This window comes from Nonomuraea sp. LP-02, from assembly GCF_036289125.1.
In the GTDB taxonomy this organism is placed as follows: domain Bacteria; phylum Actinomycetota; class Actinomycetes; order Streptosporangiales; family Streptosporangiaceae; genus Nonomuraea; species Nonomuraea bangladeshensis.
The window spans coordinates 2,081,714-2,139,384 of record NZ_JAXCLK010000001.1 but is presented as its reverse complement, the minus strand read 5'-3'; the positions used below and the strand labels follow the sequence as shown (position 1 = coordinate 2,139,384).

General features: G+C 74.2%; 46 protein-coding genes (2 of these 46 running past the window's edge). 20 read left to right on the top strand and 26 right to left on the bottom strand.

The genetic code is table 11. The features are described from left to right. Both SMD20_RS09885 and SMD20_RS09880 read left to right on the top strand, forming a co-directional pair. Window positions 1–319 carry the 3' portion of a CaiB/BaiF CoA transferase family protein gene (locus SMD20_RS09885; protein WP_329578015.1) on the top strand. Its footprint begins 911 nt before the window's first position, so the window shows 319 of its 1,230 coding nt (coding positions 912–1,230); its start codon lies beyond the left edge, outside the window; it ends in the stop codon at window positions 317–319. A 29-nt stretch (window positions 320–348) separates the two neighbouring features. Continuing rightward, on the top strand, window positions 349–1,110 hold the full coding sequence (locus SMD20_RS09880) for an SDR family NAD(P)-dependent oxidoreductase (RefSeq protein ID WP_329578011.1): 762 nt from the start codon (window positions 349–351) through the stop codon (window positions 1,108–1,110). A 19-nt stretch (window positions 1,111–1,129) separates the two neighbouring features. Here the strand turns inward: SMD20_RS09880 and SMD20_RS09875 are convergent, their stop codons facing one another. From SMD20_RS09875 to SMD20_RS09865, 3 genes are all read right to left on the bottom strand, one after another. Beyond that, entirely contained in the window at window positions 1,130–1,762 is a 633-nt protein-coding gene (locus tag SMD20_RS09875; RefSeq protein WP_329578008.1) for a TetR family transcriptional regulator, read from the bottom strand. Window positions 1,763–1,906: 144 nt separating this feature from the next. Next, window positions 1,907–3,064, bottom strand: coding sequence for a thiolase C-terminal domain-containing protein (locus SMD20_RS09870; RefSeq protein ID WP_329578006.1), 1,158 nt, complete (start codon window positions 3,062–3,064; stop codon window positions 1,907–1,909). Then, window positions 3,061–4,698, bottom strand: a complete 1,638-nt coding sequence (locus tag SMD20_RS09865) for an MFS transporter (RefSeq protein ID WP_329578003.1) — start codon at window positions 4,696–4,698, stop codon at window positions 3,061–3,063. Before SMD20_RS09865 ends, SMD20_RS09870 begins: the two co-directional genes overlap by 4 nt. A 225-nt stretch (window positions 4,699–4,923) precedes the next feature. Between SMD20_RS09865 and SMD20_RS09860 the strand changes: the two genes are divergently transcribed. The 5 genes from SMD20_RS09860 (at window position 4,924) to SMD20_RS09840 (ending at window position 10,254) form a co-directional block, all read left to right on the top strand. Next, a complete protein-coding gene (locus tag SMD20_RS09860) occupies window positions 4,924–5,763 on the top strand; it encodes a MaoC family dehydratase (protein ID WP_329578001.1) in 840 nt (279 codons plus the stop codon). A 57-nt stretch (window positions 5,764–5,820) separates the two neighbouring features. Next, a complete protein-coding gene (locus tag SMD20_RS09855; RefSeq protein ID WP_329577998.1) occupies window positions 5,821–6,738 on the top strand; it encodes an SDR family NAD(P)-dependent oxidoreductase in 918 nt (305 codons plus the stop codon). 108 nt (window positions 6,739–6,846) lie between these two features. Continuing rightward, window positions 6,847–8,415 (top strand): AMP-binding protein, encoded by a 1,569-nt coding sequence (locus SMD20_RS09850; RefSeq protein WP_329577995.1) that lies wholly within the window; start codon window positions 6,847–6,849, stop codon window positions 8,413–8,415. A 34-nt stretch (window positions 8,416–8,449) separates the two neighbouring features. Continuing rightward, window positions 8,450–9,481: a TIGR03617 family F420-dependent LLM class oxidoreductase gene (locus tag SMD20_RS09845; RefSeq protein WP_329577992.1), complete on the top strand. Its 1,032-nt coding sequence runs from the start codon at window positions 8,450–8,452 to the stop codon at window positions 9,479–9,481. Next, window positions 9,481–10,254, top strand: a complete 774-nt coding sequence (locus SMD20_RS09840) for an enoyl-CoA hydratase/isomerase family protein (protein ID WP_329577989.1) — start codon at window positions 9,481–9,483, stop codon at window positions 10,252–10,254. The genes SMD20_RS09845 and SMD20_RS09840 overlap by 1 nt, the downstream gene beginning before the upstream one ends. Here SMD20_RS09840 and SMD20_RS09835 read toward each other — a convergent pair. Continuing rightward, window positions 10,251–10,928, bottom strand: a complete 678-nt coding sequence (locus SMD20_RS09835; RefSeq protein WP_091085282.1) for a TetR/AcrR family transcriptional regulator — start codon at window positions 10,926–10,928, stop codon at window positions 10,251–10,253. The genes SMD20_RS09840 and SMD20_RS09835 overlap by 4 nt on opposite strands. Window positions 10,929–11,025: 97 nt before the next feature. On the opposite strand from SMD20_RS09835, the gene SMD20_RS09830 reads away from it, so the two are divergent. Genes SMD20_RS09830 through scpA form a run of 5 tightly spaced genes read left to right on the top strand, consistent with a single transcriptional unit; the run spans window position 11,026 to window position 18,350 of the window. Then, window positions 11,026–12,564 carry an acyl-CoA carboxylase subunit beta gene (locus SMD20_RS09830; protein WP_329577984.1) on the top strand — a complete coding sequence of 513 codons (1,539 nt, stop codon included), beginning with the start codon at window positions 11,026–11,028 and terminating at the stop codon, window positions 12,562–12,564. After that, entirely contained in the window at window positions 12,561–12,794 is a 234-nt protein-coding gene (locus SMD20_RS09825) for an acyl-CoA carboxylase subunit epsilon (RefSeq protein ID WP_329577982.1), read from the top strand. The genes SMD20_RS09830 and SMD20_RS09825 overlap by 4 nt, the downstream gene beginning before the upstream one ends. Before the next feature lie 2 nt (window positions 12,795–12,796). Next, entirely contained in the window at window positions 12,797–14,548 is a 1,752-nt protein-coding gene (locus SMD20_RS09820; protein WP_329592489.1) for an ATP-binding protein, read from the top strand. After that, complete coding sequence (locus SMD20_RS09815) at window positions 14,545–16,218, top strand: methylmalonyl-CoA mutase subunit beta (RefSeq protein WP_329577979.1); 1,674 nt, start codon at window positions 14,545–14,547, stop codon at window positions 16,216–16,218. Before SMD20_RS09820 ends, SMD20_RS09815 begins: the two co-directional genes overlap by 4 nt. A 26-nt stretch (window positions 16,219–16,244) precedes the next feature. Next, a complete protein-coding gene (gene scpA, locus SMD20_RS09810; protein ID WP_329592487.1) occupies window positions 16,245–18,350 on the top strand; it encodes a methylmalonyl-CoA mutase in 2,106 nt (701 codons plus the stop codon). A gap of 14 nt (window positions 18,351–18,364) precedes the next feature. Here the strand turns inward: scpA and SMD20_RS09805 are convergent, their stop codons facing one another. Then, window positions 18,365–18,739: an STAS domain-containing protein gene (locus tag SMD20_RS09805; RefSeq protein ID WP_329577972.1), complete on the bottom strand. Its 375-nt coding sequence runs from the start codon at window positions 18,737–18,739 to the stop codon at window positions 18,365–18,367. 139 nt (window positions 18,740–18,878) lie between these two features. Here SMD20_RS09805 and SMD20_RS09800 point away from each other — a divergent pair, with 139 nt between their 5' ends. Further along, a complete protein-coding gene (locus tag SMD20_RS09800) occupies window positions 18,879–19,427 on the top strand; it encodes a YciI family protein (protein ID WP_329577969.1) in 549 nt (182 codons plus the stop codon). Window positions 19,428–19,443: 16 nt separating this feature from the next. On the opposite strand, the gene SMD20_RS09795 is transcribed toward SMD20_RS09800, so the two are convergent. From SMD20_RS09795 to SMD20_RS09760, 8 genes are all read right to left on the bottom strand, one after another. Further along, window positions 19,444–21,501: a SpoIIE family protein phosphatase gene (locus SMD20_RS09795; protein WP_329577966.1), complete on the bottom strand. Its 2,058-nt coding sequence runs from the start codon at window positions 21,499–21,501 to the stop codon at window positions 19,444–19,446. Between the two features lie 64 nt (window positions 21,502–21,565). Continuing rightward, window positions 21,566–21,925: a monovalent cation/H(+) antiporter subunit G gene (gene mnhG / locus SMD20_RS09790; protein WP_329577964.1), complete on the bottom strand. Its 360-nt coding sequence runs from the start codon at window positions 21,923–21,925 to the stop codon at window positions 21,566–21,568. Then, a complete protein-coding gene (locus SMD20_RS09785) occupies window positions 21,915–22,184 on the bottom strand; it encodes a monovalent cation/H+ antiporter complex subunit F (protein WP_329577962.1) in 270 nt (89 codons plus the stop codon). The genes mnhG and SMD20_RS09785 overlap by 11 nt, the downstream gene beginning before the upstream one ends. Continuing rightward, window positions 22,181–22,777 (bottom strand): Na+/H+ antiporter subunit E, encoded by a 597-nt coding sequence (locus tag SMD20_RS09780; RefSeq protein WP_329577959.1) that lies wholly within the window; start codon window positions 22,775–22,777, stop codon window positions 22,181–22,183. Before SMD20_RS09780 ends, SMD20_RS09785 begins: the two co-directional genes overlap by 4 nt. Continuing rightward, entirely contained in the window at window positions 22,774–24,288 is a 1,515-nt protein-coding gene (locus SMD20_RS09775; RefSeq protein ID WP_329592485.1) for a Na+/H+ antiporter subunit D, read from the bottom strand. Before SMD20_RS09775 ends, SMD20_RS09780 begins: the two co-directional genes overlap by 4 nt. Then, the gene (locus SMD20_RS09770; RefSeq protein WP_442942465.1) at window positions 24,288–24,740 is read right to left on the bottom strand and encodes a Na(+)/H(+) antiporter subunit C; all 453 of its coding nucleotides are present in this window, start codon (window positions 24,738–24,740) and stop codon (window positions 24,288–24,290) included. The genes SMD20_RS09775 and SMD20_RS09770 overlap by 1 nt, the downstream gene beginning before the upstream one ends. After that, a complete protein-coding gene (locus tag SMD20_RS09765) occupies window positions 24,737–27,649 on the bottom strand; it encodes a Na+/H+ antiporter subunit A (RefSeq protein WP_329577957.1) in 2,913 nt (970 codons plus the stop codon). Before SMD20_RS09765 ends, SMD20_RS09770 begins: the two co-directional genes overlap by 4 nt. A gap of 191 nt (window positions 27,650–27,840) precedes the next feature. Next, entirely contained in the window at window positions 27,841–28,116 is a 276-nt protein-coding gene (locus SMD20_RS09760) for a hypothetical protein (protein WP_329577954.1), read from the bottom strand. A gap of 204 nt (window positions 28,117–28,320) precedes the next feature. Between SMD20_RS09760 and SMD20_RS09755 the strand changes: the two genes are divergently transcribed. Next, complete coding sequence (locus SMD20_RS09755; RefSeq protein ID WP_329577951.1) at window positions 28,321–29,358, top strand: HAMP domain-containing sensor histidine kinase; 1,038 nt, start codon at window positions 28,321–28,323, stop codon at window positions 29,356–29,358. A 4-nt stretch (window positions 29,359–29,362) separates the two neighbouring features. Next, window positions 29,363–30,025 carry a response regulator transcription factor gene (locus SMD20_RS09750; protein WP_329577948.1) on the top strand — a complete coding sequence of 221 codons (663 nt, stop codon included), beginning with the start codon at window positions 29,363–29,365 and terminating at the stop codon, window positions 30,023–30,025. Window positions 30,026–30,036: 11 nt separating this feature from the next. Here SMD20_RS09750 and SMD20_RS09745 read toward each other — a convergent pair whose 3' ends face one another. The 5 genes from SMD20_RS09745 to SMD20_RS09725 all read right to left on the bottom strand — a co-directional run bounded on the left by SMD20_RS09745 (window position 30,037) and on the right by SMD20_RS09725 (window position 34,800). Next, window positions 30,037–31,281 (bottom strand): NAD(P)/FAD-dependent oxidoreductase, encoded by a 1,245-nt coding sequence (locus SMD20_RS09745; RefSeq protein WP_329577946.1) that lies wholly within the window; start codon window positions 31,279–31,281, stop codon window positions 30,037–30,039. Between the two features lie 129 nt (window positions 31,282–31,410). Further along, window positions 31,411–32,985, bottom strand: a complete 1,575-nt coding sequence (locus SMD20_RS09740) for a PucR family transcriptional regulator (protein ID WP_329577943.1) — start codon at window positions 32,983–32,985, stop codon at window positions 31,411–31,413. 40 nt (window positions 32,986–33,025) lie between these two features. Next, window positions 33,026–33,370, bottom strand: a complete 345-nt coding sequence (locus SMD20_RS09735; protein ID WP_329577940.1) for a TraR/DksA family transcriptional regulator — start codon at window positions 33,368–33,370, stop codon at window positions 33,026–33,028. Between the two features lie 39 nt (window positions 33,371–33,409). Beyond that, window positions 33,410–34,162, bottom strand: coding sequence for a rod shape-determining protein (locus tag SMD20_RS09730; RefSeq protein ID WP_329577937.1), 753 nt, complete (start codon window positions 34,160–34,162; stop codon window positions 33,410–33,412). Window positions 34,163–34,416: 254 nt separating this feature from the next. Further along, on the bottom strand, window positions 34,417–34,800 hold the full coding sequence (locus SMD20_RS09725; protein ID WP_329577934.1) for a hypothetical protein: 384 nt from the start codon (window positions 34,798–34,800) through the stop codon (window positions 34,417–34,419). Between the two features lie 122 nt (window positions 34,801–34,922). On the opposite strand from SMD20_RS09725, the gene SMD20_RS09720 reads away from it, so the two are divergent. Together SMD20_RS09720 and secD are read left to right on the top strand one after the other, a co-directional pair. Then, window positions 34,923–35,303 (top strand): hypothetical protein, encoded by a 381-nt coding sequence (locus SMD20_RS09720; RefSeq protein ID WP_329577931.1) that lies wholly within the window; start codon window positions 34,923–34,925, stop codon window positions 35,301–35,303. Window positions 35,304–35,342: 39 nt separating this feature from the next. Beyond that, the gene (gene secD, locus SMD20_RS09715) at window positions 35,343–37,610 is read left to right on the top strand and encodes a protein translocase subunit SecD (protein ID WP_442942464.1); all 2,268 of its coding nucleotides are present in this window, start codon (window positions 35,343–35,345) and stop codon (window positions 37,608–37,610) included. Window positions 37,611–37,674: 64 nt separating this feature from the next. Here secD and SMD20_RS09710 read toward each other — a convergent pair whose 3' ends face one another. Continuing rightward, entirely contained in the window at window positions 37,675–38,598 is a 924-nt protein-coding gene (locus SMD20_RS09710) for an NADP-dependent oxidoreductase (protein WP_329577924.1), read from the bottom strand. Between the two features lie 77 nt (window positions 38,599–38,675). Here SMD20_RS09710 and SMD20_RS09705 point away from each other — a divergent pair, with 77 nt between their 5' ends. After that, entirely contained in the window at window positions 38,676–39,665 is a 990-nt protein-coding gene (locus SMD20_RS09705; RefSeq protein ID WP_329577921.1) for a BtrH N-terminal domain-containing protein, read from the top strand. Window positions 39,666–39,776: 111 nt separating this feature from the next. On the opposite strand, the gene SMD20_RS09700 is transcribed toward SMD20_RS09705, so the two are convergent. Next, complete coding sequence (locus SMD20_RS09700; protein ID WP_329577918.1) at window positions 39,777–39,950, bottom strand: hypothetical protein; 174 nt, start codon at window positions 39,948–39,950, stop codon at window positions 39,777–39,779. A 113-nt stretch (window positions 39,951–40,063) separates the two neighbouring features. On the opposite strand from SMD20_RS09700, the gene SMD20_RS09695 reads away from it, so the two are divergent. Continuing rightward, complete coding sequence (locus SMD20_RS09695) at window positions 40,064–40,408, top strand: hypothetical protein (protein ID WP_329577915.1); 345 nt, start codon at window positions 40,064–40,066, stop codon at window positions 40,406–40,408. 69 nt (window positions 40,409–40,477) lie between these two features. Then, window positions 40,478–41,515: an LLM class F420-dependent oxidoreductase gene (locus SMD20_RS09690; protein WP_329577912.1), complete on the top strand. Its 1,038-nt coding sequence runs from the start codon at window positions 40,478–40,480 to the stop codon at window positions 41,513–41,515. A 15-nt stretch (window positions 41,516–41,530) separates the two neighbouring features. Here SMD20_RS09690 and SMD20_RS09685 read toward each other — a convergent pair whose 3' ends face one another. The 6 genes in view from SMD20_RS09685 to SMD20_RS09660 are tightly spaced (at most 13 nt apart) and all read right to left on the bottom strand, a layout consistent with a single transcriptional unit that may run on beyond the window. Then, on the bottom strand, window positions 41,531–42,799 hold the full coding sequence (locus SMD20_RS09685) for an MFS transporter (RefSeq protein ID WP_329577909.1): 1,269 nt from the start codon (window positions 42,797–42,799) through the stop codon (window positions 41,531–41,533). Then, the gene (locus SMD20_RS09680; protein WP_329577905.1) at window positions 42,777–46,661 is read right to left on the bottom strand and encodes an amino acid adenylation domain-containing protein; all 3,885 of its coding nucleotides are present in this window, start codon (window positions 46,659–46,661) and stop codon (window positions 42,777–42,779) included. Before SMD20_RS09680 ends, SMD20_RS09685 begins: the two co-directional genes overlap by 23 nt. Then, window positions 46,658–53,092 carry a non-ribosomal peptide synthetase gene (locus SMD20_RS09675; RefSeq protein WP_329577902.1) on the bottom strand — a complete coding sequence of 2,145 codons (6,435 nt, stop codon included), beginning with the start codon at window positions 53,090–53,092 and terminating at the stop codon, window positions 46,658–46,660. The genes SMD20_RS09680 and SMD20_RS09675 overlap by 4 nt, the downstream gene beginning before the upstream one ends. Further along, window positions 53,089–56,184, bottom strand: a complete 3,096-nt coding sequence (locus tag SMD20_RS09670; protein WP_329577900.1) for an amino acid adenylation domain-containing protein — start codon at window positions 56,182–56,184, stop codon at window positions 53,089–53,091. The genes SMD20_RS09675 and SMD20_RS09670 overlap by 4 nt, the downstream gene beginning before the upstream one ends. 13 nt (window positions 56,185–56,197) lie before the next feature. Next, on the bottom strand, window positions 56,198–56,389 hold the full coding sequence (locus SMD20_RS09665) for an MbtH family protein (protein WP_329577897.1): 192 nt from the start codon (window positions 56,387–56,389) through the stop codon (window positions 56,198–56,200). A 2-nt stretch (window positions 56,390–56,391) separates the two neighbouring features. Beyond that, window positions 56,392–57,671: the 3' portion of a type I polyketide synthase gene (locus tag SMD20_RS09660; protein WP_329577895.1), read on the bottom strand. 4,207 nt of this gene lie beyond the right edge of the window; the window shows 1,280 of its 5,487 coding nt (coding positions 4,208–5,487); its start codon lies off the right edge, out of view; it ends in the stop codon at window positions 56,392–56,394.

Here is a 57,671-nt window from a genome sequence, read left to right as displayed (position 1 = left end):
CGCCAGGACGGTCGCCGAGGTCGTCGGTACGCTCCAGCCGGAGGTGCCGGCGGGGCCGGTGCACGACGCGCGGGGTCTCCAGTCCGATCCGCAGGTGGCGCACCGGGGCTACTTCCGGCCGCAGCCGCACCCGGTCATGGGGATGACGCCGTACGAGGGCGCCCAGGCGGAGCTGTCGCTGACGCCGTACCGCGTCACCAAGGCGGCCCCGCTGCTCGGCGAGGACAACGAGCGGGTCCTCACCGAGCTCCTGGGCTTCGCGGCGGACGAGGTCGCCGGGCTCGTCGCCGAGGGCGCCGTCGAGCAGGTCCTGGATTGAAGCGCACATGGAACGGAAGAAGGAGAGCCATGCCGCAGACCGTCGATCTCACGGGGCAGACCGCCGTCGTGACCGGATGCTCCTCGGGACTCGGGCGGCGCTTCGCCGTCACCCTCGCCGAGCACGGGGCCTCCGTGGTCGCCGTGGCCCGGCGCGCGGACCGGCTGGGCGAGCTCGCGGACGAGATCGCCGCGGCCGGCGGCGCCTGCCTGCCGCTGGCCGCCGACCTCACCGACGACGAACAGCTCGGCGGCCTGCTGGACGCGGCCGAGGAGCGCTTCGGCACGGCCACCATCCTGGTCAACAACGCCGGCATCCCCGACGCCCAGCACGCCACCAAGATGCCCGTCGACCTCGTGGACCGGGTGCTGGGGACGAACCTGCGCGCGCCCTGGCTGCTCTCCTGCGACTTCGCGCGCCGGCTCATCGCGGCCGGTGCCGGTGGCCGGGTGGTGAACGTCTCCTCCATGGGCGCCTACGAGTACCGGGGCGGGGGAGCGGCGCTCTACTCGGTGACCAAGGCCGCCGTCGTGCGGATGACGGAGGTGCTCGCGGTCGAGTGGGCGAAGTTCCACATCAACGTCAACGCCATCGCGCCAGGCGCGTTCGCCTCGGAGATGATGGACGGCATGGTGCGGCGCATCGGCGGCGACCCGTCGCGGTTCTTCCCCCGTGCCCGCATGGGCGACCCGCGCCAGCTCGACAGCAGCCTGCTCTACCTGGTGTCCCCGCACTCGGAGTTCGTGACCGGCACCGTGGTCAAGGTCGACGACGGCCAGGGCGCGCGCTGAGCTCCGCCGGGCCCGGGGCCTATCTGCCGGTCTCGGGCTCCGGCATGAGCAGCCGCCGCGCGGCGAACTTCATCCGCTCCTCGACGTACTCGGGGGTGAGCTGGTCGTTGAGCCAGCCGATGACGCTGCTGTTCCACAACGACTCCAGCATGTGCAGCGCCCGGTATTCGGCGGTCGTGATGCGGTGGTCGGGCCCCCACGCGGCGCGCCCCATCAGCTCGGCCAGGCTGGTCGGCGGCGGCGTCTCGGCCAGGAGCGGCGTCTCCTCACGCCGCTCGCCGAGCGGCTTGGGGATGTGGTAGGCGCTGAGCGCGGCGTGGGCCCAGCCGCGGTTGTACTGCATCGCGCGGAAGGCGCGGTGCAGCACCTCCGCGGCCCGCCCCTCCGGCGTGCGCTGGCGCGGGGGACGCTGCACGATGTCCTTGCGCAGCTCGTCGAGCTGCACCTGGATGGCCGCGGCGAGCAGGGCGTCCTTCGACGGGTAGTAGCGGTAGAGGGTCGACAGGGCGACCTCCGCGATCCTGGCCACCTCGCGCATCTGGACCGCGTCGTAGCCGCCCCGGGTGGCCAGGGCCATCCCGGCATCCAGAACACGTTCTGCCCGGAAGGCCCGCGCCTCGGGCGTGCGGCCCTTCCTGCTGACCCGGGTCATGGCGGACCTCCTTTCCCCGTGGGTGAAGGACATGAGAGCCCGCTGACGGCCTGGGGTCAGCGGCTGCAAAGCTGGTACTAAAGAGTACACGTTCTCATGAGCGCGCGAGCGGCGCCGGGACGGGTTCCCGGCGCCGCCGGGGCCTCAGCCCTGGTGGCGCGAGAGCACCAGGCTGCCGGCCGCCGCGAAGAACATCCCGACGCCCTGCACGAAGCTGATGTCGGCCTTGGGGAGCTGCTCCACCGCCTCGCCGCGGAGCTGCCGCACGGCCTCCTGGATGGCGAACATGCCGTACATGCCGGTGTGGGTGTAGGACAGGCCGCCGCCGTTGGTGTTCATCGGCAGCGAGCCGCCCTTCAGCGTGTTGCCCTCCGCGACGAAGTCGCCCGACTCGCCGCGCCCGACGAAGCCGAGGTCCTCCAGCATGTAGAGCGGCACGTGGGCGAAGGCGTCGTAGGCCATGAGGTGGTCCACGTCGGCGTGCGAGATGCCGGCGGTGCGGAACGCCTCCTCCCCGGCCTTGCGGAAGGCCGCGAACGAGCCGGGGTCGGCCATCTGCGACACGAGGGGCCCCTCGGCGGCCTCGCCCGAGCCGAGCAGGTACACCGCGCGGTCGCCGCCCGGCAGGTCCCTCGCGCGCTCGGCGGTGGTGAGCACGAGCGCGCCGCCGCCGTCGGTCACCACGCAGCACATGTCCCTGGTGAACGGGTAGGCGATGGGCGGCCCGGCCAGCACCTCCTCGACCGTGGTGGGCTTGCGGCGGAAGGCGCGCGGGTTGTTCAGCGCCCACGTCCGCTGCGCCACGACGACGTGCGCCAGGTGCTCGCGGGTCATGCCGCGCTCGTGCAGGAAGCGCAGCGCGGGCAGGGTGAAGGTCGAATAGGGCGTCTGGGCGCCGTAGACGGCCTCGAACTGCCCGGTGGCCGAGGCCGGGTTGGGGGCCCAGGGGGCCACGCCGACCCGGGAGCGTCCGGACTCGCCGTGGGTGACGAGCACGACGTCGGCGGCGCCGGCCGCGATGGCGGCGGCGGCGTGGCGGACGTGCAGCATGAAGCTGCAGCCGCCGACCATGGTGCCGTCGAGCCAGCGGGGCTCGATGCCGAGGTGGTGGGAGACCTCCAGCGCCAGCGGCCCTGCGGTGGCCACGCCGTCGATGTCCTTGGCGGTGAGCCCGGCGTCGGCGAGGGCGTTGCGTGCCGCCTCCGCGTGCAGGCCGAGGACGGACAGGTCGGGGCGGACGCCGACGTCGGTGGTCTCGGCCGCGCCGACGATGGCGATGCCGCCGTGGTGCATCGAGGTCATCGGGCCACCTCCCCGGCGGGGGCGAACACGGGCAGGGTGTGCTCTCCCCGCTCGACGAAACAGACCTGCAACGCCATGTCCAGCTCCAGATGCTCGGGCTCGGGCGGCACCCCGACGATGTTGGTCATGAGACGCGGCCCCTCGGCCAGCTCCACCAGCGCCACGACGACCGGCGTGGCGGGGTCGAAGGGCGGCAGGGGCCGGTAGTTGATGACGTACGACAGCAGCCGGGCCGCGCCGCTGACGGTCGTCCACTCCACGTCCGCCGAGCCGCAGGCGGGGCAGAAGGGGCGCGGGTAGAAGTAGTGCCGCTCGCAGGACGCGCAGCGCTGGACGCGCAGCTCGCCGTTCGCGGCGCCCTCCCAGAAGGGGAGTGTCTCCGGGATGGGCACGGGTGCCGGGCCGGGCATGGCGGTTCCTTTCGAGGGTGGTTTCACAGGTGGGCTCGAGGATGCGGCGAGCGTCTCGCGCATCGCCGCCGAGCTGACCACGACGACCGCGAGGATCAGCGTGGTGATGAGGAAGGCGGCCTGGAAGGACAGGGCGTCGGCGACCGCCCCCGCCGCGACCGGGCCGATGATCGCGCCGACGTCGGACGACATGTTGAACCACGCCACGTTCCTGGCGGGGCTGCTGCCGCTGATGTCGGCGAGGAGGGCGGCGGGCGTCGCGGACAGCCCGCCGCCCGCCACTCCGAGCAGCGCCATCGAGGCGAGGAAGACCGCCTCGCCGGCCGGGAGGCAGAGCAGCGCGACGGCGACGCCGCCGAGCACGCCGGCGGTGATCATCGCGGGCCGCCTGCCGCGCGCGTCGGCCCACCGGCCGAACGCCCGCACGGAGATCACCTGGGTGACGGCGGTGCCGAGCATCGCCACGCCGATGAAGGTGCCGCTGCTGCCCAGCTCCTCCGTGGCGAACACGAGGATGGTCGAGTTGCGCAGGCCGTAGAAGAGCCAGCCGACGGTGAAGCTGGCGACGAGGGCCGCGGCGAAGGCGCGGACGTACGTGCCGCGGGGCAGCGACGCGGTCTCCGCCGGCGGAGCGCCGGCGTGCCGGGGTCCGGGCGGCGGCGGGACGCCGGGGGAGAGCTTGAGCTGCGAGATCGCGGCGGCCACGAGCAGGGTGGCCCCGTACAGCAGGAAGGGCAGGCGCGGGTTCACGTCGGCGAGCACGCCGCCCATCGCGGGCCCGGCGATGGCGCCGAGCATGAAGCCGAGCTGGAACGTGCTGATGCCGCTGCCCCGCGCGTCCGCCGGCGCCGTGCGCAGGACCAGGGACATGGCGGCGATGGTGAAGGCCGAGCTGCCCATCCCGCCGATCGCCCGCAGGGTGATGAGCAGCGTGAAGTCGGGGGCGAAACTGGCGACGATCATCGTGGCGCCCTGCAGCCACAGTCCCCAGGCGATCACCCGGCGCTCGCCGAAGCGCTGGACGAACCGGCTGTTGACGACCGCGGTGGCGAGCCGGACCACCGCGAACGCGCTGATCGCCGCCCCCACGACCGCGCTGCCCACGCCGAACTCCGCCGCGAGCAGCGGCAGGGCGGGCGCGATCACGCCGAAGCCGAGGGCGACCACGAACGCGATCAGGGCGGAGATCCGCAGATCGGCGGGCAGCGCCTGGAAGCGCCTCACCGCACAGCCATTTCAGGTCCTCCGGCAGGTGGCGGCCGGGCCGCGGCCCGGATCCGGCTAAAGACAACATGTTCTGCTTACTGACAGAGTTGGAGCTGAACTCTCCGATGTCAAGAGGCAGCCAAGCCTTGCCGGTTCAGTCGTAACGTGTTTCACTTGGCACCTGATTAGGCCGGGCGGCGACGCCCGGACCAGGTCTTCCGAGCGTTCACGAATCGAGGTTCCATGCCCATCGACGCTTCGCTGGTCGGCCGCAAGAGCGAACCCCTCACGAGATCCTGGACCTCCGACGACGCCCTGCTCTACGCGATCGCGGTCGGCGCCGGCCAGGAGGACCCGCTCTCGGAGCTGCAGTTCACGACCGAGAACACCGCGGGCACGCCACAGCAGGTCCTCCCGACGTTCTGCAACGTGGCCATGGGCGCGGGGATGGCCCTGCCCGGCGACCTCGACCTCACCAAGATGCTCCACGCCGAGCAGGCCTTCGAGCTGTTCGACACCATCCCGGTCGCGGGCGAGGTCGAGTCCACGGGCGAGATCGTCGGCGTGTACGACAAGGGCTCCGGCGCCATCATCGCCACCGAGAGCGTCTCGCGCGTCCCCGGCGGCGCGCCGCTGGCGAAGATCCGCACCTCCCTGTTCTTCCGCGGGTACGGCGGCTTCGGCGGCGAGCGCGGCCCCGGCACCTCCTGGGAGCGGCCCACGGGCAAGCCCGACCACGTCGTCACCTACACCACCCGCGCCGACCAGGCGCTCCTCTACCGGCTGACCGGCGACCGCAACCCGCTGCACACCGACCCGTCCTTCAGCGGCCGGGGCGGCTTCCCGCGGCCGATCCTGCACGGCATGTGCACCTACGGCTTCACCGGCCGCGCGCTGCTGCACACGGTCGCCGGCTCGGAGCCCAAGCGGTTCCGCGCCATGTCCGCCCGCTTCACCAAGCCGATACTCCCCGGTCAGACGATCACGGTGTCGATCTGGGCCGACGGCACCGACGTGCGGTTCCAGACCACCGACGAGAGCGGCGCCCCGGTCATCGACCACGGCACGGCGGTCATCCTCTGACCGTGCGCGCCGCGCACGGCACCCCCTCCACCCCTCCGTCTGCGGAAGGACACCCCCATGGGATCACTTGACGGCAGAGTCGCCATCGTCACCGGCGCCGGACGCGGCATCGGCGCCTCCATCAGCCGCATGTTCGCCCAGCAGGGCGCGCGGCTCGTGCTCAACGACCTCGGCGCGGGCCCGGACGGCTCCGGCGGCGACACCGGCCCCGCCGAGGCCATCGCCAGGGAGATCAACGACCTCGGCGGCCAGGCCGTCTCCGACGCCGGCGACATCGCCGACACCGCGACGGGGCGGCGCCTGGTGGAGCTGGCGCTGGAGAACTACGGGCAGCTCGACGTGGTCGTCAACGTCGCCGGCATCCTCCGCGACAAGATGATCTTCAACCTGCCGGAGGAGGACTGGGACGCGGTCATCCGCGTGCACCTGCGCGGCCACTTCAGCACCATCAAGCCCGCCGCCGCGTACTGGCGTCAGCAGCGCAACCCCGAGGGCCACTACCGGATCATCAACTTCACCTCCGACTCCGCCCTGCAGGGCTCGCCCGGCCAGCCGAACTACGCCGCCGCGAAGATGGGCATCATCGGCCTGACCGCCTCGCTCGCCAACGGCCTGGCGCGCTACGGCGTGACGGCCAACGCCATCGCCCCCGGCGCGGCCACCCGCCTGACCGCGACCGTGCCCGACGACAAGAAGCTCGGCGAGGACCCCGCCGCCGAGGAGCTCATGTCGCCGGACAACATCGCGCCGATCGTCACCTACCTCGCCGGCACCGAGTCCGGCTGGCTGTCGGGCCGCACCCTCGGCGCCTCCGGGTACGACGTCCGGCTGTGGAACAACCCGGAGGTCGTCGAGACCGTCTCCTCCGACGGCCCCTGGGACCTGGCCGACCTCGGGGAGAAGCTGACCAAGTCGTTCCGCCCCAAGGCCGACGGGCTGCACCCGTCGATCTTCATGGCGCAACTGCCCCGGTAACGGAGCCGCACGGGGGACGCGGGCCCCGGGCCGGCCGAGAAGAGCCGGCCGGGCACCCCGCAACGGGGATCGCATTCATCGGTCAAGCCGGACAGGGAGAGACGCACGATGTCCTCTACCACTCACCCGACCACGCCTCACCCCACCACGGAGCCCGTCGGCTTCTACCAGATCGCCGCGGCCGACCCCGGCCGGCCCGGCATCATCGATCCCGACGGGTCGATGCTCACGTACGGCGAGCTGCTGGCGCGGGTCAACCGCGTCTCGCGCGCCCTGCGCAGCCACGGGCTCGGCAACGGCGACAGCGTCGCGGTCGCCCTGCACAACGGGCACGAGTACCTCGAGGTGATGCTGGCCACGGCGCAGGTCGGGATGTTCTTCGTCCCGGTCAACTGGCGGCTGACCCCCGCCGAGATGCTCTACATCATCAAGGACTCCGGCGCCAGGCTGCTGGTCATGGACGCCGAGCAGGCCGCCACGCTGCCGCTGGAGTCGCTGCCCGAGCACCGGTACGTGATCGGCGGCGAGGTGCCGGGCTGGCTGCCGTACCCGGAGCTGGGCGCGGGCGAGCCGGACGACGCGCCGGCCGACCGCCGCTTCGGCGGCAGCATGGGCTACACCTCGGGCACCACCGGCAACCCCAAGGGCGTGCGCAGCCTGCTCTACCCCGACGCCGAGCCGGAGCCGGTGCTGGGCGCGCTGTACGGCGGCCTGTGCGCCCGCTACGAGGTCACCATGGACAAGGGCGTGCACCTGGTGTGCTCGCCGATCTACCACGCCGCGCCGAGCGGCCACGCCTTCGCCTTCCTCCAGCTCGGCCACACGGTCGTCATCCAGGGCAAGTTCGACCCGGAGAGCGTGCTGGCCGCCATCGAGAAGCACCGGATCACCACCGTGCACATGGTCCCCACGCACTTCCACCGGATGCTGCGGCTGCCGCAGGAGGTGCGCGAGAAGTACGACCTGTCCAGCCTGGAGGCGGTCATCCACGCGGGCGCCCCGTGCCCGGTGCCGATCAAGCAGCAGATGATCGAGTGGCTGGGCCCGGTCGTGTGGGAGTACCTGGCCTCCACCGAGGGCGGCGTCTCCCTGGTGGGTTCGGAGGAGTGGCTGCGCAAGCCCGGCACGGTCGGCCGGCCGACGCCGAACACCCTCGTCAAGATCCTCGACGAGGACGGCAACGAGGTGCCCACCGGCACCGCGGGCATCATCTACTTCGGCATCCCCGGCGCCGGCCCGACCTTCGAGTACAACAACGACCCGGCCAAGACCGCCGCCAGCCGCCGGGGCGACCTGTCGACCGTCGGCGACTACGGCTACTTCGACGAGGACGGCTACGTCTTCCTCCTCGACCGGCGCACCGACCTCATCATCTCCGGCGGCGTGAACATCTACCCGGCGGAGATCGAGCAGGCCCTCATCACGCACCCGGCGGTCGCCGACGTCGCGGTCATCGGCGTCCCCGACCCCGACTGGGGGCAGAGCGTGCTCGCCGTCGTCCAGCCCGCCGAGGACGCCGTGCCCGGCGACGACCTCGCCGCCGACCTGCGCGCCCACTGCGCCGGGCTGCTGGCCTCGTTCAAGATCCCCAGACGGTACGAGTTCCGCGCCGACTTCCCCCGCACGGAGACCGGCAAGCTGCAGCGCCGCAAGCTCCGCGACCTCTACGCCGGCTGACCCCGGCCGGCGAGAGCAGGACAAGGAGACGCCGTTGCAGACGAGTGTGCACGCCGCCGCCGGGCCGCCGGCGGACGTGGCCGCCTTCGCCGCCCGGGCGGAGCGGGCCGGCTTCGACACCATCTCCAGCGCGGAGGTGGACCACGACCCCTTCCTGAGACTGGCGCTGGCCGCGCCGGCGACGACCCGGATCAGGCTGGCGACCGGCATCGCGGTCGCCTTCGCCCGGACGCCGATGGCGCTCGCGTACGTGACCAACGACCTGCAGATCCTCTCCGGGGGCCGGTTCGTGCTCGGCCTCGGCACCCAGACCAGGCCGCACATCACCCGCAGGTTCGGCATGGAGTGGAGCAGGCCCGCGGCGCGGATGCGCGAGTACATCACGGCGCTGCGGGCCATCTGGGACGACTGGAACACCGGCAAGGAGGTGCGGCACGAGGGGGAGTTCTACCGGCACACCCTCATGACCGCGACCTTCCGCCCGGAGCCGCATCCGCACGGCAATCCGCCGATCCACCTGGCCGCGGTCGGCCCGCTCATGACCCGGCTGGCCGGCGAGGTGGCCGACGGGCTGATCCCGCACGGGTTCAGCACCGAGCGGTACTTCCGCGAGATCACCCTGCCCGCGCTGGAGGAGGGGCTGGCCCGGTCCGGGCGGGACCGTTCCGACATCGTGGTCCACTGCCCCGGGTTCGTGCACGTCCTCGATCCGGCCGAGGACGTCGAGCGGCAGCGGCGGGTGCTGCGCGGCCGGGTCGCCTTCTACGGCTCCACCCCGGCCTACCGCGGTGTCCTCGCGCTGCACGGCTGGGAGGACCTGCACCAGCGGCTGCACGCCCTGTCGGTGCGGCCCGAGGCCGACCGCTGGGACCGGATGGCCGACCTGATCGACGACGAGGTGCTGGACACCTTCTGCGTGAGCGGGTCGCTGACCGAGGTGGCGGCGGAGGTGGCGCGCAGGTTCGGCGGCCTGGTCGACCAGGTCGCGCTCCAGCCGCCGCCGGGCGCGTCCGACGCCGAGCTCGGCGCGGCCCTCGCCACGCTGCGCGAGGCGGGCCGGCCCTGATGGGGTCCGGGGACCTCCTGGTGGAGCGCGACGGCGGCGTTGTCACCGTCACGCTCAACCGTCCCGCCAGGAAGAACGCGATGACGAGAGAGGGCTGGATCGAGTTCGCCCGCGTGCTCGGCGACATCGCGGCCCGCGCCGACGACCGCGTCCTGGTGCTCACCGGCGCGGGCGGCGAGTTCTGCTCGGGGGCCGACCTGAGCGCCCAGGGCTCCGGCGACTCGCCGCGCCGCGCGATGCGGATCGTGAACGAGGCGCTGTTCGCCCTGCGGGACCTGCCCCAGCCCACGATCGCCGCCGTGTCGGGGGCGGCGGTCGGGGCCGGCTTCAACATGGCGCTCGCCTGTGACCTCGCGGTCGCCGACGAGACGGCCCGCTTCTCGCAGATCTTCTCCCGGCGCGGCCTGTCGGTGGACTTCGGCGGGACGTGGCTGCTGACCCACATGGTGGGCCTGCACCGGGCGAAGGAGCTCGCCTTCTTCGGCCGGATCCTGTCCGCGCGCGACGTGCACGACCTCGGGCTGCTCAACAGGGTCGTGCCGGCGGGCACGGCACTGGCGCAGGCGGGGGAGTGGGCGCGCGAGCTGCTGGGCCTCGCGCCGCTGGCGCTGGCGCAGACCAAGGAGCTGCTCAACCTGGCGGCGAGCGGCGACTTCCGGGAGAGCGCGCTGCGCGAGGCGGCCGCGCAGAACCTCAACGGCGCCACCGAGGACACCAGGGAGGCGATCAGCGCCTTCCTGGAGAAACGGGCGCCGGTGTTCCGCAACCGCTAGCCGGGGCGGGCGTCCAGGTGCTGCTGGATGGCGGCCATCACGGCCTGGGGCGAGGCCGAGCGGCTGAAGGTGGCGACCACCACCTGCTCGCTGTCGCGCGGCTGTTCGAGCTGGCGGAAGGTCGCGATCACGTAGCCGAGCGCGTGGTCTAGGGGGCCGCTGGGGTCGTAGGTCCCGCCGGCCCGCAGCCATCCGCGCAGCACCTGGTTGTGGGCCGCCACCACGGAGGCGGCCATCAGCTCGGCGCGCAGGCCGGCGTCGGGAGAGTCGCCGAGCCAGGCGCCGACGAACTCGCGGAACAGCCGCTGGTAGCGGGCGACGCTGGCGATCTCGCGGTCGCGCAGGGCGGGCACCTCGCGGACCAGCCGGTAGCGGCGCAGCGAGACCTCGGCGTCGTCGACGTAGTGGGCGAGCACGATGCGGACGGCGTCGGTGATGGCCACGATCGCGGTGCCCGCCGTGGAGGCGCGCAGCCGGGCGTCGATCCTGGTGAGCAGCGCGTCGTGATCGGGGAAGATCGCGTCGTCCTTGGAGCGGTAGTGGCGGAAGAACGTGCTGCGGCTGACGCCTGCGCGCGCGGCGATGTCGTCGACGGTGGTCGCGTCGTAGCCGTTCTCGTCGAACAGCGTCACGGCGGCCTCGGCGAGGCGCTGGCGGATGGGCGGTGTCGGCACCCGGCCATTGTGACGGAAGTTAGGGGTTGTCCCGCACCGCGCGACTGAGTACCGTGAACATGAAACTGGGTCTTATCGGGTCTATCGGTGGTGGTGGATGGCAGCGCAGGGCACCGCGGGCAGCTTGGCCCGTCTGAAGGAACGCCTGGACGAGGCGGTTCACGTGGGCGAGGCCCGCGCGGCGGCCAAGCAGCACGCCAAGGGCCGGCTGACCGCCCGCGAGCGCATCGAGCGGCTGCTCGACGACGGGTCGTTCGTGGAGCTGGACGCCCTGGCCAAGGGCTCGCTCGGGTACGGCGACGGCGTGGTGACCGGCTACGGCACGGTCGACGGCCGCCAGGTGTGCGTGTTCTCCCAGGACTTCACGGTCGCGGGCGGCTCGCTGGGCGAGGTGTACGGGCAGAAGATCTGCAAGGTCATGGACCTCGCGATGCGCAACGGCTGCCCGATCGTCGGGATCAACGAGGGCGCGGGCGCCCGCATCCAGGAGGGCGTCGTCTCGCTCGGCCTGTACGGCGAGATCTTCCGCCGCAACATCCGCGCCTCCGGGGTGATCCCGCAGATCTCGCTCATCATGGGCGCCTGCGCGGGCGGCCACGTCTACTCGCCGGCGCTGACCGACTTCACGGTCATGGTGGACGAGCAGTCGCACATGTTCGTCACCGGCCCCGACGTCATCAAGACGGTGACGGGGGAGGACGTCACGTTCGAGGAGCTGGGCGGCGGCCGGGTGCACAACGCCCGCAGCGGCGTGGCCCACTACCTGGCGAGCGACGAGGAGGACGCGCTCGGCTACGTGCGGGCGCTGCTTTCGTACCTGCCGGACAACAACCTGGACGAGCCGGCGCACCCCGCGGCCGAGGCCGACCTGACGCTCACGGCCGAGGACCTGGCCCTCGACGAGCTGGTGCCGGACTCGCCGAACCAGCCGTACGACATGCACGAGGTCATCGCCGCGCTGCTGGACGACGGCGAGTTCCTGGAGACGCAGGAGCTGTTCGCGCCCAACATCGTGGTCGGCTTCGGCCGCGTCGAGGGCCGCCCCGTCGGCGTCGTCGCCAACCAGCCGATGCGGCTGGCCGGCACGCTCGACATCGACGCCTCCGAGAAGGCCGCCCGGTTCGTCCGCACCTGCGATGCCTTCGGCATTCCCGTGCTCACGCTGGTGGACGTGCCCGGCTTCCTGCCCGGCACCGGCCAGGAGTGGAACGGCATCATCCGGCGCGGCGCCAAGCTCCTCTACGCCTACGGCGAGGCCACCATCCCGCTCGTCACGGTGATCACCCGCAAGGCGTACGGCGGCGCGTACGACGTCATGGGCTCCAAGCACCTGGGCGCCGACGTCAACCTGGCCTGGTCGACCGCGCAGATCGCGGTCATGGGCGCGCAGGGCGCGGTCAACGTCCTGCACCGCAGGCGGCTGGCCGCCGCCGACGACCCCGACGCGCTGCGCGCCGAGCTCGTCGCCGAGTACGAGGACACCCTGGCCACCCCCTACCTGGCGGCCGAGCGCGGCTACGTGGACGCGGTCATCCGGCCGAGCGAGACCCGCCGCGAGATCACCCGGGCGCTGCGCCTGCTGCGCAACAAACGCGACGCCCTGCCGCCCAAGAAGCACGGGAACATCCCCCTGTGAACGGCACTGTGAACGGCCCAGTGAACGGCTCCGCACTGACCGTCGTCAAGGGCGCGCCCTCGCCGGAAGAGCTGGCCGCGCTCGTCGTGGCCGTCCACGCCACCCACGCCGCCCGGCCGGAGCCCGCCGCCCGGCCCGTGACCCACCTTCGGCGCGTGCCGCGCCACCCCCTCGCCCGAGGCCCGCGCGGCTGGCGGGAGTCGAGCTGGAACCTGGGAGGACGTCTGTGAGCCTGCGCAAAGTGATGGTCGCCAACCGCGGGGAGATCGCCGTCCGCGTGATCCGCGCCTGCCGGGACGCGGGCATCGGCTCCGTCGCCGTCTACGCCGACCCCGACCGCGACGCGCTGCACGCCCGGCTGGCCGACGAGGCGTACGCGCTGGGCGGCCGCTCGCCCGCCGAGACCTACCTCGACATCGCCAAGCTGCTCGACGTGGCCGCCCGCAGCGGCGCGGACGCCGTGCACCCCGGCTACGGCTTCCTGTCGGAGAACGCCGCCTTCGCGCAGGCGGTCATCGACGCCGGGCTGACCTGGATCGGCCCGCCGCCCGCCGCCATCGCCGCGCTCGGCGACAAGGTGCAGGCCAGGCACATCGCCCAGAAGGTCGGCGCGCCGCTGGTCGCCGGCACCAAGGACCCGGTGTCCGGCGCGGACGAGGTCGTCGCCTTCGCCCAGGAGCACGGCCTGCCGATCGCGATCAAGGCCGCGTACGGCGGCGGCGGACGCGGCCTGAAGGTCGCCCGCACCCTGGAGGAGATCCCCGAGCTGTACGAGTCCGCGGTCCGCGAGGCGGTGGCGGCCTTCGGGCGCGGCGAGTGCTTCGTCGAGCGCTACCTCGACCGGCCCCGCCACGTCGAGACGCAGTGCCTGGCCGACGCCCACGGCACCGTCGTCGTCGTCTCCACCCGCGACTGCTCCCTTCAGCGCCGCCACCAGAAACTGGTGGAGGAGGCCCCGGCCCCGTTCCTCACCGCCGAACAGGAAAGACTGCTGCGCGAGTCGTCCAAGGCCATCCTGCGCGAGGCCGGCTACGTCGGCGCGGGCACCTGCGAGTTCCTCGTCGGCCAGGACGGCACCGTCTCCTTCCTGGAGGTCAACACCCGCCTCCAGGTCGAGCACCCGGTCACCGAGGAGGTCGCCGGCGTCGACCTGGTCCGCGAGATGTTCCGCATCGCGGGCGGCGAGGCGCTCGGCTACGACGACCCGCCGCTGCGCGGCCACTCCATCGAGTTCCGGATCAACGCCGAGGACGCCGGGCGCGGCTTCCTGCCCGCGCCCGGCACCATCACCCGCTGGCGCGCCCCGTCCGGCCCCGGCATCCGCCTCGACAGCGGCTACGAGCAGGGCGAGACGGTCCCCGGCGACTACGACTCGCTGACCGCCAAGCTCGTCGTCACCGGCGCCACCCGCGCCCAGGCGCTGGAGCGCGCCCGCCGCGCCCTGGACGAGTTCGAGATCGACGGCATGCCGACCGTCCTGCCCTTCCACCGGGCCGTGGTGGCCGACCCGGCGTTCACGGCCGAGCCGTTCGCCGTGCACACCCGCTGGATCGAGACCGAGTTCGACAACCGCATCGCCCCCTACGCCGGCGCGGCCGCGGCCGTCGAGCCGCCCGCCCTGGAGCGGATCACGGTCGAGGTGGGCGGCAAACGCCTGGAGGTCGCCCTGCCGGCCGGGCTCGGCGCCGCTCCCGCCGCCGCGGCCCCGAGGAAGCCGGCGGCCGGCCGCCGCGCGAGGAAGCAGACGGCGTCGGCGGCCGGCGGCGACGCCCTGGTCAGCCCCATGCAGGGCACCATCGTCAAGGTCGTCGTGGCCGACGGCGACACCGTCGCCGAGGGCGACCCGATCGTGGTGCTGGAGGCCATGAAGATGGAGCAGCCTCTCACCGCGCACCGCGCCGGAGTCGTGCTCGGGCTGGCCGCCGAGGTCGGCGCCACGGTGGCGGCCGGCGCGGCCATCTGCGAGATCAAGGATCCCTCGTGAGCAGGGAGCGGTGGCGCGAGCTGGCGCTGGAGGTCCTGCGCAAGTCGGGCAGGGAGGTCGCCGCGCCGGAGGAGGCGCTGGCGACCGCCACCTACGACGGCGTCACCCTTGCCCCCCTCTACGACGCCGCCGACCTGCCCGCCGGGCCCGGACTGCCGCCTTCCGCCGGCCGCGAGCCCGGCCGGCCGTGGGAGGTGCGGCAGCGCCACGAGACCGCCGACCCCGAGGCGGTCATGACCGACCTGGAGAACGGCGCCGACTCCCTCTGGCTCGCCGTCGCCCCCGAGGACCTGCCCCGCGTCCTCGGCGGCGTGCACCTCGACCTGATCTCGATCGTGCTCGACGCCGGACCCCGGACCGGCCAGGCGGCGGAGGCGCTGCTCGCGCTGGCCGGCGAGCGGGCGGGCGCGCTGCGGGGCTGCCTCGGCGCCGACCCGCTCGGCCACGCGGCCCGCTCCGGCGCGGCGCCCGACCTGTCCGGGCTCGGGCGGCTGGCGCGGCTCTGCGCCGGCCGCCTGCCCGGCATGCGCGCGATCACCGTGGACGCCACGCCGTACCACGAGGCGGGCGGCAGCGACGCCGAGGAGCTGGGCTGCTCGATCGCGACCGGCCTCGCCTACCTGCGCGCCCTCACCGAGGACGGGATCGCGGCCGGGGATGCGTTCGGCCTGCTGGAGTTCCGCTACGCCGCCACCGCCGACCAGTTCGCCACGATCGCCAAGCTGCGGGCCGCGCGGCTGCTGTGGGCGCGGGTGGCGGAGGTGTGCGACGCCCCGCCCGCGCAGTACCAGCACGCGGTGACCTCCGCCGCGATGATGACCCGCCGCGACCCGTACACGAACATGCTGCGCACCACCCTCGCCTGCTTCGCCGCCGGGGTGGGCGGGGCCGAGGCGGTGACCGTGCGGCCGTTCGACGCCGCGCTCGGCCTGCCGGACGACTTCTCCCGCCGCATCGCCCGCAACACCTCCACGCTGCTGGTGGAGGAGGCCCACGTGGCGCGGACCTTCGACCCGGCGGGCGGCTCCTGGTACGTCGAGCGCCGCACCGCCGACCTGGCCGGGCGGGCGTGGGAGTGGTTCCAGGAGATCGAGACGGCCGGCGGCATGACGGCCGCCCGGAGCCTCGTCGCGGACCGCCTGGCCGCCACCCGCGCCCGCCGCGCCCGCGACCTCGCCCGGCTCAGGCCGCCGATCGTCGGCGTGAGCCGCTACCCCGACCCGGCGGGGAGACCGCCCGCCCGCACGCACACCCCGCCCCCGGTGGCGGACGCGCTGCCGCGCGTCCGCCACGCCCAGGACTTCGAGGACCTGCTCGACCAGGCCGACGACGCCCGCCCGCGGGTGTTCCTGGCCACGCTCGGCCCGGCGGCCGAGCACGCCGCGCGGCTCGCGTTCGCACGCGGCCTGTTCGAGGCCGGCGGCGTCGAGACGGTCACCGGCACCCCCGAGGACTTCGCCGGCAGCGGCGCCGTGGTCGCCTGCCTGTGCGCCGGCGACCGCCGGTACGCCGCCGAGGCCGCCGAGGCCGCCGCGCTGCTCCGCCAGGCGGGCGCGCGCTGGATCTGGCTGGCCGGGCGGGACCGTCACGACGGCGTGGACGCCAACCTGTACGCGGGCTGCGACGTGCTCGGCGTCCTCCGCACGACCCTTTCGGAGGTGACCGCGTGACGATCCCCGACTTCCGCGGCCTCGGCCTGACCGGCTCCCGGCGCCACGAGCCGCCGGCGACCGGCGCGCCGGCCTGGGACAGCCCCGAGGGCATCCCCGTCAAGCCGCTCTACACGGCGGTGGAGGCGGACGGCTACGACCCGCACACCTACCCCGGCATCGCCCCGTACGTGCGCGGGCCGTACCCGACCATGTACGTCACCCGCCCGTGGACCGTCCGCCAGTACGCGGGTTTCTCCACAGCGGAGGACTCCAACGCCTTCTACCGGCGCAACCTCGCGGCCGGTCAGAAGGGCCTGTCGGTCGCGTTCGACCTGGCCACCCACCGCGGCTACGACTCCGACCACCCGCGCGTGGCGGGCGACGTCGGCATGGCGGGGGTGGCGATCGACTCGATCGCCGACATGCGCATCCTGTTCGACGGCATCCCGCTGGACCGCATGTCGGTGTCGATGACCATGAACGGGGCCGTGCTGCCGATCCTGGCGCTCTACATCGTGGCCGCGGAGGAGCAGGGGGTGAAGCCGGAGCAGCTCACGGGGACCATCCAGAACGACATCCTCAAGGAGTTCATGGTCCGCAACACCTACATCTATCCGCCGGCCCCCTCGATGCGCATCATCTCCGACATCTTCGCCTACACCAGCGAGAAGATGCCGAAGTTCAACTCGATCAGCATCTCCGGCTACCACATCCAGGAGGCCGGGGCCACGTGTGACCTGGAGCTGGCCTACACCCTGGCCGACGGCATGGAGTACCTGCGGGCGGGCACGGCGGCGGGGCTCGACATCGACGCGTTCGCGCCGCGACTGTCGTTCTTCTGGTGCATCGGCATGAACTTCTTCATGGAGGTCGCCAAGCTCCGCGCCGCCCGCCTGCTGTGGAGCCGCATCGTCAGGGACATGGGCGCCAAGGACCCCAAGTCGCTGGCGCTGCGTACGCACAGCCAGACCTCCGGCTGGTCCCTGACCGCGCAGGACGTGTTCAACAACGTCGTGCGCACCTGCGTCGAGGCGATGGCGGCCACTCAGGGCCACACGCAGTCGCTGCACACCAACGCCCTGGACGAGGCCCTGGCGCTGCCCACCGACTTCTCCGCGCGCATCGCCCGCAACACCCAGCTCGTCCTGCAGCACGAGTCGGGCATCACCCAGGTGATCGACCCGTGGGGCGGCTCCCACTACGTCGAGACGCTCACCGCCCAGCTCGCCGCGCGGGCCTGGCAGCACATCGAGGAGGTCGAGGCGGCCGGCGGCATGGCCAAGGCCATCGAGGCCGGGCTGCCGAAGCTGCGGATCGAGGAGGCCGCGGCCCGCGCCCAGGCCCGCATCGACTCCGGCACGCAGCCGGTCATCGGCGTCAACACGTACCGGCCCGCCAGCGACCAGCCCGTGGACGTGCTCAAGGTCGACAACACGGCGGTGCGCGCCACGCAGATCGAACGGCTGCGCAGGCTCCGCGCCGAGCGCGACCCCGATGTGGTCCGCCGCGCCCTCGACGCGCTCACGGCGGGAGCCGCCGGGGACGCCAACCTTCTCGCGCTGGCCGTGGACGCCGCCCGCGCCCACGCCACCGTCGGGGAGATCTCCGACGCCCTGGAGCGGGTCTTCGGCCGCCACCAGGCCGGCGTGCGCACCATCTCGGGCGTCTACCGCAGTGAGCTCGGCTCCGGCGCCGACGCGGTCCGCGCCGCGAGCGACGCCTTCGCCAGGGACGAGGGCCGCCGCCCGCGCATCCTGGTCGCCAAGATGGGCCAGGACGGGCACGACCGCGGCCAGAAGGTGATCGCGACGGCCTTCGCCGACCTCGGCTTCGACGTGGACGTCGGCCCGCTGTTCCAGACGCCGGAGGAGGTCGCCCGGCAGGCCGTGGACGCCGACGTGCACGTGGTCGGCGTGTCCTCGCTGGCCGCCGGGCACCTGACGCTGGTGCCCGCGCTGCGCGCGGCCCTGGCCGCCGCCGGCGGCGAGGACATCATGATCGTGGTCGGCGGTGTCATCCCGCCTGGCGACGTGCCCGCGTTGCACGAGGCCGGCGTGGCGGAGGTGTTCCTGCCCGGCACCGTCATCGCCGACGCGGCCCTGAGCCTGCTGGGCAAGCTGTCCGCCCGCCTCGGGCACCAGCCCGCGTGACGATCAGAGGGGGGTCAGCACGACTTCCGGAGCGGGGACCGGCGCTCGTCGTGCACCGCGTCGAGCGCCTGCCCCAGGTTGGGATGGAGGGTCAGGGCGTTCCCGACGCCGGTGATCCGCATCAGGACGGCGGGTGAGCCGTGAACCGCGGCGACATGCAGGCGCGCCGCCTGCCGGCGCAGCCGGTCCTGCTGCCGCAGCAGCAGGTGCAGGGCGCTGCAGTCCATGAAGGTCAGCCCGCCGAGGTCGAGGACCATCGGCTCGCCGGGCGGCGTCGACCGCTCCAGAAGCGACTCCAGATCGGGGGCGTTGGTGACGTCCAGCTCACCCGTGACCGTGATCAGGACCCCGGTCGGGAGGGGCCGGCAATGCACGTTCAGAAGGGGCATGAGGCGGCCTGTCGCAGGGGGGCGGGTGGAACTCCATCATTCGGAAGACTACGCCCGAAGCCGGATGCACGAAAGAGGCTTCGTCATAGATTCTTCTAGAATGAACCTTCCGTCCTGCTCCGTGGTAGGCACTCGTACCATGGAGTTCTTCTGTTACCACCGTGATCGTCCCCGCTCCGCCGCGCTGCGCGCCGAACTGACGGAGGAGCACTGGTCCTATATGGACCGGTACGAGGCGGAGCTCATCGCCCGCGGCCCGACCCTGGCGCCCGGCGGTGAGACGGCCACGGGCAGCGTCCACATCGTCGAGCTGCCGGACTCCGCCGCCGCCCGCGCGTTCGCCTTCGACGAGCCCAACTACCAGGCCGGGGTCTACCGGGACGTGCTGCTGCGGAGGTGGCGCAACGTGCTGGGGCGCACGATGTGGGAGTTCCCCGGCGGGCGGGAGAGCGGCAACCGCTATCTCGTGCTGGGCCTCGGCTCGGGGCGGCCCGCCGACCTCGACCCGCCCGCCGGAGCGGACGACCTGATCGCGTACGGGCCGCTGCTGTCCGACGACGGCGCCTCCTGGCTCGGCACCGCGGCGCTGGTCCGGGCGGCCGGCCCCGACGAGGCCCGCGCCCACCTGACCGCCGGCCGGTACGCCGGCGTCGAGGTCCACGACTGGGACTTCGGCGGGCGGCGGTAGGGGCGGCAGCCGCCGGTCACGGAAGGACGTCCGGGTGCGGTGTCCGCACGGCGATGACGGCGATGTCGTCGAGCCCGGTCGTCGGCAGCGTGCTCAGCAGATGGTCGCAGAACTTGTCCGGCGGCTGGTCCGCGACGCACTCGGCGGCCGACCGGAGCCGTTCCAGGCCGCGGTCCAGGTGCTCGCCCGATTTCTCGACCAGGCCGTCGGTGTAGAGCAGGAGCGTGCTGCCCGGCGGCAGCGGCTCCACCTGCGACGGCCGCGGCTCCCCGTGCGGGAAGCCGAGCAGCGGGCTGAGGCCCCCCTCCAGGAAACGGCCCTCGCCGTCGCGCGTGACCAGCAGCGGCGGCGGGTGCCCGGCCACCGCGTACTGCAGCCGGTAGCCGTCGCCCGAAAGCTCGAGGCGGGCGTACACGCAGGTCGCTATCACCTCGCCGACCAGCGAGTCCATCGCGAGGTTGAGCCGGGACAGTATCTCGCCCGGCGGCTCGCAGCGGTCCATGGCGAGCGCCCGCAGCATGTTGCGGATCTGGCTCATCGAGACGGCGGCGGCCAGGTCGTGGCCGGCCACGTCGCCGATCGCCACCACCGGGACGCCGTCGGGCAGGATGAAGGAGTCGTACCAGTCGCCGCCCACCTCCGCCGCGCTCGGGCTCGCCCGGTAGCGGGCGACGATGCGCAGGTCGTCCGCGCGCGGCGGCTCGGCGAGCAGGCTGTACTGCAGCGCCAGCGCCACCTGCTGCGCCCGCTGGAACCGGATCGCCCGGCTCAGCGCGTCGTGGGCGTGGTCGAACATGCTCAGCAGCAGCGAGATGTCGTCCTGGCTCACCGGCGGGCGGTCCCCGCACATCACGACGACGACCACGGCGGGCACCGTCCCGTCCACCACGACCGGGAGGATCAGGACGCTGTTGGCGTTGTTCGCGATCAGCCACTGCAGCGTGCCCCTGGGCACGACGTCGGGCGGCGGCGCTCCGGCGGGGAACGTCCTCAGCAGCGGCCGCCGCCCGCGCGCCGCCGTCACGAACGCGTTGCCCGGGCCGAGCCGCTCCTCGCTGTACGGCGGCAGCGGCACCAGGCCGGGACGGGCGGCCGTGGCCATCCGCTCGACGACGAACGGCGCGCCGCCGTGCCGCTGGTCGGTGAGGTCGGTGACGAGGTAGACGCCGCACCCGTCGGCGATCTCCCGCACGATCACCTCCGCCAGCGCCCCCAGCATCTCCTGCAGGCTCCGCAGCCGGGCCGTGGCCGCCGCCGCGCGGTCCCGCAGGCGTTTGCGCCGCTGCTCGTTCCACTGCTCCTCGATGTCGGTGCTCGACCCCACCCATTCCACGACGTCGCCGTCCTCGCGGACGGGTACGGCGCGGACCTGGAAGTGGCGGTAGCCGCCGTCCCGCGTACGCAGCCGGTAGACGTGCTCCCACAGGCCGCGGGGGTCGGCGATCGCCTCGTTCCATGACCGCACCAAGTCCGGCAGGTCGTCCGGGTGGACCGCCCGCAGCCAGCCATCGCCGCGGTACTCCTCCCACGTCTGGCCGCTCAGCCGTTCCCAGCTCGGGCTCGGCTCGTTGATGTTGCCGTAGCGGTCGGTCACCCACAGGACCTCCGCGCTGACGCGCATCAGGCTCTCGTACCGGCGCAGGACGCGGCGGCGCTGCTCGGCGAGGACCGCCATCTCGCGGTCGGCGGCGACCTGGTCCGTCACATCCAGGACCACCACCAGCACGCCGTGATCGCCGCGGCCGAAGACGATCCGCGACAGGCTGGAGGTGAAGTACCGCTGCTCGGAGCCGGGACGCGCGATCATCGGCAGCTCCGGCTCGGCCGTGGCCACGATCGGCTCGCCCGTGAGGTAGACCTGGTCGAACTGCGGGCGGTAGTAGCGGCGCACGAAGTCGGCGAACAGGTCCTCCATCTCGGCCGGGCCGCCCGGCCCGCCGAACAGCGACCGGTAGCGGGCGTTCATGTAGACCAGCCGGTGCTCGGGGCCGCGCGTCACCGCCACCCCGACCGGCGCCGGGTCCAGCATCTCGAACCCCAGCCCGCCGTCCTCGCGCTCGTCGACGGCGCCCATGGCCACCTCCCCCCGACGGACACAGCCCATCGCCCCCTACCCGGACAGGCGGCGAAGACGCAGGTCAGGACGGATCCCCGCGGGCGGGCAGCTCGTCCGTCACCAGCAGATCCGGGTCCGGCCTCCGCTCCCGGAGCGCCGCCCGGCCCACCATGTGCGCGGCCACGGGAGCGGTCGCGAGCTGGAACGCGCCGATCAGCACCAGCGTCGTCACGTCCACACCCGTACGCAGCCGCAGCCCGCACCCGAGCAGCACCAGCAGCAGGCCGAGCACCTGCGGCTTGGTGGCCGCGTGCATGCGCGACAGCAGGTCGGGGAAGCGGACCAGGGCGATCCCGGCGGCGAGGCAGAGCAGCGCGCCGCCCGTGAGACACACCACGGCGGCCGTGTCGAGCACCGTGTCGAGGAGGGTGTCAGGACTCATCGCGGCGGCTCCTGACGGCGAAGCGGGCCACGCTCACCGAACCGGTGAAGCCCAGGATGGACAGCACGACGAGCACGGGCAGCGTCGTCGCGTCGCGCCCGGCCGCGGCGGCGGTGGCGACGGCCGCGACGATGACCGCCAGCAGCACGTCGGTGGCCACGATCCGGTCGAGCACGGACGGGCCGCGGACGATCCGCGCCAGGGCGAGCACCCCGGCGCAGGCGAGCAGGACGGTGGTCGTGACGGCGACGATGGTCATACGTGAGTGCCTTTCCTGTCGGCGGACGACTGCGGGGCGACGGGGTCGGGCGCGGCGACGAGCCGCCTCTCGGCCGCCGACCCGACCGCGGCGATGATGCGTTCCTCCAGCCGCCAGATGCTCCGGCGGAACCGTTCGACCTCCGCGCGGGTGCGGACGCCGAGGACGTGTACGTACAGCGTGCCGGTGGCCCGGTCGACGTCGATGACGATGCTGCCGGGCACCAGGCACAGGGCCACGGACGTGAGCGTGAGGTTGAGGTCGGAGCGCACCTTCAGCGGCACGGCGATGACCGCGCTGCTCGGCCGGTGCCCGATGCGGAACGCCAGCGCGGCCACCTGCACGCTGGAGACGACCAGGTCGAGGAGGAACCGGAGGACGAAACGCAGCACCCCCGGCAGGGAGATCCGCCCGGCGAACGTGAGGGGCGGCAGCGGGAACACGGCGAGGACGACGGCCGCGACGGCCAGGCCGCCGATGACGTTCGCCCAGGTGAACGAGCCCCACAGCAGGCACCACACGGTGACCAGCACGGCGACGGCGACGGCCCGGTTGCGGAGCCGGTCCCGCCGGCTCAGCGGCGCCGGGCTCATGGCGCGCCGCCGGGGAAGACGGCCCGCACGTACGGGACCCGGTCGAGCAGGTCGCCGGCGATCGCGCCGCTGAGGTCGAACAGCGGCCCGGCGACGGCGGTGAGCCCCACGCCGAGCACCACCAGCGCGGCCGTGGAGGTGACCATCAGCGAGGGAAGCGTCACGACGGAGCTCCCGCCGTCCCCGTCGGTGCGCGGGGCGCGCCAGAAGGCCAGGTTCCACACCCGGGCGACGGCGTAGAGGGTGAGCAGGCTCGTCAGCAGCCCGCCCGCGACAAGCGCCCAGGCCATCGGGTGCCCCTGCGCGGCCCCGGCCTGCAGCAGCCCGGTCTTGCCGAGGAACCCGGAGAACGGCGGGATGCCGGCCAGGTTGAGCGCGGGGACGAGGAACAGCACCCCGAGCAGCGGCGAGACGCGGGCGAGCCCGCCGAGCCGGTCCAGCGCGGTGCTGCCGCCGCGCCGTTCGACGAGGCCGACGGCGAGGAACAACGTCGTCTGGATCAGGATGTGGTGCACCACGTAGAAGATCGCCGCGGCCAGGCCGAGCACGGTGGTGAGCCCCACCCCGAAGAGCATGTAGCCGATGTGGCTGACCAGCGTGAACGACAGCAGGCGCTTGATGTCGGACTGCGCGATCGCGCCGAGGATGCCGACCAGCATGGTCAGCAGCGCCGCCGCCAGCAGCAGGCCGCCCGTGCGCCCGCCGGGGAACAGCAGCGTCTCGGTGCGGATGATGGCGTACACGCCGACCTTGGTCAGCAGGCCGGCGAAGACCGCGGTCACCGGGGCCGGGGCGGTGGGATAGCTGTCCGGCAGCCACGCCGACAGCGGGAAGATCGCCGCCTTGACGCCGAAGGCGAGCAGCAGCATGCCCTGCAGCATCAGGCGCAGGTTGTCCGGCAGGACGTCGAGCCGCCCGGCGAGCTGCGCGAGGTTGAGCGTGCCGGTGGCCGCGTAGACGAGCCCGATGGCGGTCAGGAAGATGATCGAGGAGAGCAGGCTGACCACGACGTACGTCGTGCCGGCCCGGATGCGGTTCTCCGTGCCGCCGAGGGTGAGCAGCACGTAGCTGGACACCAGCAGGATCTCGAAGCCGACATAGAGGTTGAACAGGTCGCCGGACAGGAACGCGGTGGTGACGCCGGCGGTGAGCACCAGGTACGTCGGGTGGTACACCGACAGCGGCGTCTCCTCGTCCCCGTCGGCCAGTCCCTGACCGATGGAGTACACCAGCACGGCGAGGGTGACGGCGGCGGAGACGACCAGCATGAGCGCGGAGAACCGGTCGGCGACCAGGACGATGCCGAGCGGCGCCGTCCAGCCGCCCACCTCCACGACGAGCGGCCCGTCGAGCGAGGTGAGGACCAGCAGGGCGGCGGCGACGAGCAGGCCCGCGCCGAGCACGGTGAGGCTGACGGCCCGCTGCGCGTTCGGGCGCCGGGCCAGCATCAGCGTCAGCGCCGCGCCGAGCAGCGGCATGACCACCGGCAGGGGGACGAGGGCGGTGGTCATCAGGGCGGCTCCGTCACATGGTCGCGCCGCGGATCGCCGCCGTTGACGCCGTGGAGACCGTTGACGCCGCCGACCCCGTCGGGAAGGTCCGCGTCCTGCTCGGCGAGCCGCACGATCCTGCGGTCCTCGACGTCGTCCTGCACCTCGTCGTGCCCGGTGAGCAGCCAGGTGCGCGAGGCCATCGCGAGCAGGAACGCGGTCATGCCGAGCGTGATGACGATGGCGGTGAGGATCATCGCCTGCGGCAGCGGATCGCTCATCCCCTCCTGCCCGGCGAGGCCGGCGATGGGCGCCGCGCCCGACTGGCCGCCCATGAGGATCAGCAGGTTCACGCCGTTGCCGAGCAGGATCACCCCCAGCAGGATCCGGGTGAGGCTGCGCTCCAGCAGCAGGGTCACCCCGGCGGCGAACAGCACGCCGACCGTGACCACGTAGGTGAGGTTCGGGGTCACACCGGTTCCTCCTTCATCGCCTTCACTGAGGAGTCGTCCATCGAGATGTCGTCGGCCCCGATCGGCGCGCCGAGACTGCGCAGGATGTCCAGCACCAGGGCGACGACGATGAGGTACACGCCGATGTCGAAGAAGACCGACGTGACGAGGTGGACCTCGCCCAGCACCGGCAGGCTCAGGTCCAGCGTCGCGCTCTGCAGCACGTTCCCGCCGAGCAGCATCGCCGCCGCCCCCGTGCCGACGGCGACGAACAGGCCCGCGCCGAGCACGGCGCCCGCGTCGACGGGCGCGGCGGCGTTCAGCTCCGCCCGGCCGCCGGCCAGGTAGCGCACGGTCAGGGCGAGCCCGCAGACCAGCCCGGCGGCGAACCCGCCGCCCGGCGCGTTGTGGCCGGAGAAGAGCAGGTAGACCGAGAGCAGCACGATGACGTGGAACAGCAGCCGGGTGACCACCTGCAGGATGATCGAGGTGTCCTCGGCCGCCGGGCGCGGGGCGGTGGCGAGCCAGCGCCCCGTGACCGGCGCCCTGGACGTCGGCGCCGGGCTGCCCGTACGCCGGCGCAGCGCCGCGCTGCCCCGGAAGATCAGGCTGGCCACGCCGGTCGCGGCCGCCACGAGCACCGCGATCTCGCCCATCGTGTCCCAGGCCCTGATGTCGACGAGGATGACGTTCACGATGTTGTCGCCCCCGCCGTACGAGACGGCCGGGTCGGCGAACCCGGACGAGATCGGCTCGGCCTGCCGGGCGCTCGTGGCGGCGTACGCCATGCCGGCGGCGACCACGCCCACGGCCACGCCGATCGCGGCGCGCCCGCGCCGGCTGGGCCGCCGGGAGAACCTGGGCGGCAGCCGGCGCAGCACGAGGACGAACATCGCGATGGTGACGGTCTCCACCAGGAACTGCGTCAACGCCAGGTCGGGCGCACCGTGCAGGACGAACAGCACGGCGGTGCCGTAACCCGTCACCCCGACCAGGATCATGGCGGTGAGCCGGCGCGACGCGCGGACGGCGATGACCGCCGCGACGATCACCCCGGCGGCGACGACCGCCTGCGCGGGCGTGTCCCAGGCGCGTCCCTCCGCCGACCACGGCCGCCCGGCCAGCATCACCCCGCCGGGCAGCGCGACCAGCACGAGCAGGATGACGCCGAGGGAGAACGGCAGCGAGCCGCGCTGGGTGGCCCCGGTCAGCTCCACCGCGAGCCGGCCCACCCAGGTCAGCACCCGGTCGTAGGCCCGCGCGCCGGTGGACCGCACCCCGCCGGGCAGGCGGGCGGCGATCAGGAACAGGCCGGCGCCCGCGGCGAGCGCCAGCGCGCTCAGCCCCAGCGCGGGCGTGAGCCCGTGCCACAACGCGAGCCGGTACGGCACCACGATCGCGTGCCCGTCCCCGATCTGCGCGTCCCCGATCTGCGCGGCGCCGGCCTGCACGGCGCCGGCGTACACGGTGTCGGCGTACACGGCCAGCATCCGGTCCACCGCCGGCGCGAACCCGCCCACCGCGAGCCCGGCCACGGCGAGCACCGCCGCCGGCCCCGCGAACGTCCACCCGATCCGGCGCGGCCGGGCGGGCGTCACCGCCGGCTTGGTGGCGAAGACGCCCCACAGCAGCCGCAGCGTGTACGCCACGGTGAGCGCCGAGCCGAGCACCAGGCCGCCGAGCACGACCCGCTCCACCACCGAGCCGTGCAGCAGCGCCTTGAAGACCGCCTCCTTGGCGACGAACCCGGCCGTCGGCGGCAGCCCCGCCATCGACGCCCCCGCGAGGACGGCGACCGCCGCCGGCCACGGCGCGCGCCGGCCGAGCCCGCTCAGCTCGCGCAGGTCCCTGGTGCCGGTCGCGCGGTCCACGACGCCGACGACGAGGAAGAGCGCGGCCTTGAACAGCGCGTGCGCCAGCAGCATCGCCGTGCCCGCGAGCGCCGCGTCGCGGCTCCCCGCCCCGAACACCGCCATGAGCAGCCCGAGCTGGCTGACCGTCCCGTGGGCGAGCAGCAGCTTCGCGTCGTGCTGGCGCAGCGCCGCCCACCCGCCGAGGAGCATGGTGAGCGTGCCGGCGACCAGCAGCACCGCCCGCCACGCCGCCACCTCGCCGAACGCCGGCGTCATCAGCGCGGTCAGGAACACCCCGGCCTTCACCATCGCCGCCGCGTGCAGGTAGGCGCTCACCGGAGTGGGCGCGGCCATGGCGGCGGGCAGCCAGAAGCTGAAGGGGAAGATCGCCGACTTGCTGAGCGCACCGAGCAGGACGAGCAGCAGCGCCACCGTCAGATAGGCGCCGTCCGGCAGCGCCCCGGCGAGCTGCGACCACCGGTAGGTCCCGGCGTGCTGCCCGAGCATGACGAAACCGGCCAGCATCGCCAGCCCGCCCAGCGTGGTGACGAGCAGGGCCTGCGTCGCGGCCGCCCGGCTCGCCCGCCGGGCCGCGTCATGGCCGATCAGCAGGTACGAAAGGACGGTGGTCAGCTCCCAGAACACGTACAGCACGAGCAGGTTGTCGCTGACGACCAGGCCGAGCATGGCGCCGGCGAACGCGACGAACAGCGCGGCGAAGCGCGCGAGCCGGTCGTCCCCGGCGGCGAAGTAGCGGGCGCTGTAGGCGAGGACCAGCGCGCCGACCCCGCCGACGAGTACGATCATCAGCCAGCCGAGCGCGCCCACCTGGACGGCGAGTTCGAGGTCGAGCCCCGGCACCCACGGATAGGCTCCGGTGACGGCGCGGCCGGCGAGGATCGGTCCGGTGTTGGCCAGCGCCCACGCCAGCGACGCGGCGGGGACCGCCGCCAGCAGGTAGAGGGCCCGCCGGCCGAGCCGGCGGACCGCGAGGGGCGCGGCCACGGCGGCGAGCGCGTGCGCCGCGACGAGCAGGAGCGCTCCCGGCGCGCCCAGCAGCAGGTGCGGCGCGCTCATGGGGGCTCCGTCAGGGCGGCGGAAGACGTTCCGGCGGGTGCGGCGGTGATGGCGGGTGCGGTGATGGCCAGTGCTGTGACGGCGGGTGCTGCGATGTCGGGCGCTGCGGTGGCGGGCGGCGGAATCCGGGCAGGAAGGCGTCGCTCGTGGTAGATCCTCGGTCTCCGATCCTCAGATGACGTGTTACCGGCCTACGGGCGGGCCTCGGGGACGAGGGAGGCCAGGCGCCGCTCGATCTCGCTCAGCCGGTCCGTGAGCGGGCGGCTGTGCAGCAGGTCGGCGAGCTGGTCGGCCTCCTGCTGGTCGAGCTCCACGGTGTGGGCCGGGGTGTCGGGATCGGCTCGGTCGTACAGGACCAGGGAGTGTTGCCCGGTTCGGGAGACGATGACGGCGAGGCGGTCACCCTCCTGGGTGTCGAGGTGGTGGACGGTTCCGATGCCCGGGACGGTGGCGTGCGTGATGTGCACGGTTGAACAGCTCCTTTCGCCGGATGGTCGTGCGGCCGCCTCGGCAGCGTGCGTGGGCGGATCCGCCCTGCCTCCAGTGTGGTCGCGGGCCGGCGGCGGCACCATCGGGTCCAGCACCCATTTCGAGGGGTGGCCACCATGTAGCCGGCCACGGGAGCGGCCGCTGGTTGGACAGATGCCGGCGGCGTCGGTGAGGCTGGAGGCATGAGCGCGCCGACCAGCAGAAACCAGGAGGCACACCAGGAGACGCCGCCGCGCGTGCCGCGTTCGCCGGCTTCGGCGTTGTTCCGGCGCCTGTTCCTGTTCAACGGGCTCGTCTTCGCCACCGGGCTGACCGCGCTGGCGCTGTCGCCGGCCACGGTGTCCTCGCCGGTCCTGCTGAACGAGCTGCCGATCCTCGCCGTCGGCCTCGCGGCGATGCTCACCGCCAACGCACTGGTGCTGCGCACCAGCCTGGCCCCGCTCGGCGCGCTGACCGTCCTCATGGAGCGGGTCGACCTGGTGCGCTCCAGCGACCGCATCGCCTCCAGCGGCAACGGCGACCTCGGCAACCTGATCGACACCTTCAACGCCATGCTGGACCGGCTGGAGGCCGAGCGCAGCTCCAGCGCCGCGCACGCCCTCGCCGCCCAGGAGGGCGAGCGTCAGCGCATCGCGCGGGAGCTGCACGACGAGATCGGGCAGAGCCTCACCGCGGTCCTGCTCACCCTGAAGCGCGTCGTGGACCGCGCGCCCGCGGAGCTGTGCGACGAGCTGCGCGCGGCGCAGGAGACGGTCCGCTCCAGCCTGGACGAGGTCAGGCGGGTCGCCCGCCGGCTGCGGCCCGGCCCGCTGGAGGACCTGGGGCTCATCAGCGCCATGAACTCCCTGGCCACCGACTTCTCCGCGCTGAGCGGCGTGACGGTGAACCGGCTGCTGGACTCGCGGCTGCCCCAGGTGAGCGGCGACACCGAGCTCGTCATCTACCGCATCGCCCAGGAATGCCTGACCAACATCGCCCGGCACGCCCGCGCCACCCGCGTGGAGCTGTCGCTCCGCGCCGAGGACGGCGCCGTCGTGCTGCGCATCACCGACGACGGCGTGGGCGGCCCGATCCGCGAGGGGGCCGGCATCCGCGGCATGCGGGAGCGCGCCATGCTCATCGGCGCCGACCTCGCCATCGAGAGCGCGCCCACGCGGGGCACCCGCGTACGCCTGACGGTGCCCATCCCCGTCCAACAAGCCGCCGATTCGCGAGAGTGAGTGCATGCAAGCGCAGCCGACCCGGATCCTGCTCGCCGACGACCACGCCCTCGTACGCCACGGGCTGCGGCTCATCCTGGACGCCGAGCCCGACCTGACCGTCGTCGCGGAGGCGGGCGACGGCGCCGAGGCCGTCGAGCTGGCCACCCGCGGCGAGGTCCCGATCGACCTGGCGATTCTCGACATCGCGATGCCGCGCATGACCGGCATCCAGGCCGCCCGCGAGATCTCCCGCCGCGCCCCCGGCGTCCGGCTGCTGATGCTGTCGATGTACGACAACGAGCAGTACTTCTTCGAGTCGCTGAAGGCCGGAGCCAGCGGCTACGTGCTCAAGTCGGTGGCCGACCGCGACCTGCTGGAGGCGTGCCGCGCGGCCATGCGCGGCGAGCCGTTCGTCTACCCGGGGGCGATCACCGCGCTCATCCGCGACTACCTCCAGCGGCACCGGCAGGGCGAGCCGGTGCCCGACACCGTGCTCACCCCGCGCGAGGAGGAGATCGTCAAGCTCATCGCCGAGGGCCACTCCTCCAAGGACATCGCCGGCATCCTGGTCATCAGCGTCAAGACCGTCGAACGGCACCGGGCGAACATCCTGGCCAAACTCGGCCTGCGCGACCGGCTGGAGCTGACCAGGCACGCCATCCGGGCGGGCCTGGTCGAGCCCTGACCCTCCCCGGATCAGCGGAGGGGGTCGAACTCGGCCAGGGCGGCGGGCTGCTTGCCCGTGGTGATCTGCTCGGCCAGCAGCCGCCCGGTGATCGGGCCGTGCGCCATGCCCCACATGCCGTGGCCGCCCGCCACGTACACGGTGGGGGCCGTCGTCGCGCCGACCAGCGGCCGGCCGTCGGCGGTGACCGGGCGCGGCCCCACCCACGTGTCGCTGCGCTCGTCCAGACGCACGCCCTTCAGCAGCGGCCGTACGGAGGCGATGAGGGCCTCCAGCCGGGCCGGCACCTGCGGCGCGTCCGGGTCACGGAACTCCATGGTGCCCGCCACCCGCAGCCCGCCCTGGTACGGCGTGCACGCCACGCGCACGCCCGGCAGGTAGACCGGGCCGTGGACGGGACGCTCGACCGGCACGGTGAAGGAGTAGCCGCGGCCCGCGCGCAGCGGGACGCGCACGCCCCACTGCCGGGCCAGCCGGGGCAGCCACGCGCCGGTGGCCAGCACCACCGCGTCGGCGGACAGCACCGTGCCCTTGGCCGAGCTGAGGATCGCCTTCCTGCCGTCGGTGCGCACGTCGTCGACCTCGACGGCGTACACGGTCGCGCCGCGCCGCATCACGGCCCGGCCCAGGGCGTGCACGAACGCGCCCGGGTCGACGTAGCGCTGCCCGTCGATCCGCACCCCCGTGGTCAGCGCCTCGCCGGCGAGCGGGACCTGCTCGGCCAGCCGCTCGCCGTCCAGCACGGCGTGCTCGACGCGCTGCCCGATCGCCTCCAGCCTGCGCAGCTCGCGCAGCAGGCCCTCGGCCTCGGCGCGGGTGCGGAACGCGGCGGTGATCGGCGCCGCGACCACGGGCGCGGACACGCCGCTGCCGGCCAGCACGTCGTACGCCTCCACGCACTCGTCGTTGAGCGGCAGGTTGGCGCGGGCCGCGCGGGTCCACGACCGCCAGCGGCTGTTGGCCGCGAAGCGGGTCAGGAACGTCCACAGCCCGGGATCGAGGGTCGCGGGCACGTGCAGCGGCGCGGCCGGGTCCAGCAGCGAGCGCAGGCCGTAGCGCACCACGGCGGGCTCGTTCAGCGGGATGGCCAGGCCGGGCGCGATCCAGCCCGCGTTGCCCCAGGACGCGCCGGCCGCCAGGCCGCCGCGGTCGACCACGTCGACCTGGACACCGCGCTCCTGCAGGAACCACGCGGTGGACAGGCCCACGATGCCCGCGCCCACCACGATCACCGAACGCGGCCAGTTGCCGACCATGCCACCCTCCGACGTAGAACGACTCTCGTTGTCCGTGCCAGCATGGCCCGCGTCGCGACCTGCGGCGTTGTGGCCGGACGACAATTTCGGCGCCCCCGTTGTGGCGCGCCCACAACGGGAGCCCGCGGCTCAGGGCCGGTCGTCGTCGCCGGACGCGGCCAGCATGATGGTCATGGCCAGGCGCTGGCGGGGGTCGTCCAGGTCCAGCGGGGTGAGCTCGTTCATCTTGCGCAGCCGGTTGCGCACGGTGTTCGGATGCACGTCGAGGCGCTCGGCGGTCCAGGCGAGGTCGCCCTGGCTCTCCAGCCAGGCCCGCAGCGTGGCGACGAACCGCGTGCCGTGCAGCGTGTCGTGCCGGCGCAGGGTGCTCACCGGGCCGCGCGCCGGGGTCCGGCCGCCGCGCGCGGCGGCGCGCAGCCGCAGCAGGAGAATCTCGTCCCAGGACTCGTCGTAGGCGGGCGGCACGGAACCCGGGCCACCCCCCGGCAGGGCGCTCTCGTGCAGCGCCAGGCACTCGTCGGCCTCCTGGCGGCCCGCGGGCAGGTCCGTGACCTCGGCGGGCGCGCCGATCCCGGCCGCGACACGGACCGGCGCGGGCAGCTCCGCCTGCAGGTCCTTCACCCACTGCCGGGCCGTCTCGGCCTCCTCGCCCGGCAGGAGCGTGTAGAGCGTGTCGCCGAGCAGCGCGCTGCGGCCCGGCCGGGACCAGCCGAAGCCGGTCGTGGCCTGCTCGAAGGCGAGCAGCAGCGCGGCGTGGCGGTCGTCGGGGGTGAACGCGCGCACGGCGACCACCCGCATGGCGCGCGGCGCCAGGCCGAGCCGGCTGGCCGACGTCGCCGCGTCGGCGCCGCCCTCCAGCAGCCGGCCGACCAGGTCGGACTCCACCTGCCGCTCCAGGTCCGCGCTGGCGCGCGAGCGCAGCAGGTGCAGCGCCACCACGCGCGCGCCGTCGGCGAGGGCGCGCAGCCGCTCGCCGGTCAGCGGGGCCGCGCAGCTCACCCACACCGAGCCGAGCAGCTCGCGCCCGGCCCGCACCGCGACCGCCATCCGCCCGGTCAGGCCCTGCTCGGCGTCGGCCGCGACGAACACCGGCTCGTCCGTCGCCGCCAGCCGGGCGAACACCCCGCGCCGCTGCAACCGCTCGCGCAGCCGCTCCGGCACGCGCCGGCCGAGGATGGTCGCCAGCCGGGCGGGGTCGCCCGCCTGCTGGCTGCGGGAGTAGGCGAGGACCCGCGAGTGCCGGTCCTCGATGGTGACCGCCCCGCCGATGACGTCGGCGAGGCTGTCGGCGAGGGCGAACAGGTCCGTCGGGCCCCGCCCCGAGGCGGTCTCCCGGCTCTCCAGGACCAGCCCGTACACCACGCCGGCGAGCTGGCTCCACGACACGGCGGGGTCGGCCAGCAGCACCGCCACGCCGTGCCGGTCCCCGAGCGCGGCGGCGTCCTGCTCGGCGCCGCCGCCCTCGGGAGGACGTACCTCGGGAGGACGTACGAGGACCGCCGTGGCCTGCGCCGCCGCCGCCCACCGCACCGCCTCGGCGGGCGAGGACGCGCCGACGGCCAGCAGCAGGTCGCCGGTGACGTGCCGGTCCGTGGCGTCCGGCATGGCGACGCTGCGCAGCACGGCCGAACGGGCCTCGGGGCGGCCGCACAGCCGGACCCCGTACCCGCCGAGCACGTTGACCAGGCGGTCCAGCGTGATCATGATCACCTCCGATGGGTGGAAGGGGCCGCGCCCCCGAACGTCACGCGGCCTCGTGCCTGCGCTGGCAGTCGATGCAGGTGCGGGCGAGCGGGCGGACCTTGAGCCGCTCGAACGGGATGCCCTGCTCGCAGTGGGCGCAGCGGCCGTAGGTGCCGTCCGCCAGCCGGTCGTAGGCCTGCGACAGCTCGGCGACGGCCCGCTCGGCGGCGGTGATGGAGGCGAGCAGTTCCTGCCAGGTGCCGTCGGCGCCGCTGCCGTCGCGCTCCTGCTCGCGCAGCGCGTCGAGCTGCCGGCGGCGCTGTTCGAGCTGCTCGTGCAGGTCCTCGCGGAGCGACTGGAGCTGCACGGTGCTGAGGTGGGCCCCCGGGAGCACGTTCTCGATCATGGTGGGTCCTTTCTTCGATGACGTGTTCGTCGTTGCGGATCAGTGGGCGGCGGAGGCGAGGCCCGCCGCCAGGCCCGGTTGCAGGCACAGCCGCATCAGGCCGCGGACCGTGGCGTACTGCGGCTGCGCGGCCACCTCGACCGGCAGCCGCAACGTGCCGCGCAGGCGGCGCAGCAGCAGGTCCTCGCGCGCGCCGCCGCCGGTGACCAGCAGGCCGCGGGCGCGTACGGCCGGCAGCCTGCGCACCAGGCCCGCCGTCATGTCGACGACGCCCTCCAGCGCGTACGCCGCCAGCCCCAGCCCGGTCGTGGCGCTGAGCTGCAGGGCGGCCGCGTCCACGACGACGCCCTCGCTGATGGCCACGACCTCGACGATGCCCGCCCCGACGTCCAGCACCAGGCATGGCCGGGGATCGAGCACGTCCAGGCCGGCGCCGACGGCGGCCGCCAGCGGCTCCTCCACCAGCGTCACCTCGCAGCCGGCGGCCTCGGACACCGCGACCCGCACCGCCCGGCGGTCGCTCGGCGACGCCGCGAGCGGCACCCCGGCCAGCACCCGCGCCGGCGGGCGGCCGTCGTAGAGCCGGGTGTCCTGCACCACCAGGCGGACCAGCCGCAGGCAGGCGCCGGGATCGGCCACCATGCCGTGCCGGAGCGGCCGTACCACGTCCGGCGTGCCGGAGACGGACTGCCGCCCCATGACCGCCGACGCCCGGTCGGCGATGGCGTGCCCGCCCACGGCCAGTGACCGGGTGCGCGCGGTGCCGAGATCGAGCGCCAGGAAACGCCGCACCGCGCTCATTCCGGCGGGCGCTGAACTGACAACAGGCATGACGATGATCCGCTCCTGGGCGAAGTCGGTGGAGAACGGCGGTCCGGCACAGGGGCCGGCCACCGTGGGGACGGACGGACTGTCGGAGGCGCGCGCGGCGGCACCCCCCGCCTTCACCAGGTGGGCACGGGTACGGACGCGACGGGCGGGTGTGTGGACGCGCAGTCAGGCTCCGCGGCGTACGTGGCCGTGGAGCCCGTCGGGGAAGACGTCGGCTAGACGGCCGGCGGGCTGCGCGAGCCCGCGGTGCGGTGCGCGAGCTGCTGCGGATCGCGGAAGGCGTCCGCGTCGGAGCCCGGCGACGGCGACAGCGCCAGATGGGCGAGCGTGTCCTGGCTCGCGCCGCGCAACGGCGGCCACAGCGACAGCACGTGGTGCTCGCACAGGGTGTTGCCCTGCGGGGGCAGGCCCTCAGGGTCGGCGTCGAGGCCGCCCACGCTCCACACGGGAGCGGCGGCCGCCTGCGCGGCGGACGAGCCGCCCACCCAGCCGAGAACGCCCGAGGGCAGCAGCGACAGGGCCACCAAGGACAGCACGACCAGGGCCATCACGCCGGTCGGCGCGATGGACCCTCGCGATGCTCTCCACGGTCCCCTCACAGGCCCGACCATAGCCCACGCCACAGGAAAATGACATTTCCCGTCCCGGCGGCTTGCAGGTAGCGTGGCCCGCAATACCCACGTATCGGCCCTTACCCACTCATGCCCGAACAGGAGGAGACGTGCGCAGCAGACTGTCCGCCGTCCTGCTCCTGTTGTCGGCCTTCCTCCTCGGCCCCGGGCCCGGCATCCACCCGCCCGCGTCCGCCGCGACCGCCGTGGCGTCCGCCGGGTGGTGGTGGGGCAGCCCCGCCGCCCACGACAACCAGGACCTGGTGCTGCTCTCGCCGTACCAGGCCCGCGGCGTGCCCGCCCTGCTGCGGCCGCACCCGCTGCGCGGCGGAGCGGCCGTGCTGCCGCTGTGGCTGGCCGTGCTGCCCACCGGCGAGCAGACCGGCCCGCGGGCGCTGCCCATGGCCGCCGCCGCCGACGCGCCCGCCCCGGAGCCACGGCCGGCCGGTCGCCGGGCTCCGGCACGGGCGCCGCCCTCCACGACGCGCTGACGTCTTTTTCCCTTTTTTCGACAGCCTGTGGAGGCTTTCATGTCACGCGCGCCCCTTTGGCGCGCGGTGGCGACGATCGTTCTCGTCGTCACCGCATCACTACTTACGGTGATGAACACGCCACGCCTCGGCCTCGACCTGCGTGGCGGCACCCAGCTCGTCTTCGAGACCCAGGACTCGCCCACGGCCAAGGCCGACGGCGAGTCCACCGACCGCGCCCTCGACGTGCTGCGCCGGCGTGCCGACGCGCTCGGCGTGGTCGACCCGACCCTGCTGCGCTCCGGCGAGCGGCGTATCATCGTCGAGCTGCCCGGCGTGCTCGACCCGCGCCAGGCCGCCGCCGTCATCGGCAAGACCGCCCAGCTCGCCTTCCACTCCGTGACCGGGGAGGCCGGCGAGCCCGCCCCGCACACCGGCGAGTCCGGGCCGGTCCTGGCCGACGAGTCGGGGCAGCGCCTGCGGCTCGGCCCCGCCGTCATCAGCGGCGACGGCGTCACCGACGCCGAGGCCCGCAACGACCCGCAGCAGGGACCGGCCTGGTTCGTCACCGTCGACTTCCGCGACGCCGACGCCTGGCAGAAGCTGACCGGCGACGCCGCCTGCCACGCCCCGGGCGACCCCCGGCGGCGCGTCGCCATCGTCCTGGACAACGAGATCATCTCCTCGCCGCAGGTGGACACCGGTCTCGCCTGCCGGGTCGGCATCCCGGGCGGGACCACCCAGATCACCGGCTCCTTCACCTTCCAGGAGGCCACCGACCTCGCCGTGCTGATCAAGGGCGGTTCCCTGCCCGTCCCGCTCACCCTGATCGAGCAGCGGACCGTCGGCCCCACCCTCGGCGCCCAGGCCATCGAGGCCAGCGCCAAGGCGGGCATCGCCGGTGTGCTGCTCACCGCGCTGTTCATCGCCGTCATGTACCGCCTGTCGGGGCTGATGGCGACGATCGCGCTGGCGGCCTACGGGCTGCTGTCCTACGCCGCCCTGCTCGCCCTGGGCGCGACGCTCACGCTGCCGGGACTGGCCGGGTTCGTCCTGGCGATCGGCATGGCGGTCGACGCCAACGTGCTCGTCTTCGAACGGGCCCGCGAGGAGTACGCCCGCGCGCCACGCCGGGGCCTGCGGCACGCGCTCGACCGGGGCTTCAAGGGCGCCTGGAGCGCCATCGCCGACTCCAACATCACCACGCTGCTGGCCGCCGGGCTGCTGTTCTGGCTGGCCTCCGGGCCGGTGCGCGGCTTCGGCGTCACCCTGGCCATCGGCGTCCTGGCCTCGCTCGCCTCGGCCATGCTCATCACCCGCGTCCTGACCCACCTGCTCGTCGCCCGGTCCGGCCCGCGGCTGGCCCGCTGGTCCGGGCTGACCACGCCGGGCCGGGTCAGGACGTGGATCACGCGCCGCGACCCGAACCTGATGGGGTCCGGACGGCGCTGGCTCGCGGGGGCCGCGCTCCTGGTCGCCGCCGCCGTGGCCGGGCTCGTCGCGCACGGGCTCAACTTCGGCATCGAGTTCACCGGCGGCCGGATGGTCGAGTTCACCACCACCCAGGCGGTGGACGCCGACGCGGCGCGGCAGGCCGTGGCCGGGGCCGGGCACCCGGGAGCGAGCGTCACCGTCTCCGACGACGCCGTGTCGATCCGGGCCGGTCAGGTCAGCGCGGACGACGTCGTCGCGATCGAGCAGGCGCTGGAGTCCCGCTTCGGCGAGGTGACCAAGCAGCGCGACGAGCTCATCGGCCCCAGCCTCGGCGAGGAGTTGCGCCGCAACGCCTTCATCGCGCTCGCCGTGGCGCTCGCGGCCCAGCTCGTGTACCTGGCCTTCAGGTTCCGCTGGACGTTCGGCGCCGCCGCGGTGCTGGCCCTCGTCGTGGACACCCTCGCCGTGCTCGGCCTGTTCGCCTGGCTCGGCAAGCCCATCGACGGGGTCTTCCTGGCGGCCATGCTGACCATCATCGGATACTCGATCAACGACAAGGTGGTGGTCTTCGACCGGGTCCGCGAGCTGTGGCAGGGCAAGCGGCAGGCCCGCTTCGCCGGCATCGTCAACACGGCGATCCTGCAGACCGTGCCGCGCACCGTCAACACCGGGCTCGGCGCGCTGTTCATCCTCGCCGCGCTGGCCTTCTTCGGCGGCGACACGCTGCGGGACTTCGCCATCGCGCTCATCGTGGGCATCGTGGTCGGTACGGCGTCGTCGTCCCTGGTGGCCGGGCCGCTCGCGATCGAGTTCGAACGCTTCAGCAAGCAGCCCCCGCCCCAGCCGCCCGCGCCGCGCACCCGCCGGCGCGAGGGCACGGGCGCCGTCCTGTAGCGGCCAGGTAGCCGGAAGCCGCGCCGTCCGCCGGCGGCGCGGCTTCCGGCGTACGGGGAACCGGCTACCAGCCCTCGGCGACCCGGATGATCGTCCTGCCGCCGCCGCGCCGTGCGGGCGCGAAGGCGTCAGGCGCCTCCTCCAAAGGGCGTACGGCTCCGAGAACCAGGCTGAGCCGCCCGTCCCGGACCCGCTGGGCCAGGTCGGCGAGCCGCGCCCGGTCGGGCTCGACGACGAAGAAGATCGCCCGGCCGTCCTCCGGCCGGACCGTGGGCGGGCGGGCGATCGTGACGAGCGTGCCGCCGGGACGCACCAGCGCGGCCGAGCGGTCCAGCACGTCGCCACCGATCACGTCGAACACCACGTCCGCCGGTCCGGCCTCGTCCAGGGAAGCACCGTCCAGGTCGACGAAGGCGTGGGCCCCGAGCCGGCGGGCGAGGTCCCCGTCGCCGGCCCTGCCGGTGCCGACCACCCGCGCGCCCGCCTCGCGCGCGAGCTGCACCGCGACGGAGCCGACCGCGCCCGCCGCGCCGTGGATGACGACGGTCTGACCCGCGGCCAGGCGCGCGTGCTCGAACAAGCCCTGCCAGGCGGTCAGCCCCGACACCGGCAGCGCGGCGGCCACGGTGTGCTCGACGTCCGCCGGCAGCGGGGCGAGATTGCGGGCCTCCACGGCGACGTACTCCGCCAGCGACCCGTTGCGCGCCCAGTCGGTCAGCCCGAACACGCGCTGGCCGACCGTCAGCCCCGTCGTGCCGTAGCCCAGCTCGGCCACGACGCCGGACACGTCGTGCCCCGGCACGCTCGGCGTGCGGTCGCGGCCCGCCCGGTCGTGCCACGTCGCCGGCCAGTCGAGCTCGCCGCGGGTGAAGCCGGCGGCGTGCACGCGTACGATGACGTCGTTCTCGGCGGCGTGCGGACAGGGCTCCTCCGTGAGCCGGAGCCCCGCCGGCCCGGCCGATCGGTCACGTGCGGTGACGGCCCGCATGGGTCCTCCCTCCGGACGGCGCGGTTGGACTCTCCCCCCGTGGGAGACCTCAAGCTACCGCTGACCCGAGGAGATACATGACCATCCTGCAGGACATCGAAGCCCGTGGCACGCACCACTGCGAGACGACGACGCTCGGGGTGTTGCTGCGGCACGAAGGACTCGACCTGACCGAGCCGATGCTGTTCGGGCTCGGCTCCGGCCTTTCCTTTCTCTACTGGGACGGCAAGGGCATGCCGTTCCCGTTCCTCGCGGGGCGGGTGAAACCGTTCGAACTCACCAGGAACCTGGCCGCCAGGCTGGGGCTGGCCCTGGAGGTCAAGGAGACGACCTCGCCCCGCAAGGCGTGGGAGAACGCGGCGGCCGCCATCGACGCGGGCCGGCCGGTCGGCCTCCAGCTCGACTCCTACCACCTGGACTACTTCCGGACGAAGGTGCACTTCGGCGGCCACGTCGTCGCCATGTACGGCTACGACGAGCACGACGCCTTCCTGGTGGACACCGGGCAGCAGGGGGGCGCGGTGCGTACCAGCAGGGAGGGCCTGGCGCGGGCGCGGGCCGAACGCGGCCCGATGACCGCCAGGAACCGCTCCTTCACCCTCGCCCTGCGCTCGCGTCCCCCGCGCTGGCAGGACCAGATCCTCCCCGCCGTCAGGCAGTGCGCGGACGCCTTCCTCGCCGCCCCCATCGCGAACCTCGGCCACCGCGGCATCGCCAGGACGGCCGAGCGGGTGCCCGGCTGGCTGCGGCGAGCCGATGACCCGCGCCAGGACCTTCCGCAGGCCGCCCTGCTCATGGAGGAGGCCGGCACCGGCGGGGCGCTGTTCCGCGCCCTCTACCGCGACTTCCTGGCCGAGTGCGTCGCACTGCTCGACGACGACCGCCTCCGCACCGGGCACGAACTGTACGCCTCCGCTGTGCGCCTGTGGACGGACGTGGCCGCGCTGATCACCAAGGCGGGGGAGAACGGCCACGCCGGCCCGCTGGAGCAGGCCGCCGCGCTCCTACGGGACCTCGCCCGCATCGAGCACGACGCGATGAAGGCACTGTCACAGGCCGGCCGCTGAGCCCGTGCCTCGCCCGTGCGTCTCAGCCGCAGCACCGGCAGCACCGGCAGCACCGGCAGCGCCACCAGCACCGGCAGGCCCGGCGGCCGGCCGGAGGCGGCCAATCCCGTCCTACAGCCGCCGGCCTACTCCGGCGGTCGCGAGGACCGTACCGATGAACGGCGGCCACGGCGGCGCGAACGGGTCCTGGCGTGCCCGTCTCGACAGCGACGCCGTCAGGGCCGCCACGCCGCACGTGAACATCGCGGGCATGCCCAGCGCGACCAGCTTCACCAACTCGTCCATGAACACGGGCGGCATCCTAGGGAGATGTGGATCACTTTGTGTCGACAGATCCTCAACTGATGCTCAACGTTCCCGCCTCATCCTCGACCCGAGACGTCCGTAGGGCCGCGGCCATGCTCAGTGGGGCCGGTCTGTCACTCGTCCTGCTGTCCTCCGCCGCGCACGCCACCACCGCTGCTGTTCCGGTGCGGCACGTCAAGGCGAGCTGCACGATGCGGGACGGTCAGGAGGCGGAGATCGAGCTCAAGTACCGGACGTCCGGCGGATATCACCGCGTCTCCGACATCATCTTCCGATGGATCTCCGCGGCGCCGATCCACCTGAAGACCGCGCACCTCCGCCTGATGGTGGAACGGCCAGACAAGGACCGGAAGGTCTACGAGGAGACGCTCCACGAGAAGCGCGCCACGACATCATCCCTGACGTCAAGGTCCCGGCCACGCACCGACAGCATCTGACGCATGGCCCTGGCCCCCGGGCGGCTTCTGCGGGAGAGTAGAGCAAGATCGGCGCAGGAGGAGGCGGCAGTGCGGCTCGGATTCAGCATCGGCACCCTCGGCCCCGTGGCGGCCGGCCACGACGCCCAGCTCACGCTGGTACGCGAGGCCGAACGGCTCGGCTACGACTCGGTGTGGGCGTCGGAGGGCTACGGCGTCGACCCGGTCACCACGATGGCCTGGCTGGCGGCCGGCACCGAGCGCATCGGCCTCGGCACCGGCGTGCTCCAGGTGACCGGCCGCACGGCGATCGCGGCGGCGATGGCCGCGACCACGGTCGACCGGGTCTCGGGCGGCCGGTTCCTGCTCGGGCTCGGCGCGTCGGGCCCGCAGGTCGCCGAGGGCTGGCACGGCCAGCGCTACGAGCGGCCCCTGGCCCACCTGCGCGACTACGTGGCCGTCGTCCGCACCGCGCTCGCGGGCCGCCCCGTCGAGCACGCCGGCCCGGAGATCGTGCTGCCGCTGCCGGACAGCCGGGGCAAGGCGCTGAGCATGACGGTCTCGCCCGTCCGGCAGCCGCTGCCCGTCCATCTGGCCGCCATGGGGCCGAAGGCGGTGGCGCTGGCCGGGGAGATCGCCGACGGCTGGCTGCCCATCCACTTCCCGCCTGAGCATCTCGCCGAGACGATGGAGCACCTGCGCGCCGGAGCGGCCCGCGCCGGCCGCGACGCCTCCAAGGTGGAGGTCTCGCCGATGGTCATGGCGATGGTCGACGACGACGCCGACTACGCCCGCGACCTGATCCGCCCGATGCTCGCGCTCTACCTCGGCGGGATGGGCACCCGGCAGGTCAACTTCTACAACCGGCTCGCGCACCGCCTCGGGTTCGGCCCGGCGGCGGCCCGCGTACGTGACGCCTACCTCGACGGCGACCTCGGCGAGGCGATGGAGGAGGTCCCGGACGACCTGGTCGACGCCCTGTCGCTGTGCGGGACGCCCGCGCGGGTGCGTGAGCGGCTGGAGGACTACCGCAAGGCGGGCGCGACCCGGCTCATCGTCGGACTGAACGCGCCCACCCTGGACGACCGCGCCGACCAGCTCGGCTGGCTGGCCGAGCTCAACTCCTGAGCCCGGCCGCCAGGGTCACGCCGGGGCGGGGGCCTGCGGCATCTCCTTCATCCGGGGGATCGGCGACAGCGCCAGCACGATCATCGGCACGATCGCGCCGATCAGCGCGGCGGCCAGCACCACCGGCCGCATCCCCACGGCCTCGCCGAGCAGCCCGGCGACCAGCGCGCCGAGCGGCGCGGGCACCAGCCCCATCGCCCAGATGGTGGCGATGACCCGGCCGACCAGCTCGCGCGGCGTCGCCGACTGCAGCACGGTGATGTTGTTCACCACGAACACCTGCGTGCACAGCCCGACGAGCAACTGGGAGAAGGCCAGCACGCCGATCGCCACCCAGAGCGGCCCGCCCGCCAGCGGCACCAGGATGAGCGCGCTGTTGCCGATCACCGTGGACCAGAACATGGTGGGCCCGGGCCCGGCCCGCTTCATCAGCCGGACCGACAGCCACGCCCCGGCGATGGCCCCGACCCCGCCGACCGCGAGCACCGCGCCGACCCAGCCGGCCGGCACGCCGGGGCCCTCGATCACGTACGGGATGAGCAGCGTCTGCAGGATGCCGATGTCGAAGAAGGAGTACACGGCGCTGGCGATGGCGAGCGGCCGGACCACCGGATGGGCCATCACCCAGCCGAACCCGGCCCGGATGGCCGCGATCATGGAGCCGCCGTCGTCGGGCGGCGGCGGGTCCTCGCGCTTGCGGATGGAGACCAGGAACAGCGCCGACAGGACGTAGCTGACCGCGTCCACGATGATGACCAGCGGCGCCGACCGGGTGGCGATGAGGAACCCGGCGAGGCTCGGCCCGACCGCCTTGGACACCGAGTCGCTGAGCTGCAGCTTGCTGTTGCCGTCACCGAGGTGCTCGGGAGCCACCAGCGCCGGCAGGTACGACCGGTAGGCGATCTCGAACAGCACCCCGAAGACGCCCATCACGAACACGACGACGTACAGCCACCACAGCGTCAGCAGGTCCATGACGAACAGCACCGGCACCGTGGCCAGCATGAACGCGCGGATGACGTCGCTCCAGATGAGCACCGGCCGCCGCCGCATCCGGTCCACCCAGACGCCGACGACGAAGAACAGCACCATGGGCAGCCTGGCCAGCGCGCCGAGCACGCCCATCTCGGCCACGGAGGCGTGCAGCCACAGATAGGCGACGACCGGCATGGCGAGCACGGTCACCTGGGAGCCGACCAGTGACAGGCTCTCGCCGCTCCACAGCTTGAGAAAGTCGCGGTCGCGCCACAGCGTGGCTGGCTCAGTCGTGGGGGGTGAGGCCATTGTCGATGCTGCTCCTCAGTTCGGCGGCCGCGAGGGCGACCCGGGGCTCGTACATGACGGTGAAGCGTTCGCCGTGGATGGGCGAGATGCGCAGGCGGCCGGTGACGACGTCCCGCCAGCCCATGTCGTCGGGCGGCACGCCCTCCGCGGCGGGCGAGAACAGCAGCACGTCCCCGTCGTAGGGGGCGTGCCGGTAGTGGCCGACGGCGTGCGCGTTGGCGCGGAAGACCTCGACGAAACGGCGGGCCTGGCGCAGGTCGGCGGTGTCGGGCTGCAGGGTGCCCGCGCGGGAGGCGGCGTCGATCACGGCCAGCAGCCGCTCGTCGGGGTTCATCCGGTGGAGCTCGTCCAGGTCGACCTGGACGTTGCCGCCGGCCAGGGCGTGGGTGAGCAGGACGGCGTCGTCCTCCAGCGAGGCGCGCAGCACCGGCTCGTCGGCGTCGGAGTAGAACAGGACGACGAGCGGCACCTCCTCGCCCAGCTCGCGCAGCCGGCGGGCGGTCTCCAGCGCGATGTTGCCGCCGATGCAGTAGCCGCCCAGCACGTACGGCCCGTGCGGCCGGACCTCCAGCAGGTGGGCGGTGTAGTCGTCCACCATCTCCGCCAGCGTGGCGTGCGGCCGCTCCCCGGGGGCGAGCCCGGCCGCCTGCACCGCGTAGACGGGCTGGTCGGGGCCGAGGTGCCGGGTCAGCGGCAGATAGCGGAAGACCTGCCCGCCGAGCGCGTGGAACAGGAACACCGGGTCACGCTCGCCGGTCGGCCGCAGCGGCACGATCCGCCGCGGCGCGCCGTCGTTGTCCTGCGGTCGGCGCAGCTCGGCGGCCAGCAGGGCGACGGTCGGCGCGGTGAGCACCGCCGACAGGGGCACCTCGCGGCCCAGTTCCTTGCGCAGCCTCATGGTGAGGCGCAGGGCCAGCAGGGAGTGGCCGCCGAGGGCGAAGAAGTCGTCGTGCACGCCGATCGCGTCGACGCCGAGCGTCTCCTCCCACAGCGTGGCGAGCCGGGCCTCGAACGGGTCGCGCGGCGGCAGGTACGGCGCCCGCCCGCTCTCGCCGGGATCGGGCAGCGCGGCCCGGTCGAGCTTGCCGTTGGCGGTGACGGGCAGCGCGTCCAGCCGTACCCAGGCGGAGGGGACCATGTGCTCGGGAAGCCGCCTGCGCAGCGCCGGAGCCAGGTCCAGCGGCTCGTCGCCCTCCGGGACGACGTAGCCGACGAGCCGGTCGCCGCGCAGCACGACGACAGCCGCGCGGACGGCGGGGTCGGCGGCCAGCAGCGCCTCGATCTCGCCGAGCTCGACCCGCTGGCCGCGGATCTTGACCTGGAAGTCGGTCCTGCCGAGGTACTGGACCTCGCCCGCAGGCAGCCAGCGGGCCACGTCGCCGGTCCGGTAGAGGCGGGCGCCGGGCGGCCCGTACGGGTCGGGGACGAACCGTTCGGCGGTGAGCGCGGGCCGGCTCACGTAGCCGCGGGCGAGCTGCACGCCGCCGAGGCAGAGCTCGCCCGGGGTGCCGACGGGCACCCGGCGGCCGTCCGGGCCGAGCACTTCCAGGCGGGTGTTGGCGACGGGCCGGCCGATGGGCACCAGCGGCTCGCCCGGCTCGTACGGATGCCAGGTGACGTCCACGGCCGCCTCCGTGGGCCCGTACAGGTTGTGCAGCCCGGTGCCCGGCAGCCGGTCGTGGCAGCGCGCGGCCAGCTCCGCGCCCAGGGCCTCGCCGGAGCAGATGAGTCTGCGCAGCGGCGGCAGCTCGGGCTCGTCCAGGAACACCTCCAGCATGGACGGCACGAAGTGCATGGTGGTGACGCCGTGGGCGGCGGCGAGCCCGGCCAGCCGGGCGCCGTCGCGGTGCGCGTCCGGCTCGGCGACCACCAGCCCCGCCCCGGTCATCAGCGGCCAGAACAGCTCCCACACCGACACGTCGAACGACAGCGGCGTCTTCTGCAGCACGCGCTCGTCCGCGCCCAGCCCGAACGCCTCCTGCATCCAGCGCAGCCGGTTGACGATCGCCCGGTGGGACACGCCGACGCCCTTGGGCCGGCCGGTGGACCCCGAGGTGAAGATCACGTACGCGAGCGCGTCGGGCGGCACCCGCACCGGCGGCCGGTCCTCCTGACCGAGATCGTCGAGGGACAGGCCGACGCCCTCGGGAAGGCCCGCCGCGCCGCCGGTCAGCACCGTGCGGGCCCCCGCGTCCTCGATCATGTACGCCACCCGCTCCGCCGGCAGCCCCGGCTCCAGCGGCAGGTAGGCGGCCCCGGCCCCGAGCACGCCGAGCAGGGCGGGCAGCAGGAGGGGGCCGCGTTCGAGATGGACGCCGACGACGTCGCCGGGCCGGACCCCGGCGTCCGCCAGCCGCGCGGCGACGGCCCCGGCCCGCCCGGCCAGCTCCCTGTAGGTGATCCACGCGCCGTCGTAGCAGACGGCGGGCGCGTCGGGGGTGCGCGCCGCCTGCTCGCCGATCAGCTCGTGCAGCGTCGCCTCCGGCCAGTCGCGGGCGGTGGCGTTCCAGCCGTCGATCGCGGCGGCGTCCCGGCCCAGGTACGGCTCGGCGGGCCGCGGATCCGCGGCCGGATCGGCGGCCTGGCCGAGCGCGGTCAGGTAGTGCTCGCCGATCCGCGCGATCTGCCCGGCGTCGAACTGCCCCCGGTCGTAGGTGAGAGTCAGGTCGAAGCCGCCGTGCTCGCGCGAGCGGTTGAACGCGGCGGCGAACGGCACGTCGGTCTGCTCGAAGAAGTCCTGCCCCACGATCTCGACGCCGGTACCACCCGTCCCCGGCAGGCCCTGGTAGACGTGGAAGTCGCGGAAGTCGAACAGCACGTCGAGCAGCGGGGACCGGCCCGCGTCCCGCTGGATCTCGAACAGCGGGTAGCGCCGGTGCGGCAGCAGCGCCACCTCCGCCTCGAACACCTCCCGCGCCAGCGCCCCCCACGTCGGCGCGGTCACGTCCAGGCGCAGCGGCACGGTGTTGAGGAACAGCCCGAGCACCTCCTCGCCGGCCTCGCGCTCCGGCCGGCTGTGGGTGACCAGGCCGGTCATCACCTCGTTCGCGCCCGTCACCAGCGCGAGCACCCGCAGGTGGGCGGCCAGCAGCAGGGTGCGCAGCGGCACCGCCAGCTCCCTGGCCGCCGCGCCGAGCCGCTCCAGCAGCTCCGCGGGCAGCGGCAGCCGCAGCACCTCGGCCCCCGGCTCGTCGTGCGGGCCGGGCAGGCGCGGCAGCCGCGTGTCCGGCGCACCGGACACCCGCTCCTGCCAGAACGCGCGCGTCTCCGGCGCGGCCACGGCGGCGCGCTCGGCGGCCACCAGCTCGCGGAAGGCCGCGCCGGGCGGGGCGACCGGCAGCGGCTCGCCGGTCAGGTGCCCGTGGTAGCGCCGCAGCAGCTCGGTGACCAGCGCCGCGACGCTCCACCCGTCCAGGATGGCGTGGTGGAAGCTCAGGCTGAACGCGAACAGCTCCGCCGCCAGCACGTGCACGTGCGCGCGGGCCAGGGGCGGCGACGCCCAGTCGAACGGCCGCCGTTTCTCCGCCTCCGACCACGCCGCCAGCCGCCGCCCGGCCTCCGGGTCGCCGGACAGGTCCGTCACCTCCAGCGGCAGCGTGGCCGCGCGGTGCACGAGCTGCAGCGGCTCGCTGAACCCGGTCAGGTCGAACGAGGTGCGCAGGACGGGGTGGCGGGCGGTCACCTCGGCGAGCGCCGCGCGGAACGCCCCCGCGTCGAACCGGCCGCGCAGCGTGATCGTGGTCAGGTCGTGGTAGGTGGGCGCGTCCGGCTCGTACGCGCTGTGATAGAGCATCCCCGCCTGCAGCGCGGCCAGAGGGTAGGCGTCCTCCAGGCCGCGCGCGGCTCCCGTCGTCACGGTCATCGCGCCTCGCCTTCCAGCAGTCGTGCCAGGTCCTCGGGGTTGAGCAGGCCGAACGGCCGCTCCGGTGGGGCTTGCGCGGGCTCACTCGCCGGCCCGGTGTCCAGCCGCCCGGCCAGCTCCCTGACGGTCTGGTGGCGGAAGAGCTGCTCCAGCCGGACCGCGTACCCGGCCTCGCGCAGGCGGGCGACCACCTTGAGGCTGCGGATGGAGTCGCCGCCGACGGCGAAGAAGTTGTCGTGGGCCGAGACCCGCTCCAGCCCGAGCACGCCGCGCCAGGCGGCGGCGACCGCCCGCTCGGCCGCGCCTTCCGGCTCGGCGTGCCCGGCGGACTCGGCGGCGCGCGGGTCGGGGAGCGCGTTCCTGTCGAGCTTGCCGCTGCGGTTGAGCGGCAGCTCGGCGAGCACCGTCCACGTTCTCGGGATCAGGTGGTCGGGCAGCGTGTCCCGCAGCAGCGCCTCCCATCCGCCGCCGGGATCGGCCGGGTCGGCGGGGACCACGTAGCCGGCCAGGCGCAGCCCGGCGGCGTCGGCGACGGCGCGGACGGCGGCGGCGCGCACGCCGGGCAGGGCCGCCAGCGCCGCCTCGATCTCGCCGAGCTCGACCCGCATGCCGCGGATCTTCACCTGGTGGTCGGCGCGGCCGAGGTACTCGATCTCGCCGTCGGGCCGCCACCGGGCCAGGTCGCCGGTGTCGTACAGCCGCCCGCCCGGCGGGCCGTACGGGTCGGGGACGAACCGCTCGGCCGTCAGCGCGGGACGGCCGACGTAGCCGCGGGCGAGCTGCACGCCGCCGATCCACAGGGTGCCGGGCACCCCGGCGGGGACCCGGTTCATGCGGTCGTCGAGGATCTCCAGCCGGGTGTTCGGCACCGGCCGCCCGATCGGGACCGTCCGCTCGCCCGGCTCGTACGGATGCCAGGTGACGTCCACGGCCGCCTCCGTCGGCCCGTACAGGTTGTGCAGCGAGGCGCCGGGCAGCGCGGCGGCGAAGCGGGCCGCGAGGCCGGCGCCGAGCGCCTCGCCCGAGCAGACCACGGTGCGCAGCGCGCCGAGCCGCGCGCCCAGGCCGGGCTCGGCGAGGAAGGCGTCCAGCATCGACGGCACGAAGTGCACCGTGCTGACCGACTCGCGTTCCAGCAGGTCCGCCAGGTAGGCGGGGTCGGCGTGCCCGCCGGGCCGGGCGACCACCAGCCCCGCCCCCGTCATCAGCGGCCAGAACAGCTCCCACACCGACACGTCGAACGAGTACGGCGTCTTGAGCGCCACCCGGTCGTCCCCGGTGAGCCGGAAGGCGTCCTGCATCCATTGCAGCCGGTTGACGATCGCCCGGTGCGACACGCCGACGCCCTTGGGCCGGCCCGTGGAACCCGAGGTGAAGATCACGTACGCCAGGTCGTCCGGATGCGGCCGGACGCCGAGCGGCCCGCCGTCCTCGGCGGCGATCGCCGCGGCGTCCCGGTCGAGCAGCACCGCCGGGGCCGGCAGCCGGTGGGCGAGAGTGCCGGTCGTGACGGTCAGCCGCGCGCCCGCGTCGGCCAGCATGCCTGCCAGCCGCCCGGCCGGATGGTCCGGCTCCAGCGGCAGGTACGCCGCCCCGGCCGCGACCACCGCGTGCACGGCGACGACCAGGTCCGCCCCGCGCTCCAGGCACACCCCGACGACCTCCCCGGGGCCCGCCCCGAGCGTCCGCAGCCGCCTGGCCAGGCGGTTCACCCGGCCGGTGAACTCCGCGTAGCTGATCCACACGCCGTCGTAGCAGACGGCGGGCGCGTCGGGGGTGCGGGCGGCCTGCGCGGCCAGCAGCTCGGGCAGGGTCGCGTCCGGGACGGGCGCGCCGGTGTCGTTGGCCCGCCGGACCAGCTCCAGCTCGGCCGGGGTGAGCAGCGGCAGGTCGGCGACCGGCCGGTCCGGCTCGGCGAGCGCGGCGGCGAGCAGGGCGCGGAAGTGGTCGGCGAAGCGCTCCATCCGGTCGTGGTCGAACAGGTCGGTCGCGTAGTGCAGCACGCCCGTGAGCCGGTCGCCGGCCTCCTCGATCACCAGGTGCAGGTCCGCCTGCGTCACCCCCGGATCGACGTCGAGGGTGCGCAGGGCGATCCCGGCGACGTCCGGCGGCGCGGGCGGCACGTTCTGGTAGGCGAGCATCACCTGGAACAGCGGGTTGCGGGCCAGGTCACGCTCCTCGGCCAGCTCCTGCACCAGCACCTCGAACGGCAGCTCGGCGTGCTCGTGCCCGTCCAGCACGCGCTCGCGCACGCGCGCCAGCAGCTCGGCGAAGCTCGGCTCGCCGGACAGGTCGCCGCGCAGCACCAGCGTGTTGAGGAAGAGCCCGGCCAGCTCCTCCACGTCCGGGTGGGACCGGCCGGAGACCGGCGTGCCGACGGGGATGTCGTTTCGCCCGGTGTAGCGGGCCAGCACCACCATGAACGCGGCCAGCACCACCATGAACGGCGTCACCTGCCGCTCCAGCGCCAGCGCGTGCGCCGCCGCCGTCGTCTCCGCGTCGATCGGGAACGTCAGCCGCCGCCCGTCCCCGCTCGCCCGCCCCTGGCGCTGCCGGTCCGCGGGCAGGTCCAGGCCGCCGGGCAGCCCGTCGAGCGCGTCCTTCCAGTACGCCAGGTCGGCCGACCGCTCCGCGGCCCGGGCCCGGTGCCAGGCGGCGAAGTCCAGGTAGCGGGCGGGCAACGCCGGCAGCTCCGCGGGCGAGTCGGTGACCCGGGCCCGGTAGAGCTCCATCAGGTCGCGCAGCAGGATCGACAGGCTCCACCGGTCGGCGACGACGTGGTGCAGGGTGAGGTAAAGGTCGTGCTCGTCCGCGCCGCGCCGGACGAGGGCGGCCCGCGCCAGGGGCCCGGCGGCCAGGTCGAAACGGTGCCGCGCCTCCTCCCGGCCCACGTCTTCGCCCGAAAGGACGGCCAGTCGCGGCCTGCGGTCGCCTTCGCGCAGGACGGGCTCGCCGTCCTCGTCCGCGACGACCAGGCGCAGGGCGTCGTGCCGGTCCACCAGGTCGTCGAACGCGGCCGTCAGCGCCGCCACGTCCAGCGGGCCGGTCAGCCGCTCCGCCCAGGCGACGTTGTAGGCCGGGTTGCCGGGGTCGAGCTGGTCGAGGAACCACAGGCGGGCCTGCGCGTGCGAGGGCCGCACCGGCCCGGCGGGGGCGGGCGGGATCGGCTCCGCCTTGCCGCCCGCGCCGCCCAGGAGCGGGGCGAGGGCTGCGACGGTCGGGGTGGCGAAGCAGCGCCGCAGCGTCACCTCGGCCCCGTGCGCCTCCCGCAGCCGCACCACCAGCCGCATGGCCAGCAGCGAGTGCCCGCCCAGGGCGAAGAAGTCGTCCTCCACCCCGAAGTCGTCGCGGCCGAGCAACTCGGCCCAGACGCCGTGCAGGACGCGCTCGCCCGGCGTGCGCGGCGCGACGAACCCTCCGCTCTCCGCCGTGGGGCGCGGTGGGGGGAGTGCTTTGCGGTCGAGCTTGCCGCTGGGCAGCACCGGGAGGTCGGTGAGGGTGACGAAGGCGGCGGGGATCATGCTGTCGGGGAGGCGGGCGCGCAGGTGGGCACGTAAATCAGCCTCGTCGGTGGTGCCGGTGGTGTAGGCGACGAGTCCGCGTCCGCCGGGGGCGTCGTCGCGTACGGTGACGACGGCGCGGTGGACGGCGGGGTGTTCGGTGAGGACGGCGGCGATCTCGTCGGGTTCGATGCGCACGCCCCGGATCTTGACCTGGTGGTCGAGCCGGCCGAGGTATTCGAGGTGGCCGTCGGGGTGGCGGCGGACGAGGTCTCCGGTGCGGTAGAGGCGTCCGCCGGGCGGCCCGAACGGGTCGGGGACGAACCGTTCGGCGGTGAGCGCGGCCCGCCGGTGGTAGCCGCGGGTGACTCCGGCCCCGCCGAGCAGCAGCTCGCCGGGCACCCCGACCGGCACCGGCCGCAGCTCCCGGTCCACCACGTACGCCGTGGTGTTGGCGACCGGCCGGCCGATCGAGCCGCCCCGCCCGTCGGTGACCCGCCGCCTGGTGGACCACACGGTGGTCTCGGTGGGGCCGTACAGGTCCCACACCTCGCCGGCGACGTCGAGCAGGCGCGCGGCGAGCGGGCCGGGAAGCGCCTCGCCCGTGCTGATCACGCGCGGAACCCCGTGGGCGAGGGCGGGCAGCAGCCCCTCCAGGACCGACGGCGTGGCCTGGACGGTGTGCAGCCCGCCTTGCCGGATCAGCTCGTGCACCCGCTCGACCCCGGCCGCCGAGGCGAGCACGACGGTCCCGCCGGTGACCAGCGGGCCGAAGATCTCGATCATCGCGATGTCGAACGACACCGACGTCAGGAACAGGAACCGCGCGCCGGGCTCGAGTCCGGGCCGCTCACGCACGTCGCCGAGCAGGCTCACCAGCCCCCGGTGCGGCACCACGACCCCTTTGGCCCGGCCGGTGGAGCCGGAGGTGTAGATCAGGTACGCGGCCTGATCCGGATGGAACGCCGGCTCGGGCTCCCGACCGGCCTCCCAGGTCGCCTGGTCGAGGAGGAGGACCGGCGCGGTGCCCGGCAGGCGGTCCCGGAGGGCCGCGACGGTGACCACCAGGGCGGCGCCGGAATCGGCGACGAGCTCTTCCAGGCGGCCGGGCGGATACCCGGGATCCAGCGGGACGTAGCAGCCGCCCGACTTCAGCACGGCCAGCAGCGCCACCACCAGGTCCGGATCGCGCGGCAGGCACACGCCGACCCGCGTCTCCCCGCCGACGCCGAGCGCCCGCAGCTCGGCGGCCAGGCCGTTCGCGCGGGACTCCAGCTCCGCGTAGGTGAGGACGGCCCCGTCCTCGCCCTCGACGGCGCACGCGCCGGGCGAGCGGGCGGCCTGCTCGGCGACCAGGTGGTGGATGCCGCGCTCCGGGTAGGGGAGCGGGGCGCCGTTCCAGGCGTGCAGGGTGTCGTGGAGTTCGGCCGCGTCCATGAGCGACAGCTCCGACAGCCGCAGGTCCGGAGCGGCGACGGCGGCCCCCAGCAGCGTACGCAGGTGCGCGGCCAGGCGGCGGGCCCGGTCGTCGTCGAACAGGTCCGTCGCGTAGTCGAGCACGCACAGCAGCGAGCCGTCCTGGCGCTCCTCCACGATCAGGTCCAGGTCGAACATGGCGGTGCCGGGCCGTACGTCCAGGCGTTCCAGGCGCAGGCCGGGCAGCTCGCCGGTCGGCGCGGGCGTGTTCTGGTAGGCGAGCATGACCTGGAAGAGCGGGTTGCGGGACAGGTCCCGGCCGCTCGACAGCTCCTCCACCAGCGTCTCGAACGGCAGCCCCGCATGGTCGAACGCGTCCAGCGTCCGCTCCCTCGCGCGGCGTACGAGCTCGGTGAAGGCCGGGTCGCCGGACAGGTCGCCGCGCAGCACCACCGTGTTGAGGAACAGGCCGACGGTCCGGTCCAGGGAGGCGTGCGGCCGGGTGGAGACCGGCGTGCCGATCGGGATGTCGGGCTGCCCGGTGTAGCGGGCCAGCAGCGCCTGCAACCCGGCGAGCAGCACCATGAACGTCGTGGCGCGCTGCCCGGCGGCCAGGGCGCGGAGGCCGGCGGTGAGCTCGGCGTCCAGCTCGAACAGCAGGCGGCGGCCCCGGTTCGACTGCATCGGCGGGCGCGGCCGGTCGGCCGGCAGGTCGAGCGCGTCGGGCAGGCCGCCGAGCGCCGCCCGCCAGTAGGCCAGGTCGCGCTCCCGCGACGGGCGGTCGCGCTGCCAGGCCACGTAACCGGCGTACGGCGCGGGCGGCGGATCCATCGGCTCGCCGCTGTAGAGCCGGAACAGGTCGCGGAACAGGATCGCCACCGACCAGCGGTCGGCCAGGATGTGGTGCAGGGTCAGGATCAGCCGGTGCTCGCCCGGGGCGACACGCAGCAGGCGGGCCCGGGTCAGCGGACCGGCGCTCAGGTCGAAGGCGAAGCGGGCCTCCTCGCGGGCGGCGGCGTCGGCCTCGGCGGCGGACATCTCCTCGACCCGCAGCGCGGGCCGCACCGGGCCGGGGCCCTGCCGGGGCTCGCCGTCGCGCGTCTCGACGACGTGGGCCAGGATCGGGTGCCGCTCCACGAGCGCGTCGAACGCCGCCGCCAGCGCGGCGGCGTCCAGATCGCCCACGATTCGATACGCCCACGACAGGGTGTAGGCCGGATTGCCCGGATCAAGCTGATCAACCACCCAGAGCCGCCGCTGCGCATCCGACAACTCCCCGTCCGCCGCCGCCCCGGCCGGGAGCGTCCCGTCCGCCGGCACCCGGTCCGCCGGCGTTCCGTCCACCGTCGCCCGGTCCGGCGGCGTTCTGTCCGCCGGCGTCCCGGTTGGGGCCTCGGCGGCGTCCGGGCCGGGTCGCCTGCCCGCGCGGGCGCTCGCGAGGCGGGCCTCCAGCGCGGCGCGCTGTTCCGGGCTGAGCCCGGCCAGCCGCGCCCGTACCCCGTTCCCGTCGCTCACCGCTCCTCCTCCAGCAGTTCCAGCAGGCCGGCCTCGCTCAGCCCTTCTTCGAGCACCGCCAGCGCCTGCTCCTCGACGGTCGTCGCGTCGAAGCAGCGCCGCAGCGGCAGCTCCACCCCGAACGCCGCGTCGATCCGTCCAATGAGCCGCACCACGAGCAGCGAGTGACCGCCCAGCGCGAAGAAGTCGTCCGTCACCCCGACCCGCTCCCGCCCGAGCAGCTCCGCCCAGATGCCGGCCAGCGTCTCCTCCATCGGCGTACGCGGCGCCACGAACCCCGCACCCTCTGCCGTGGCCTGTGGCGGGGGGAGCGCGGCGCGGTCGAGCTTGCCGCTCGGCAGGACGGGGAGGTCGGTGAGGGTGACGAAGGCGGCGGGGATCATGCTGTCGGGGAGGCGGGCGCGCAGGTGGGCGCGTAAATCAGCCTCGTCGGTGGTGCCGGTGGTGTAGGCGACGAGTCCGCGTCCGCCGGGGGCGTCGTCGCGTACGGTGACGACGGCGCGGTGGACGGCGGGGTGTTCGGTGAGGACGGCGGCGATCTCGTCGGGTTCGATGCGGACGCCGCGGATCTTGACCTGGTGGTCGAGCCGCCCGACGTACTCCAGCTGACCGTCCGCATGACGGCGGACCAGATCGCCCGTCCGGTAGAGCCGCCCGCCCGGAGGCCCGAACGGGTCGGGGACGAACCGTTCGGCGGTGAGCGCGGCCCGCCCGTGGTAGCCGCGGGTGACTCCGTCCCCGCCGAGCAGCAGCTCACCGGGCACGCCGACCGGCACCGGCCGCAGCTCCCGATCCACCACGTACGCCGTCGTGTTCGCCAGCGGCCCCCCGATCAGCATCACGTCAGGGGAGCGCGGCACCCGGTACGCCGCCGACCAGATGGTCGTCTCCGTCGGCCCGTAGAAGTTCCACAGCTCGCCGGCGACGTCCAGCAGCCGCGCGGCCAGGCCGACGGGCAGCGGCTCGCCGCCCAGGATGACGCGCGGCAGCCCCGGCGGCAGGTGCTCCACCGCCAGGCTCGCCACCGACGGGGTGAGCTGCACCAGGTCCGCGTCCTCGGCCGCCCGGCGGAGCTCCTTGGGGGTGCGGGCGGCGTCCTCGGGCGCGATCACGAGCGTGCCGCCGGACAGCAGCGGCGTGAAGATCTCCAGCGCCGCGATGTCGAACGACAGCGACGTCAGGTACAAAGCGCTGCCGCCGCCCAGCCGCCGGATCACGTCGGTGACCAGGTTGACCACGCCGCGATGCGGCACCTGCACCCCTTTGGGCCGGCCGGTGGAGCCGGAGGTGTAGATGAGGTACGCGAGGTGATCGGGCCCCACCGGCGACGGCGTCACCGCGGCCGCCGCCGGTTCGGGGCCGTCCAGCAGCAGCGCCGGCGGCCGTTCCACCGGCAGCCGGTCGAGCTGCGCGGACTCCGTGACCAGCAGCGCCGCGCCGGAGTCGGCCAGCAGGTACGCCAGCCGCTCCGCCGGGTACGCCGCGTCCAGCGGCAGGTAGCACCCGCCCGCCCGCAGCACCGCGAGCAGCGCGACGACCTGGGGCACCCCGCGCGGCAGGCACAGCGCCACGCACGTCTCGGCCCGCACGCCCGCCGCCGCGAGCCGCCCGGCCAGCGCTCCGGCGCGGGCGTCCAGCTCGGCGTAGGTCAGCTCCTCGCCGTCCGGCCCGCGCACCGCCACCGCGCCGGGCGTGCGGGCCGCCTGCTCGGCGACCAGCTCGTGCAGGGTCCGCTCCGGGTACGCCGCCGCCGTGCCGTTCCAGCGGGTCAGCAGCTCGTGCCGCTGCGCCGCCGTCATCAGCGGCAGCTCCGACAGCCGGGTGCCGGGGTCGGCGGCGGCGGCCTCCAGCACCAGCAGGTACGCGTCCGCCAGGCGGGCGATGGTGGCGGCGTCGAACAGCTCGGTGCTGTACTCGACGTAGACGCCGGCGCCGTCGGCGGTCCTGACGACGTCCACGTTCAGGTCGAGCTGGGCGGTGCCGTTCGGGAACTGGCCGCGCGTGCTCATCGGCAGCAGGTTGAACCCCACCTGGTAGAGCGGGGTGCGGCTGGTGTCGCGTACCGGCTGGAGCGCCTCCACCAGCCGGTCGAACGGCGCCTCGGCGTGGTCCAGCGCGTCGAGCACGGTCTCCCGCACCCGCTCCAGCAGCTCGCCGAACTCCGGGTCGCCGCCGAGGTCGGTACGCAGCACCAGCGTGTTGACGAACATGCCGAGCAGCGGCTCGAACTCCGGCAGCTCGCGCCCGGCCACCGGTGTGCCCACGACGACGTCGTGCTGGCCGGCGTACCGGGACAGCACCGCCTTCAGCCCGGCGAGCAGCACCATGAACAGCGTCGCCCCGCGCCGCCTGGCCAGCGCTTCGAGCGCGCCGGTCAGGCCGGCGGGCAGCGCCAGGTGATGCTCGGCCCCGGCGTGCCCGCGCACCGCCGGCCGGGGCCGGTCCGCGGGCAGCCCGAGGTCGGCCGGCAGACCGGCGAGCCGTTCCCGCCAGTGGGCGAGCTGGGCGGCGAGCACCCCGCCCGCCAGGTGCTCGCGCTGCCAGGCGGCGTAGTCGGCGTACTGGACGGGCAGCTCGGGCAGCCGGGGCGGCCTGCCCTCGGCCCAGGCGGCGTCCAGCTCCTCCAGCTCGGCGGCGAAGTTCGTGGCCGAGCGGGCGTCGAACACGGCGTGGTGCACCACGAACACCAGCCGCTGCGCGGCTCCGCCCGGCATCCGCACCAGGTGCGCCCGCCACAGCGGCGCCCGCTCCAGAGCGAACGGCCGCCGCGCCAGCTCCTGCGCCAGCGCGCCGAACTCGCGCTCGGCCCGCTCGGGCGGCAGGCCGCGCAGGTCGGTCAGGGGGAGTGTGACCGGCAGCTCGACCTGGACGACCTGGACGAGCTCCCCGTCCTCGACCGCGAGGGCGGTGCGCAGCGTCTCGTGCCGCCGGACCAGCTCGCGCAGCATGCGCTCGCACCGGTCCGGATCGTCCCGTTCGGGCAGCTCGATCACGGCGTTGATGTGGTACGCGGGCGCGCCGGGATCGAGCCGCGCCAGGAACCACAGCCGTTCCTGGGCGAACGAGGCGGGAAAGGCGTACGTGCCGGTCACCTGGGCCGCTCCTCTACTGCCCCAGGGCCTCGCGCAGGCTGCGCGGGCGCATGTCGGTCCAGACCCGTTCGACGTGGTCGAGGCAGTCCTGCTTCGCCCCCGAGAAGCCCTCCTCCCGCCAGCCCGCCGGCAGGGGACGGTCGGCGAACCAGATGGAGTACTGCTCCTCGTCGTTGACCACGACCTTGTACGTGCCGTCCGCCATCTCTAGCGCCTTTCCTCTCGGGGGAGCCTGGTGATCGTCGCGGGCCGCGCGGGGGCGTCCTCGCCGCGCAGCTCCTCCACCAGCGCGGCCATCCCGGCCACGGTGGGCACCTGGAAGAGGCTGCGCATCGGCAGCCGGACGCCGATCTTCTTCCTGATGAGCGCGATGAGCTGGACCGCCACCAGCGAGTTGCCGCCCAGCTCGAAGAAGTCCTGCTCGACGCTGACCCGGCGGGCGCCGAGCACCTCGCCCCACAGCCCGGCGAGCGTGCTCTCCAGGTCGTTGCGCGGGGCGACGTGGTCGTCGTCGGCGCTGCCGCCCTCGCCGGTCGCGGCGGCGGCGTCCAGCTCGTCGGCCACGGTGTCCTGGGTCAGCTCGCGCACCCCGGCCACGAACTCGGGCAGCGCGGTGGCGTTCACCACGACCTGGCTGCCGAGGCCGGCGGCGAGCAGCCGGCGGAACGCCTCGGCGCCGTCGGCGGGCGGGATGCCGCGCCTGGCCCCGTCGAGGTCGAGGGCGACGCCCGCGGTCGCGGACTCCTCCTTGACCGGTACGGCCTCGGCGGCGTTCCTGGCGCCCTCGCCGACGGTCCTGGTCATCGACTGCCGGTCCACGCGCCTCAGCACGAAGTCGGAGATGTCCACCACCGGCTCGCCGGCGTCGTCGTACAGGGTGAGGTCGGCGGCCAGCACCTCGCCGCCGCCGGTGTCACGCAGCCGCGCGTGGCTCCACAGCGTGGCGGGCAGCGGGCCGCGCACGGTGATGCGGCCGTAGCCGAGCGGCAGGTAGCTGTGCTCGCCGGAGACCGCCACGAACGCGGTCGCCTCGTCCAGCAGCGCCGGGTGCAGCGGCAGCGCGGCCAGCTCGGCGGCGACGTCGGGGACGGCCACGAGCTGGGCGAGCTGCTCGTCGCTGCCGAGCCGCACCTCGCGCAGGCTGCGCCAGCGCGGCCCGAACGTGACCAGCCCGGACGCCGAGGCGAACGGATCGGCCGCGCCGGAGCCGTACGTGCAGCGGGCCCGCACCTCGGCCAGGTCCGCGGCGGGCTCGCCGGCCGCCACCCACGCCGCGGAGCCGCGCGCGTGCTGCACCGGCTCGCCGCCGGCGGAGCTGACCACCTCGAAGTCCATGCCGTCGCCCGCCGGGGTGAGCAGCACCCGCAGCTCCGCGCTGGTGCCCTCGGCGACCGGCAGCGGCGCGACGAAGGCGACGTCGCGCAGCTCGATCGCGTGACCGGGCCCGGGGCTCGGCACGGCCGCCTCGAACGCCGCCCGCGCCGTCT

Bases quoted from the DNA above. Each gene is read 5' to 3' on its own strand.
- SMD20_RS09880 (WP_329578011.1), top strand. From the start codon at position 349: ATGCCGCAGACCGTCGATCTCACGGGGCAGACCGCCGTCGTGACCGGA.
- SMD20_RS09875 (WP_329578008.1), bottom strand. From the start codon at position 1,762: ATGACCCGGGTCAGCAGGAAGGGCCGCACGCCCGAGGCGCGGGCCTTC.
- SMD20_RS09870 (WP_329578006.1), bottom strand. From the start codon at position 3,064: ATGACCTCGATGCACCACGGCGGCATCGCCATCGTCGGCGCGGCCGAG.
- SMD20_RS09860 (WP_329578001.1), top strand. From the start codon at position 4,924: ATGCCCATCGACGCTTCGCTGGTCGGCCGCAAGAGCGAACCCCTCACG.
- SMD20_RS09855 (WP_329577998.1), top strand. From the start codon at position 5,821: ATGGGATCACTTGACGGCAGAGTCGCCATCGTCACCGGCGCCGGACGC.
- SMD20_RS09850 (WP_329577995.1), top strand. From the start codon at position 6,847: ATGTCCTCTACCACTCACCCGACCACGCCTCACCCCACCACGGAGCCC.
- SMD20_RS09840 (WP_329577989.1), top strand. From the start codon at position 9,481: ATGGGGTCCGGGGACCTCCTGGTGGAGCGCGACGGCGGCGTTGTCACC.
- SMD20_RS09830 (WP_329577984.1), top strand. From the start codon at position 11,026: ATGGCAGCGCAGGGCACCGCGGGCAGCTTGGCCCGTCTGAAGGAACGC.
- SMD20_RS09805 (WP_329577972.1), bottom strand. From the start codon at position 18,739: ATGCCCCTTCTGAACGTGCATTGCCGGCCCCTCCCGACCGGGGTCCTG.
- SMD20_RS09800 (WP_329577969.1), top strand. From the start codon at position 18,879: ATGGAGTTCTTCTGTTACCACCGTGATCGTCCCCGCTCCGCCGCGCTG.
- SMD20_RS09795 (WP_329577966.1), bottom strand. From the start codon at position 21,501: ATGGGCGCCGTCGACGAGCGCGAGGACGGCGGGCTGGGGTTCGAGATG.
- mnhG (WP_329577964.1), bottom strand. From the start codon at position 21,925: ATGAGTCCTGACACCCTCCTCGACACGGTGCTCGACACGGCCGCCGTG.
- SMD20_RS09785 (WP_329577962.1), bottom strand. From the start codon at position 22,184: ATGACCATCGTCGCCGTCACGACCACCGTCCTGCTCGCCTGCGCCGGG.
- SMD20_RS09780 (WP_329577959.1), bottom strand. From the start codon at position 22,777: ATGAGCCCGGCGCCGCTGAGCCGGCGGGACCGGCTCCGCAACCGGGCC.
- SMD20_RS09775 (WP_329592485.1), bottom strand. From the start codon at position 24,288: ATGACCACCGCCCTCGTCCCCCTGCCGGTGGTCATGCCGCTGCTCGGC.
- SMD20_RS09765 (WP_329577957.1), bottom strand. From the start codon at position 27,649: ATGAGCGCGCCGCACCTGCTGCTGGGCGCGCCGGGAGCGCTCCTGCTC.
- SMD20_RS09755 (WP_329577951.1), top strand. From the start codon at position 28,321: ATGAGCGCGCCGACCAGCAGAAACCAGGAGGCACACCAGGAGACGCCG.
- SMD20_RS09750 (WP_329577948.1), top strand. From the start codon at position 29,363: ATGCAAGCGCAGCCGACCCGGATCCTGCTCGCCGACGACCACGCCCTC.
- SMD20_RS09745 (WP_329577946.1), bottom strand. From the start codon at position 31,281: ATGGTCGGCAACTGGCCGCGTTCGGTGATCGTGGTGGGCGCGGGCATC.
- SMD20_RS09740 (WP_329577943.1), bottom strand. From the start codon at position 32,985: ATGATCACGCTGGACCGCCTGGTCAACGTGCTCGGCGGGTACGGGGTC.
- SMD20_RS09735 (WP_329577940.1), bottom strand. From the start codon at position 33,370: ATGATCGAGAACGTGCTCCCGGGGGCCCACCTCAGCACCGTGCAGCTC.
- secD (WP_442942464.1), top strand. From the start codon at position 35,343: ATGTCACGCGCGCCCCTTTGGCGCGCGGTGGCGACGATCGTTCTCGTC.
- SMD20_RS09710 (WP_329577924.1), bottom strand. From the start codon at position 38,598: ATGCGGGCCGTCACCGCACGTGACCGATCGGCCGGGCCGGCGGGGCTC.
- SMD20_RS09705 (WP_329577921.1), top strand. From the start codon at position 38,676: ATGACCATCCTGCAGGACATCGAAGCCCGTGGCACGCACCACTGCGAG.
- SMD20_RS09700 (WP_329577918.1), bottom strand. From the start codon at position 39,950: ATGGACGAGTTGGTGAAGCTGGTCGCGCTGGGCATGCCCGCGATGTTC.
- SMD20_RS09695 (WP_329577915.1), top strand. From the start codon at position 40,064: ATGCTCAGTGGGGCCGGTCTGTCACTCGTCCTGCTGTCCTCCGCCGCG.
- SMD20_RS09685 (WP_329577909.1), bottom strand. From the start codon at position 42,799: ATGGCCTCACCCCCCACGACTGAGCCAGCCACGCTGTGGCGCGACCGC.
- SMD20_RS09680 (WP_329577905.1), bottom strand. From the start codon at position 46,661: ATGACCGTGACGACGGGAGCCGCGCGCGGCCTGGAGGACGCCTACCCT.
- SMD20_RS09665 (WP_329577897.1), bottom strand. From the start codon at position 56,389: ATGGCGGACGGCACGTACAAGGTCGTGGTCAACGACGAGGAGCAGTAC.